This is a genomic window from Bacillus sp. BS3(2021) (assembly GCF_021043345.1).
Classification (GTDB): domain Bacteria; phylum Bacillota; class Bacilli; order Bacillales; family Bacillaceae; genus Bacillus; species Bacillus paralicheniformis.
The window spans coordinates 342,500-386,887 of sequence record NZ_JAJNDM010000005.1; the positions used below are offsets into that span (position 1 = coordinate 342,500).

44 protein-coding genes, 17 tRNA genes, 1 pseudogene and 2 riboswitches (1 of these 64 running past the window's edge) are annotated in these 44,388 nt (G+C 46.1%); of the genes and pseudogenes, 7 read left to right on the plus strand and 55 right to left on the minus strand.

Annotated features, from left to right (window positions below):
* Positions 1-1,071: the 3' portion of a S9 family peptidase gene (locus LQ247_RS13745; RefSeq protein ID WP_106070799.1), read on the plus strand. Its footprint begins 726 nt before the window's first position; the window shows 1,071 of its 1,797 coding nt (coding positions 727-1,797); the start codon falls outside the window, past its left edge; the stop codon is at positions 1,069-1,071.
* Between the two features lie 47 nt (positions 1,072-1,118).
* Positions 1,119-1,460, plus strand: coding sequence for a hypothetical protein (locus LQ247_RS13750; RefSeq protein ID WP_020450688.1), 342 nt, complete (start codon positions 1,119-1,121; stop codon positions 1,458-1,460).
* Between the two features lie 45 nt (positions 1,461-1,505).
* Here the strand turns inward: LQ247_RS13750 and LQ247_RS13755 are convergent, their stop codons facing one another.
* The 4 genes from LQ247_RS13755 to LQ247_RS13770 form a co-directional block, all read right to left on the minus strand.
* Positions 1,506-2,891 carry an L-cystine transporter gene (locus tag LQ247_RS13755; protein ID WP_020450687.1) on the minus strand — a complete coding sequence of 462 codons (1,386 nt, stop codon included), beginning with the start codon at positions 2,889-2,891 and terminating at the stop codon, positions 1,506-1,508.
* A 126-nt stretch (positions 2,892-3,017) separates the two neighbouring features.
* On the minus strand, positions 3,018-3,836 hold the full coding sequence (locus tag LQ247_RS13760; protein WP_041817169.1) for a MetQ/NlpA family ABC transporter substrate-binding protein: 819 nt from the start codon (positions 3,834-3,836) through the stop codon (positions 3,018-3,020).
* 21 nt (positions 3,837-3,857) lie between these two features.
* On the minus strand, positions 3,858-4,508 hold the full coding sequence (locus tag LQ247_RS13765) for a methionine ABC transporter permease (RefSeq protein ID WP_020450685.1): 651 nt from the start codon (positions 4,506-4,508) through the stop codon (positions 3,858-3,860).
* 2 nt (positions 4,509-4,510) lie between these two features.
* Positions 4,511-5,512 carry a methionine ABC transporter ATP-binding protein gene (locus LQ247_RS13770; RefSeq protein WP_023856483.1) on the minus strand — a complete coding sequence of 334 codons (1,002 nt, stop codon included), beginning with the start codon at positions 5,510-5,512 and terminating at the stop codon, positions 4,511-4,513.
* A 99-nt stretch (positions 5,513-5,611) separates the two neighbouring features.
* Positions 5,612-5,725, minus strand: a riboswitch (SAM riboswitch).
* Positions 5,726-6,028: 303 nt separating this feature from the next.
* Here LQ247_RS13770 and cspB point away from each other — a divergent pair.
* A complete protein-coding gene (gene cspB / locus LQ247_RS13775) occupies positions 6,029-6,229 on the plus strand; it encodes a cold shock-like protein CspB (RefSeq protein ID WP_003155376.1) in 201 nt (66 codons plus the stop codon).
* Between the two features lie 119 nt (positions 6,230-6,348).
* On the opposite strand, the gene LQ247_RS13780 is transcribed toward cspB, so the two are convergent.
* The 16 genes from LQ247_RS13780 to queG form a co-directional block, all read right to left on the minus strand.
* Positions 6,349-7,290 carry an ABC transporter permease gene (locus LQ247_RS13780; protein WP_020450683.1) on the minus strand — a complete coding sequence of 314 codons (942 nt, stop codon included), beginning with the start codon at positions 7,288-7,290 and terminating at the stop codon, positions 6,349-6,351.
* Positions 7,283-8,206: an ABC transporter ATP-binding protein gene (locus tag LQ247_RS13785; RefSeq protein ID WP_231006162.1), complete on the minus strand. Its 924-nt coding sequence runs from the start codon at positions 8,204-8,206 to the stop codon at positions 7,283-7,285. Before LQ247_RS13785 ends, LQ247_RS13780 begins: the two co-directional genes overlap by 8 nt.
* Positions 8,207-8,225: 19 nt before the next feature.
* Positions 8,226-8,768 carry an ATP-binding cassette domain-containing protein gene (locus tag LQ247_RS13790; protein WP_230459163.1) on the minus strand — a complete coding sequence of 181 codons (543 nt, stop codon included), beginning with the start codon at positions 8,766-8,768 and terminating at the stop codon, positions 8,226-8,228.
* Between the two features lie 441 nt (positions 8,769-9,209).
* Positions 9,210-9,539: a hypothetical protein gene (locus LQ247_RS13795; RefSeq protein ID WP_231006163.1), complete on the minus strand. Its 330-nt coding sequence runs from the start codon at positions 9,537-9,539 to the stop codon at positions 9,210-9,212.
* 13 nt (positions 9,540-9,552) lie between these two features.
* Positions 9,553-10,083 carry an NAD(P)H-dependent oxidoreductase gene (locus LQ247_RS13800; RefSeq protein ID WP_020450678.1) on the minus strand — a complete coding sequence of 177 codons (531 nt, stop codon included), beginning with the start codon at positions 10,081-10,083 and terminating at the stop codon, positions 9,553-9,555.
* A 17-nt stretch (positions 10,084-10,100) separates the two neighbouring features.
* Positions 10,101-11,666 carry a DHA2 family efflux MFS transporter permease subunit gene (locus tag LQ247_RS13805; RefSeq protein ID WP_217626294.1) on the minus strand — a complete coding sequence of 522 codons (1,566 nt, stop codon included), beginning with the start codon at positions 11,664-11,666 and terminating at the stop codon, positions 10,101-10,103.
* 63 nt (positions 11,667-11,729) lie between these two features.
* A complete protein-coding gene (locus LQ247_RS13810; protein ID WP_020450676.1) occupies positions 11,730-12,362 on the minus strand; it encodes an HlyD family secretion protein in 633 nt (210 codons plus the stop codon).
* Positions 12,363-12,669: 307 nt separating this feature from the next.
* Positions 12,670-13,836: a sporulation protein YhbH gene (gene yhbH / locus LQ247_RS13815; RefSeq protein ID WP_020450675.1), complete on the minus strand. Its 1,167-nt coding sequence runs from the start codon at positions 13,834-13,836 to the stop codon at positions 12,670-12,672.
* 166 nt (positions 13,837-14,002) lie between these two features.
* Positions 14,003-15,898 carry a PrkA family serine protein kinase gene (prkA, locus tag LQ247_RS13820; protein ID WP_231006164.1) on the minus strand — a complete coding sequence of 632 codons (1,896 nt, stop codon included), beginning with the start codon at positions 15,896-15,898 and terminating at the stop codon, positions 14,003-14,005.
* A 143-nt stretch (positions 15,899-16,041) separates the two neighbouring features.
* Complete coding sequence (locus LQ247_RS13825; protein ID WP_125897635.1) at positions 16,042-16,257, minus strand: hypothetical protein; 216 nt, start codon at positions 16,255-16,257, stop codon at positions 16,042-16,044.
* A 37-nt stretch (positions 16,258-16,294) separates the two neighbouring features.
* Positions 16,295-16,996: a hypothetical protein gene (locus LQ247_RS13830; RefSeq protein ID WP_020450673.1), complete on the minus strand. Its 702-nt coding sequence runs from the start codon at positions 16,994-16,996 to the stop codon at positions 16,295-16,297.
* A 14-nt stretch (positions 16,997-17,010) separates the two neighbouring features.
* Positions 17,011-17,721 carry a polymer-forming cytoskeletal protein gene (locus LQ247_RS13835; RefSeq protein WP_231006165.1) on the minus strand — a complete coding sequence of 237 codons (711 nt, stop codon included), beginning with the start codon at positions 17,719-17,721 and terminating at the stop codon, positions 17,011-17,013.
* Positions 17,722-17,736: 15 nt separating this feature from the next.
* The gene (locus LQ247_RS13840) at positions 17,737-18,351 is read right to left on the minus strand and encodes a YhbD family protein (RefSeq protein ID WP_025811862.1); all 615 of its coding nucleotides are present in this window, start codon (positions 18,349-18,351) and stop codon (positions 17,737-17,739) included.
* A 98-nt stretch (positions 18,352-18,449) separates the two neighbouring features.
* On the minus strand, positions 18,450-18,923 hold the full coding sequence (trmL, locus tag LQ247_RS13845) for a tRNA (uridine(34)/cytosine(34)/5-carboxymethylaminomethyluridine(34)-2'-O)-methyltransferase TrmL (protein ID WP_020450670.1): 474 nt from the start codon (positions 18,921-18,923) through the stop codon (positions 18,450-18,452).
* A 47-nt stretch (positions 18,924-18,970) separates the two neighbouring features.
* A complete protein-coding gene (locus LQ247_RS13850; protein ID WP_035339151.1) occupies positions 18,971-19,873 on the minus strand; it encodes an amidase domain-containing protein in 903 nt (300 codons plus the stop codon).
* 63 nt (positions 19,874-19,936) lie between these two features.
* Positions 19,937-21,085 (minus strand): tRNA epoxyqueuosine(34) reductase QueG, encoded by a 1,149-nt coding sequence (gene queG, locus LQ247_RS13855; protein WP_025811864.1) that lies wholly within the window; start codon positions 21,083-21,085, stop codon positions 19,937-19,939.
* A gap of 80 nt (positions 21,086-21,165) precedes the next feature.
* Here queG and LQ247_RS22340 point away from each other — a divergent pair, with 80 nt between their 5' ends.
* Positions 21,166-21,570, plus strand: a complete 405-nt coding sequence (locus LQ247_RS22340) for a hypothetical protein (protein ID WP_231006166.1) — start codon at positions 21,166-21,168, stop codon at positions 21,568-21,570.
* A 333-nt stretch (positions 21,571-21,903) separates the two neighbouring features.
* Here the strand turns inward: LQ247_RS22340 and LQ247_RS13865 are convergent.
* The 7 genes from LQ247_RS13865 to LQ247_RS13895 form a co-directional block, all read right to left on the minus strand.
* Positions 21,904-21,977, minus strand: a tRNA-Gly gene (locus LQ247_RS13865).
* Between the two features lie 143 nt (positions 21,978-22,120).
* Positions 22,121-22,390: a 30S ribosomal protein S14 gene (rpsN, locus tag LQ247_RS13870; protein WP_023856470.1), complete on the minus strand. Its 270-nt coding sequence runs from the start codon at positions 22,388-22,390 to the stop codon at positions 22,121-22,123.
* A gap of 106 nt (positions 22,391-22,496) precedes the next feature.
* Positions 22,497-22,781, minus strand: a complete 285-nt coding sequence (locus tag LQ247_RS13875; protein ID WP_011197680.1) for a hypothetical protein — start codon at positions 22,779-22,781, stop codon at positions 22,497-22,499.
* A complete protein-coding gene (locus LQ247_RS13880) occupies positions 22,778-23,686 on the minus strand; it encodes a PqqD family protein (RefSeq protein ID WP_020450665.1) in 909 nt (302 codons plus the stop codon). The genes LQ247_RS13875 and LQ247_RS13880 overlap by 4 nt, the downstream gene beginning before the upstream one ends.
* The gene (locus LQ247_RS13885) at positions 23,676-25,145 is read right to left on the minus strand and encodes a hypothetical protein (RefSeq protein ID WP_144498047.1); all 1,470 of its coding nucleotides are present in this window, start codon (positions 25,143-25,145) and stop codon (positions 23,676-23,678) included. The genes LQ247_RS13880 and LQ247_RS13885 overlap by 11 nt, the downstream gene beginning before the upstream one ends.
* A complete protein-coding gene (locus LQ247_RS13890) occupies positions 25,111-25,857 on the minus strand; it encodes an ABC transporter ATP-binding protein (RefSeq protein WP_020450663.1) in 747 nt (248 codons plus the stop codon). The genes LQ247_RS13885 and LQ247_RS13890 overlap by 35 nt, the downstream gene beginning before the upstream one ends.
* Positions 25,858-25,963: 106 nt before the next feature.
* Complete coding sequence (locus LQ247_RS13895; RefSeq protein WP_020450662.1) at positions 25,964-26,176, minus strand: hypothetical protein; 213 nt, start codon at positions 26,174-26,176, stop codon at positions 25,964-25,966.
* 549 nt (positions 26,177-26,725) lie between these two features.
* Between LQ247_RS13895 and LQ247_RS13900 the strand changes: the two genes are divergently transcribed.
* Both LQ247_RS13900 and LQ247_RS13905 read left to right on the plus strand, forming a co-directional pair.
* The gene (locus LQ247_RS13900) at positions 26,726-26,932 is read left to right on the plus strand and encodes a helix-turn-helix transcriptional regulator (RefSeq protein ID WP_020450660.1); all 207 of its coding nucleotides are present in this window, start codon (positions 26,726-26,728) and stop codon (positions 26,930-26,932) included.
* Positions 26,929-27,387, plus strand: coding sequence for a hypothetical protein (locus tag LQ247_RS13905; protein WP_020450659.1), 459 nt, complete (start codon positions 26,929-26,931; stop codon positions 27,385-27,387). The genes LQ247_RS13900 and LQ247_RS13905 overlap by 4 nt, the downstream gene beginning before the upstream one ends.
* 30 nt (positions 27,388-27,417) lie before the next feature.
* Here the strand turns inward: LQ247_RS13905 and ssuD are convergent, their stop codons facing one another.
* The 7 genes from ssuD to LQ247_RS13940 all read right to left on the minus strand — a co-directional run bounded on the left by ssuD (position 27,418) and on the right by LQ247_RS13940 (position 34,962).
* The gene (gene ssuD, locus LQ247_RS13910) at positions 27,418-28,548 is read right to left on the minus strand and encodes an FMNH2-dependent alkanesulfonate monooxygenase (protein WP_144498049.1); all 1,131 of its coding nucleotides are present in this window, start codon (positions 28,546-28,548) and stop codon (positions 27,418-27,420) included.
* A 13-nt stretch (positions 28,549-28,561) separates the two neighbouring features.
* Positions 28,562-29,398, minus strand: a complete 837-nt coding sequence (locus LQ247_RS13915) for an ABC transporter permease (RefSeq protein WP_020450657.1) — start codon at positions 29,396-29,398, stop codon at positions 28,562-28,564.
* Positions 29,395-30,363: an aliphatic sulfonate ABC transporter substrate-binding protein gene (locus LQ247_RS13920; protein ID WP_186439820.1), complete on the minus strand. Its 969-nt coding sequence runs from the start codon at positions 30,361-30,363 to the stop codon at positions 29,395-29,397. Before LQ247_RS13920 ends, LQ247_RS13915 begins: the two co-directional genes overlap by 4 nt.
* A gap of 41 nt (positions 30,364-30,404) precedes the next feature.
* On the minus strand, positions 30,405-31,172 hold the full coding sequence (locus tag LQ247_RS13925; RefSeq protein ID WP_025811874.1) for an ABC transporter ATP-binding protein: 768 nt from the start codon (positions 31,170-31,172) through the stop codon (positions 30,405-30,407).
* A gap of 201 nt (positions 31,173-31,373) precedes the next feature.
* Entirely contained in the window at positions 31,374-33,149 is a 1,776-nt protein-coding gene (gene thiC, locus LQ247_RS13930; RefSeq protein WP_231006168.1) for a phosphomethylpyrimidine synthase ThiC, read from the minus strand.
* Between the two features lie 148 nt (positions 33,150-33,297).
* Positions 33,298-33,406, minus strand: a riboswitch (TPP riboswitch).
* Between the two features lie 94 nt (positions 33,407-33,500).
* Positions 33,501-34,265, minus strand: a complete 765-nt coding sequence (gene aroD / locus LQ247_RS13935; RefSeq protein WP_025811878.1) for a type I 3-dehydroquinate dehydratase — start codon at positions 34,263-34,265, stop codon at positions 33,501-33,503.
* Between the two features lie 127 nt (positions 34,266-34,392).
* Complete coding sequence (locus LQ247_RS13940) at positions 34,393-34,962, minus strand: TetR/AcrR family transcriptional regulator (protein WP_101560622.1); 570 nt, start codon at positions 34,960-34,962, stop codon at positions 34,393-34,395.
* A 109-nt stretch (positions 34,963-35,071) separates the two neighbouring features.
* On the opposite strand from LQ247_RS13940, the gene LQ247_RS13945 reads away from it, so the two are divergent.
* Entirely contained in the window at positions 35,072-35,587 is a 516-nt protein-coding gene (locus LQ247_RS13945) for an HXXEE domain-containing protein (protein ID WP_105979144.1), read from the plus strand.
* A 224-nt stretch (positions 35,588-35,811) separates the two neighbouring features.
* On the opposite strand, the gene LQ247_RS13950 is transcribed toward LQ247_RS13945, so the two are convergent.
* The 21 genes and pseudogenes from LQ247_RS13950 to LQ247_RS14045 all read right to left on the minus strand — a co-directional run bounded on the left by LQ247_RS13950 (position 35,812) and on the right by LQ247_RS14045 (position 44,387).
* Complete coding sequence (locus tag LQ247_RS13950; protein WP_231006169.1) at positions 35,812-38,619, minus strand: M14 family metallopeptidase; 2,808 nt, start codon at positions 38,617-38,619, stop codon at positions 35,812-35,814.
* 221 nt (positions 38,620-38,840) lie between these two features.
* Positions 38,841-40,166 (minus strand): TGS domain-containing protein, encoded by a 1,326-nt coding sequence (locus tag LQ247_RS13955; protein ID WP_025811885.1) that lies wholly within the window; start codon positions 40,164-40,166, stop codon positions 38,841-38,843.
* 622 nt (positions 40,167-40,788) lie between these two features.
* Positions 40,789-40,926 (minus strand): hypothetical protein, encoded by a 138-nt coding sequence (locus tag LQ247_RS13960; protein WP_011201590.1) that lies wholly within the window; start codon positions 40,924-40,926, stop codon positions 40,789-40,791.
* Positions 40,927-42,021, minus strand: a complete 1,095-nt coding sequence (locus LQ247_RS13965; RefSeq protein ID WP_231006171.1) for a Rap family tetratricopeptide repeat protein — start codon at positions 42,019-42,021, stop codon at positions 40,927-40,929.
* Between the two features lie 300 nt (positions 42,022-42,321).
* A pseudogene (locus LQ247_RS22345) lies at positions 42,322-42,483 on the minus strand (tyrosine-type recombinase/integrase); the annotation flags it as partial.
* Positions 42,484-42,829: 346 nt separating this feature from the next.
* Positions 42,830-42,911, minus strand: a tRNA-Leu gene (locus LQ247_RS13970).
* Positions 42,912-42,925: 14 nt separating this feature from the next.
* Positions 42,926-43,014 (minus strand) — tRNA-Leu (locus tag LQ247_RS13975).
* A gap of 12 nt (positions 43,015-43,026) precedes the next feature.
* A tRNA-Cys gene (locus LQ247_RS13980) sits at positions 43,027-43,097 on the minus strand.
* Between the two features lie 14 nt (positions 43,098-43,111).
* Positions 43,112-43,186: transfer RNA gene (locus LQ247_RS13985), tRNA-Gly, on the minus strand.
* A gap of 53 nt (positions 43,187-43,239) precedes the next feature.
* A tRNA-Gln gene (locus LQ247_RS13990) sits at positions 43,240-43,311 on the minus strand.
* 8 nt (positions 43,312-43,319) lie between these two features.
* Positions 43,320-43,392: transfer RNA gene (locus LQ247_RS13995), tRNA-His, on the minus strand.
* A gap of 20 nt (positions 43,393-43,412) precedes the next feature.
* Positions 43,413-43,486 (minus strand) — tRNA-Trp (locus LQ247_RS14000).
* A gap of 7 nt (positions 43,487-43,493) precedes the next feature.
* Positions 43,494-43,578: transfer RNA gene (locus LQ247_RS14005), tRNA-Tyr, on the minus strand.
* Between the two features lie 8 nt (positions 43,579-43,586).
* Positions 43,587-43,659, minus strand: a tRNA-Thr gene (locus LQ247_RS14010).
* 3 nt (positions 43,660-43,662) lie between these two features.
* Positions 43,663-43,738: transfer RNA gene (locus LQ247_RS14015), tRNA-Phe, on the minus strand.
* A 9-nt stretch (positions 43,739-43,747) separates the two neighbouring features.
* A tRNA-Asp gene (locus tag LQ247_RS14020) sits at positions 43,748-43,824 on the minus strand.
* Positions 43,825-43,846: 22 nt separating this feature from the next.
* Positions 43,847-43,923, minus strand: a tRNA-Met gene (locus LQ247_RS14025).
* 21 nt (positions 43,924-43,944) lie between these two features.
* Positions 43,945-44,020 (minus strand) — tRNA-Val (locus LQ247_RS14030).
* Between the two features lie 105 nt (positions 44,021-44,125).
* Positions 44,126-44,200, minus strand: a tRNA-Glu gene (locus LQ247_RS14035).
* A gap of 14 nt (positions 44,201-44,214) precedes the next feature.
* Positions 44,215-44,306: transfer RNA gene (locus LQ247_RS14040), tRNA-Ser, on the minus strand.
* 6 nt (positions 44,307-44,312) lie between these two features.
* A tRNA-Asn gene (locus tag LQ247_RS14045) sits at positions 44,313-44,387 on the minus strand.
* Position 44,388 lies beyond the last annotated feature (1 nt).

Here is a 44,388-nt window from a genome sequence, read left to right on the forward strand (position 1 = left end):
GCCATCCACGCTGATCCGAGTGGAACTTTCCTTTATCTGATTGGAAAAAAAGGCGTCAAAGAGGTGATGTATGAGTACAACACAGCAACAGGAGGAAGCCGGCAGGTGGACTGCCCTTGCACATCCATTTCGAAAATACACTGCGCCTCTTCGGGCACGCTGTACATTCTCGGCTCAACGCCGACCAGGCCGGCTAATCTCTATGTATTAACGAAAGGACAGACGAAATGGCGGCAATTAACGAAACATTCGGTTCCGGGTTTCTCCGAACAGGAGCTGTCATATCCGGAGGTTGTGACATATCCTTCTTTTGACGGTCTCGCAATAGAAGGGCTGCTGTTTAAGCCGGTCCCGGAAGAAGCGAACGGCTGGACGATTATTTGGCCGCACGGCGGACCGCAAGATGCAGAAACCTTTATGTTCTATGATCTCTTTCAACTCGCTGCGAAAATGGGCTACCAGTTATTCGCCCCTAATTTCAGGGGATCAGCGAATTACGGCTATTCCTTCTTTAAAATGGTTGAACAAGATTGGGGAGACGGACCGCGCCTCGATATGACTGCAGGCATCGACTGGCTTATCGATCAAAAGCTTGCGGACCGCGAAAAACTTTTTTTAATGGGGGGCAGCTACGGAGGGTATATGTCGCTATTGCTTCACGGAAGGCATCCAGAGTATTTCCGCGCCGTCGTCGATATATGCGGAGTCAGCAATCTGTTTTCGTTTGTCGAATCCGTACCGGATTTCTGGCAGCCGATGATGGAAAAATGGGTCGGCAACCCTGAGCGGGATTATGAAAAACTGAAAGCCGATTCTCCTGTTACATACCTGGAGAATATGACTCAGCCGATGCTGATCATCCAAGGCGCAAACGATCCCCGCGTCGTAAAGGAAGAGTCCGATCAGGTCGTCGATCGGTTAAAAGCCATGGGGCGGAATATTGAGTATCTTGTTTTGGAAAATGAAGGGCACGGTTTTTCTAAAAGAGAAAATAAAATAAAAGCCTACCATAAAATTTTCGAATTTTTCGAAAGTAACCGCTTATATCTCGCGGCACAGCTTGAAGAATAAAACCGATCAGGACTGGGGATGGTATACGTAAAAAGGAGGTTGACCCTTTGTTTAGAAGAAGATCAGGCATCCATCCCGCTGTATTGGTTTTAGGATCAGCTGCATTGACCGCGGCTTTTTCTCCCGAAATCCGCAAAAGATTGACAGGCATGTTCGCGAAGGGCATGGGAGGTCGACAGCAAGGTAACGGCCGAAACCAGATGATGATGAATCCGGCTGACATGATCAAACAGGCTTTCAATTCCGGAGGACAGTCACAGGAACATCGCCAGTCAGGCCATACGGCAAACGACCAGCATCAATCAAGCCATATGACTGCCCCGGTTAATGTCATGAACGATCAGACTGCAAACCAGACGATGTTCGATAACGACCAAAACTATTCATAAAAAACGGCCCGCACGAGCAATCAAGCTGTGCGGGCCGTTCTTCTTTTACACTTCTGCTTCAATGATATTAGTACGGTCTTGGTACGTGTCTTTTTCAAGTTCATTTGTTGCTTTGCTTGTGACAAGTCCTGACGTCATGCTGCCGCTGACATTAAGAGCCGTACGCCCCATGTCGATGAGCGGCTCAACCGAAATCAGCAGTCCAGCAAGCGCTACGGGCATATTTAACGCCGAAAGGACGAGAAGCGCTGCAAATGTCGCACCTCCGCCGACGCCTGCCACTCCGAAAGAGCTGATCGCAACAACAGCGATAACCGTGAACAAAAATGACGGCTCAAGCGGATTTTGTCCGACCGTCGGCGCAATCATGATCGCGAGCATTGCAGGGTAAATTCCGGCACATCCGTTTTGTCCGATGGACAGTCCGAAGGAACCGGCAAAGTTTGCAATGCCTTCGGGAACACCGAGGCTGCGCTGCGTTTTAATGTTCAGCGGCAAAGCGCCTGCGCTTGATCTAGATGTAAACGCGAATACAAGGACCGGAAACGCCTTTTTCAAGTATGTGACAGGATTTAAACCGCTGAATGTAATGAGCAGCAGGTGAATGATGAACATGACGATCAGCGCCACATATGAAGCGATGACAAATTTGCCGAGCTTGGCAATGCTGTCGAGATCGCTCGTTGCAATCGTTTTTGTCATGATCGCCAATACACCGTAAGGCGTCAGCCTCAGAATCAACGTCACTACACGCATAATGATCGCATACACGGCATCAACCATCTTTTTGAAAAGCTCAGCTTGTTCAGGCTGTTTTCGATTGACCCCGAGATACGCGATTCCAAGGAAAGCCGCAAAAATAACAACGGCGATCGTTGATGTCGGTCTTGCTCCCGTAAAATCTAAAAACGGATTCCCCGGAAGAAGCTCGACAATTTGCTGTGGAAGTGTTTTGGCTTCCATGTCCTGCGATTTCTGTTCGAGTTCCGCCCCTCTCATTGACTCTGCCTGGCCTTGATCCACATGGACAGCCTGCAGGTCGAAAGCAAGTGCGGACGCGATTCCCACCGCAGCAGCGACAGCTGTCGTCGCGATCAAGAGGCCGATGATCAATCCGCTGATTTTTCCGATATTGTGCGTCAGTTTAAGCTTTGTAAAAGCACCCAAAATCGAGATGAATACAAGCGGCATAACGATCATCTGCAAAAGCTTCACATAGCCGCCGCCTGCAATATTAAACCAATCAGATGTCTGCGTAATCGTTTCTGAAGACGAACCATATATAAAATGCAAAGCGAATCCAAAAACAATGCCGATTCCCAGAGCGGTAAATACCCGCTTAGAAAAAGAAACATGTTTTTTTTGCATCATATAAAGGAGCGCCATCAGGCCGAGCATGACGATAATATTAATAACAACAAATAATGTCATGGTAACAAAAGCACCCCCAGAATTTTTTACATTTAAAAACTATAGTACAACAAACCTGATTGGTCAAGTAGGAATTATCGATGTATTTCAATATATGACCCGGGAATCAATTGCGCGACTGACATTTTATTCGCCGATGTCTTTCAGTGGAACAAAAGTCGGCAGCTGTGCACCGTCAAACTCTTTTTTGATCAATTCAGCGGTATCGTCTGATTGGTACAGCTCAACGATCTTTTTCAAATCTTCACGGTTCCGGTCTTCTGTTCTGGCCGCAATAATGTTGATGTACGGTGTCGCTGTTTCGTCTTCCAGTTTAATCGAATCTTTGACAGGATGGAAGCCGGCGTCAACCGCTATGCCGTTGTTGATAACAGATGCAGCGACGTCGGGAAGCACGCGCGGCGTTTGCTCTGCGGCCACCGTTGTGATTTTGAGTTTTTTAGGATTTTCTTTAATCGCATCAAGCGTTCCGTTTCCGTCAAATCCGTCCTTTAATTGAAGCAGGCCGGCGGACTCCAACAGGAGCAAGGCTCTGCCCATGTTCGTCGCTTCGCTCGGAACAGCGATTTCCGCGCCGTTTGGTATATCGTCAGGCGAATCATACTTCTCGGAATAAATGCCCATCGGAGCGATGATCGTTGTGCCGATCGGCGATAGTTCAAGATTGCGTTCCTTTTTGAATGCATTAAAGTAAGATATCGTCTGAAATGCATTGGCGTCAATGTCACCGCCCGCCAAAGCCTGGTTCGGCTGAACATAATCAGAATATTTGACGATTTCAAGCTTTAAGCCTTCTTTCTCGGCTTTTTTCTTCACAAAGTCCCAGATTCTTGTATCCGTTCCGCTGATGCCGATTTTAATGGTTTTCGCATCAGAGTCTGCCGCACACCCCGCGATCACTCCCGCAAGCAGCAGTAAAATGATAACAAATGTGAACTTTTTCATCATAGCTGTCTCCCTCTCTGTTTATCTTCTTCTCAATTTTTTGGACAGAACGTTTCCGGATGTCTGCAATCCCTGCACAACGATGACGAGAATTGCAACCGTGATGATCATCGTCAGCGTGTCAAACCTTTGGTAGCCGTATGTGATCGCCAAATCCCCAAGACCGCCGGCGCCTATCGCACCAGCCATCGCCGACGCTCCGACCAATCCGACCGTTGCCACCGTAAAACTCAGCACAAGCGAACCGAGCGCTTCCGGAATCAGAAACCGGAAGATGATCTGCCGCGGAGTCGCTCCCATTGCTTCAGCGGCTTCAATGACTCCCGGATCGACTTCAAGCAGAGAGTTCTCGACGAGCCTTGCGATGTAAGGCCCCGCATAAAAAGTCAGGGGAACAATCGCTGCCGATGTGCCGATGGACGTCCCCACAATCAGCCTTGTCACCGGAATTAAAGCAACCATCAAGATGATAAACGGAACGGAACGGAAAATGTTAATGATCATATTGACAACCGTAAAAACTGCCGGATTTTCAAGCAGATGCCCCTTCCTTGTGACAACCAGCAAAATGCCGAGCGGAATGCCGATCACGCTTGAAAATAAAAGCGAGAAAACCGTCATTTGAATCGTCTGAACCAGTGCGTCAATGATTTGGTCATATGTAACAAGCATGCTTATACCTCCCTGATGCGAATGTTTTCTCTGCGGATATATTCGAGCGCCCGCCCGATTTCACCGTCTTCCCCCTGCAGTTCAACCGTCATACTGCCAAACGGAATTCCCTGAAGCTCTGTAATCGTTCCGTGCAGAATGTTGACTTCTACGTCAAACCGCTTTGCCACTTGCGAAAGAAATGGCTTCCCGGAAGATTCGCCGACAAATTGAAGCTGGTAGAGATGCTTCACATTTAATTTTTGAATCGATTCAGGTATCTCGTGGTCGATGGCTGATTTGACAAAGCTTTTGGCCGTTTCGGTTTCCGGCGCGGAAAACACGTCAAACACGCTGCCTGATTCAATGATCCTTCCTTTTTCAATGACCGCGACTTTGTCGCAGATTTCTTTTGCCACATTCATTTCATGAGTGATCAACAAAATCGTGATGTTATATTGTTCGTTGACGCGCTTCAGCAGCTTCAAAATATCGCCGGTCGTCTGCGGGTCAAGCGCGGATGTCGCTTCATCACAGAGCAGAACCTCCGGATTTGTCGCCAGCGCCCGGGCAATGCCGACGCGCTGCTTTTGGCCGCCCGACAGCTGATCCGGATAATCGCGGGCTTTATCCTCAAGTCCGACAAAATGGAGCAGTTCCGTCACTTTTTGCTTGATTTCGGCTTTCGGTGTTTTGACAAGCGCGAGCGGCTCAGCGACATTAGCGAAAATCGTCTTTGAATTTAACAGGTTAAAATGCTGAAATACCATGCCGATCTTCCTTTTAACAGCTCGAATCTCAGCTTTCGACAGAGACATTAAGTCTCTTCCGCCGACGAATACCTTTCCGGCCGTCGGTTTTTCAAGGAAGTTCACACAGCGGATCAGCGTGCTTTTCCCTGCGCCGCTGAATCCGATGACGCCGTATATTTCCCCTTTATCTACATGAAGGTCGATTCCATTGAGCGCATGAACCTTCTGTCCGCCGCTTTCATAGACCTTTTCAACGCCTTCAAATGTAATCATGATGATCTTCCTCCTCTTTTTGGCTAACAAAAAAGGCTCCCTCTTAAAAAATAAGAAGAAGCCTTAGACGACACGAAGTAAATAGAGTGGTCCGCTCTCTTCTTATCTTCCAAGCCCGTACGGCTTGTTGGATGTGGCACAGTATTCTGCTGTATGCAGAACCCGCTGCCGAGGCTTCATAGGGCCAATTCCCTCCGCCTCTCTGAATAAGAAGTGTTGATGCATGAAGTTTTACCTAACTTTACAGCTTCTTTGAAATGTTGTCAATCAGATTTGTGAAAATTTCAAAAACATGCTTTTCAATGCTTTATTTTTCGCCCTGATTATTAAATTTCACTTTTTTTAAAAAAATTGTGTTTAGCAGTTGTAATTTCGCTTAAACACTGGTAAAGTAAAGGTAATTATTTTTGTTCGAACTATCTTTAAGAAGAAAGTTTTGTAAGAGTTTTCGTCTTGGAAGTTTGTTTTAGAGCAAGAATAGTGAATTTAAGCGTTATCGCTTTAGGAGGAAATTTCATGCTAGAAGGTAAAGTAAAATGGTTTAACTCTGAAAAAGGTTTCGGATTCATCGAAGTTGAAGGACAAGACGATGTATTCGTTCATTTCTCTGCTATTCAAGGCGAAGGCTTCAAAACTTTGGAAGAAGGCCAATCTGTATCTTTCGAAATCGTTGAAGGAAACCGCGGACCACAAGCTGCTAACGTAACAAAAGCGTAAGCTGTGAACCGCTGATCTTCATACAGGACTGCTGACCGAATGTCAGCAGTCTTTTTATATTTTATTTAAAAAAGCCTCACGCCCGGAAAACCGGGGTGAGGCTTTTTCGTGAATACCGCTTATGAAGCGATGTCTCTTTTTGTGAATGCCCCAAAGGCGAGCACATGAAAAACGATAAAATAGACAGCCAGCACGACAATCGAGAATCCCAGCGTCATATCTGAAACAAGCGGAGATCCATCAAAGTATTGAGTGAGATCAGTGTTGGCAAATAAGATGTATTTCACCCATTCAAATTTTGTCGCGAGCAGGTTTGTCACCGTTCCGCCCATTGCCAAAAGGAAAATTGAAATACCTACGGCAAGCGAGCTGTTTCTGAAAACAGCTGAAATCATAAAGGCCATTGTCGCCATCATCAAAAGCGAGATTGAATTCAGCAAATAGCTGCCGGCCAAGTGCAGCAGCAGGCTTTTTTCTTCAACTGTTCCATCGGCGTACGCCAAGTGAACCTGGCTGCCGTCGCCTGCCCCGAATAAAGCAAGGCCTGTGATACCCGCGCTTGCGAACAGAATGAAAAGCAAAGCCAATGCAAAAAGCAGAACTGTAAAATATTTTGCCAGCAAAATTTTAAAGCGGCTGATCGGCCTGATCACAAGCAGCTTCACCGTCCCCCAGCTGAATTCATTCGCAACGATTCCCGCAGCCACCGTGATCACAAACAGACCGAGGAGGGGAATGATGCTGCTCGCGTCGCTGATGAACGACAGGGCCGAATAGTCCCCGTCTTCCGGCAAATCGTGCTTGATTCGATACTCATTAATGGCGGTCGACCGTTCATAGCTTTTTTCAAGTGCCGGATTATTGACCCCTTTAAGTTGTTCTTTCATATCTTTATTTTCCTGCATTAATTCTTTTTTCCAGTCCGGGTTGTGGTCTGTCTCTCCGATCGTCTTTGTGAGAACGCCCAGCCCGATGGCAGATAACAGCAAAATCGCGATCATGACGTATGTGCCTTTTCGATTAAAAATTTTGATCCATTCATTTACGATGAGATTAAACATGCTGAGCTTCCTCCTTATCTGCGGTGATTTCCAGGAACCGGTCTTCCAGCGACTTGTTCACAGCCTTCACTTCATATAGGCGGACACCGCTGTCTGTTAAGTGTTTGATCAAATCAGGCACTTCATCCTTTTGAAGGCTGAGCTCTATCCCGCCTTCCGCTTCGTCAACCTTCATCTTTCTGAAAGCAGCCGCTTCCCGCATCAGAGCCTGATTGTCATCCGCTTGAAGATAATAGCGCTTCTTTTCATCCCGAGCGGGTCCGTGCACATGCTGAATATCCCGGAGCTTTCCGTTCTGGATAATGGCGATCCTGTCGCACATCAGCTCCATTTCTGAAAGCAGGTGGCTTGAAACGATGACCGCCATACCTCTTTCTCTCGTCAGCTTTCTTAAATGATCGCGGATTTCCCGGATACCGGCCGGATCAAGCCCGTTCGTCGGCTCATCGAGAATCAAGAGCTTCGGATCGTGCAAAAGGCTTTGGGCCAGGCCAAGCCTTTGTCTCATTCCTAAAGAATACGTTTTGACCTTATCGTTGATCCTGTTTTTCAATCCGACAAGCTCGACGATTTCGTCAATTTTCTGTTTCGTTACGCCTTTCGTCATGCGCGCGTATTGCTGAAGGTTTTGGTAGCCCGTTAAAAATTTATACAGTTCCGGATTTTCAACGATCGCTCCGATATGCCGTGCAGCCTTTTCAAAATTTTCTTTTACGCTGACACCGCACACGGCGATTTCACCGGCGGTGATGTTCATATGCCCGACAATCATCCGGATCGTCGTCGTTTTTCCGGCGCCGTTCGGACCCAAGAAGCCGAAAATCTCGCCTGCCTGCACGTCAAAGCTCAAGCCGTCGATGATCTTTTTCCCCCTGATCGTTTTTGATACATTTTTTAATTCTAAAAGTGTTTCCACTGTTTCTCCTCCCGCCTTTTCAATCTTTTTCTTCGATAAACCGTTTCAGCCATTCCAAAAGCGACATTCCGGATTCCTCGCGCAGCTGTTCGACATCCTTTTTTTCTTCAATTCGGCCATTTAAGACGACGACGACCTCATCCAAAATTTGTTCAATTTCATGAATCTCATGGGTGGCGATGACGATCGTCTGCTTATCAAGCTCCAAATATGTAAGAAGGCTTTTGACGATCGACTCTCTCACCATCGGGTCAAGACCGGAAAATGGCTCATCAAGCAGTACGACCGCTGCATCGCGCGCCAATGTGAGCGCGAGCTTCAGCCTGCCCCGGTTGCCTTTGGAAAGCTTGCCGATTTTTTTATCCCTGTCGATTTTCATGTCCTTTAACAGGTCCCACGCTTTATTTATACGGAAATCGGAAAACTGGGTTTCATAAAAGTGAATCATATCCTTGACGCGAAATGGATCGTAGAACATATCAAGCTCTGTTAAATAGGCAATGTTCTTCATCTCCTTTCTGGCTGAATCAGCTTTTAAAGAAATGCTCCAGAATCTCTGCACTTGATGAACAGCGCCTCGAATAATCCATAAGCATTGTAGATCAACAAGGAAATGTCCCGGATGAATTTTTGATAGCCGAATATTTTCTGAGCGCTTCATCTATCGTTCGAAAGAACATCACCTCATGTGGAAAAAACACGGAGCCTAAAAAGACAGCGATATTGACAAGAAGCAAATGACGCGGAAAACAGGCTGTTGCTGCTTGAGAGCAGAACGCTTCTGACAATCAGCCCGAAAATGAATAAACTAGCGCGGGAAATCAATTGGTATACAACAGCAATAACGCACTGTTGTTCGGATTATATAACCAAAGCTGCGTCTTTCCTTCCAGACCGAGCTGTATCAGAGTACTGCATCAGTAGTACGAGGGAAATCACAAGTAATATTGCAAAAAAGCGCAAATAAAAAAAGCAAACCCGCTGGTTCCCAGCGAATTTGCCTTTAATCCTGTTCCCGTTTTTTCATGGATTTTAATGCTTTTCGGTAATCCATATCGTCCATTTCCGACTTCTCGGGTTGTTTTTTTTCCTCTTTTGGGTGTTGAAGTTTTTGCAGGATCGCCCGATAGGTTTGATCATTCATTTCGAACGGATCTTGCTGAGCGGCTTCAACTTGCTGAGGCGCTTCTTCTTGAACATGAGGAATGTCAGCTTCAGCTGCCGCGTTATCCTCATGTTCGGGTTTATCCTGTGAAGACGCCGACCGCACATTAAAAACCACCAGACCGATAATGACGAGGACAGCAGCGATGATGGTCAAGATAATGGTCATGTCAAATCGCTCCTCACTGTCCTGCTGTAAAGCGGTCTGTCACTTGGGCGACGCGTCTGCCTAAAGCCCGGCCCAGCTCCAGGCCTTCTTCGCCGATCAGTTCGTCACTGTCGACAGGACACGTGATGCCTGCACCGTAATAAGACCCGTATAAAGCATTTTCAGGTACATTTCCAGGCAAGCCGACGACCATCATGCCTTGATGAAGCATCGGTGTTATTAAGTTGAGCATTGTCGCCTCAAGACCGCCGTGAGTTGTCGCTGTTGTGCAGAAGACTGCGCCGATCTTATTGATCAGCTTCCCTTCCGCCCAAAGGTAGCCCAGCCTGTCGATCCAAGTTTTTAATCCGGAGCTGATTGTACCGAAATGACCTGGGCAGCCCCAGATGATAGCATCCATTTCTTCGAGCTTTCTAATATCCGCCTGGCTGACATGATCGATCAGCACGTCTGCAGCCTCATGTTCCCCTGCACCTTCCGCAATGGCTTCAGCCAGCTTTTTCGTATGCTCGCCTTCACTGTCGTAAACAACATAAATTTTCATGTCAGAACCTCCTCATTTTAAGATTCTTTCGCTTCTTTAGGAGCCGGAAGCAATGTCAGCTCCTCCGCCTTGTTCTTCCTGCGCAGCTTGTCTTTTCTGACATCCCTCAAAAACAGGCTGAGAACGAGGCCGATGACACAGAACCCGGCCGCCCACATAAATGCGTCATTGATGCCCATGACATTCGAGTTGAGCTGAGCCTGTCCGGTCAAATATTTCACGACATATTGTTGTGCTTGTTCAAGAGATATATGCATCGATTGCGCTGTTGACTGAATGGTTGACTGCAATGTGCTCATAAATGACGGATCAGCCGTATTTGTCTGATCGGCCATTGATGCATAGTGGAATGTCGTGCGATTTGTATAAATCGTCGTGATCAAGCTCGTTCCGATCGAACCGCTGATTTGGCGAAGCGTATTCGACATCGCCGTTCCGTGGCTGTTTAAATGCTGCGGAAGCTGGTTCATGCCGGCAGTCATGATCGGCATCATCAACATGGACATCCCAAACGCCCGAATCGCATAGATCAACACGATGTGCATATACGGTGTATCGATCGTAAGCGTCGTAAATTCGTAGGTCGTCACAACAGTGATCAATAATCCGACAATCGCTAGCGGCCTTGGGCCGACTTTATCAAATAAAATTCCTGAGATCGGCGACATCACAAGCATGACGAGTGCGCCCGGCAGCATCAGAAGCCCCGATTGAAGCGCTGTAAAGCCGACCAGGTTTTGCAAATAAATCGGAATCAGGAACATTCCTGCATACAAAGCAACTGTAATGATGGCGTTGATCACGCTTGACAGTGAAAACATATCGTATTTGAACACTCTGAAGTCAAGCATCGGCTCTTTCGATTTCAACTGCTGGATGATAAAAGCGGCAATGCCGATCACACCGATCACAACTGTGGAAAGTACGAGCGGATCATCCCAGCCGTCTGAGCCGGCTTCGCTCACACCATACAGCAACGCCGCAAATCCGACAATTGAAAGAATCGCGCCTGCTGTGTCCAATTTGATTTTTTTAGGTTCCGTCATATTTTTAAATAGGAAAAAACCGAAAATGATGACGATCAAACCAACCGGCACAAGGCCGTAAAACATGATCCGCCAGCTGTAGTTTTCAATGACCCAGCCGGATAGCGTCGGACCGACAGCAGGAGCAAACATCATCGCAAGCCCGAAGATTCCCATTCCTTTCCCGCGGCTTTCCGGAGGAAAGATAAAGAGAATCGTGGTCATGACCAAAGGCTGAAGTATGCCTCCGCCGACTGCCTGAATGAGGCGTCCGGTTAACATCGTCGAGAAGTTAGGCGCAATTCCGCATATCAGCGTTCCGACCGTAAACAGCAGCATCGCCGTTAAAAACAAGCTCCGTCCGCCGAACCGCATAATCAGGAAGGCTGATAAAGGAATCAAAACGCCGTTGACAAGCATATATCCGGTTGTCAGCCATTGAATCGTTGTGGCGCTCACATTGAACTCTGTCATGAGATGAGGCATCGCCACATTCAGTAGCGTTTGGTTTAAAATGGCCAGAAACAAGCCGCCCATTAAAATGATGAGCAGTGACATATTTCCTTTTTTCTGAGAAGCCACTTATGACATCCTCCTTTCGCTCGTTTTTATTTCCCCCGGTTATTTTGAAATTTTCACGGATGCGTTCATTCCCGGCAGCACTTTGTCAGACGGGTTTTTAATTGAAATTTTCACAGGTACTTTCTGCGTCACTTTCGTGTAGTTTCCGCTTGAATTGCTTTGAGAAAGCAAGTCAAATGTTGAGTTTGTCGCATAGCCGATTTCTTCGACATTTCCTTCAAATGTAGTGCCTGAATCACCGTCAACGACGATATCGACTTTGTCCCCTTTTTCGATGTCTTTCAGGTCGTTTTCTTCAATGTTAGCTGTAATGTACAGATGATCCATGTCGATGGTTTTCGCAAGCGTTTGACCGGCTTGTACGATCTGGCCTTCTTTCGCTTCGTTTTTGACAATCGTTCCGTCCATGATCGACTTCACGTCAACCGTTTGTTCCCCTTTGATTTTCGCTGCTTTTTCGTCTTTTGAAACTTTTGATCCTTCTTTCAAATCCCAATCTGAGAGCTTCCCTGATGCAGGCGCCGTAATGTCGGCCATCTCGCCTGTCACGTGTGCTTCGTCGGTTTTCACATAGCTGATGCTGTCATAATAGAAATACGCACCTCCTGCTAAGATGGCAAGCACGATGATGAGTCCGATAATGTTCGTCGCAATTAAACGTCCTTTGCTCATGTTTATTTCTCCTTTCATATCCTTATATTTTGGATGAAGCCGGTTTGATCGGCTTCCGCGGTTTTGCGTTTTCCTATTTCCTGCCCAGCAACTTGCGGGACGTGTACTGAAAAAGTTGTTCAAAACTGAGCAAGAAAGATCGGAAGCGGTAAATTTGTTTTTACCTCTGCACAACAAAATAAATAGTTAACAAGATTAAATATTAGTTAAAGTAATAAAGAATGTCAATAACCTTGCACTTAAAATTTTGATTTAAATATTTTCCAAACAAAAAACCTCCGCTGCCGGAGGTTTCAATCGCGTTTTTTCATGTATATTGATGCCGTTCTTCATTGCTGAAGAAGCTCTTCAGAGCCTGAAAAACATCGGCTTTCTGTTTCAGCACATAATACTTGAATTTTTCGTTTTTAATATTTTTGTAGGCTGACATTAACGTTGAATGTCTGTTGTACTGGTTGACTTCGCCATAGCAAAAGATATTCGCTTTCTCCATAATCTCTCCGACAAGCTTAACGCAACGCGCATTGTCGGATGTCAAATTATCGCCGTCCGAAAAATGAAACGGATAAATGTTATAGCGTGTCGGATGGTATTTGTCTTCAATCAGTTCGAGGGATTTGCGGTATACAGATGAGCAAATCGTGCCCCCGCTTTCCCCTTTCGAAAAGAAATCTTCTTCTGATACCACTTTGGCTTCAGTGTGATGGGCGATAAACTCAATATCGACCGTTTCATACTTTGTCCGTAAAAAACGTGTCATCCAAAAGAAAAAGCTTCGCGCCATATATTTTTCCCAAACGCCCATCGATCCGCTCGTATCCATCATTGCGAGCACAACGGCTTTTGATTCCGGCTTTACGGAGTCATTCCACGTTTTAAATTTTAAGTCTTCGGGGTAGATCGGATAAAATGAAGGTTTTCCCGTCATTGCATTTCGCTTAAAAGCGCTGAGCATCGTTCTTTTCTTATCGATATTACCGGTCAAACCCGTTTTGCGGATATCGTTGAACTCAATATCTTCGACAACGATATCATCCCGTTCTTTTTGTTCCAAATTCGGCAGTTCCATTTCGCTGAAGAGCGCCTCTTCCAAATCGATTAACGAAACTTCCGCTTCATAATAATCTTCACCGGCCTGATCGCCCGCTCCCTGGCCTTTGCCGGCGCCCCGTTTATCCGAACCGTCCCTTGCGACGATATCTCCTACCTCGCTGTCGCCGTCTCCTTGGCCGGCATGTTTATTTTTATCATAGTTATAGCGGATTTTATACTCATCTAACGATCGAATCGGAATTTTGACAACATCTTTGCCGTTGGACATAATAATGCTTTCTTCCGTAATCAGGTCAGGCAGATTGTTTTTGATCGCGTCCTGCACCTTTTTCTGGTGACGCTGTTGGTCATCATACCCTTTTCGGTGGAGGGACCAGTCTTCCTGAGAAATAATAAAATGGCCATTGTCTTTATGGGACATGAATTCCCCTCCTTATTGATAATCCCCTTAAATGGCTTCGGTTTATAGCCCTGCGGATGCAAGTCTAAAATGTTTATTGTTATCTTATGCAGGTGCAAATAACTTTTGACAAACAATTTTGAAAATGGGACAAAAGGACCCGCCCTTCTCCGGACGGGTCTTCAAGTTACCGGTTTAATAAGCTTCCTACATATTTTAAGAGTTCGTTTGCGCTAGTCGAGTTGTAGCCGTGCTCATCAATGAGACGGGCGACGACCTCGTTGATTTTCTTGAGCTGCTGTTCGTCCGGCGTTTTTGTCGATGTCGTGATTTTGACGACATCTTTCAAGTCTGCGAACAGCTTTTTCTGAATGGCTTCTCTGAGCCGCTCATGCGAATTATAGTCAAACCGTTTCCCTTTTCTTGCATAGGCAGAAATGCGAATGAGAATTTCTTCGCGGAATGCCTTTTTCGCATTTTCGGAAATGCCGATTTGTTCTTCTATTGACCTCATTAGCTTTTCATCCGGATTCATTTCTTCTCCCGTCAGCGGATCGCGAAGCTTAATTTTATTGCAGTACGCTTCCACATTATCAAGATAATTGTCCATCAGCGTTTTCGCAGATTCCTCATAAGAGTACACAAACGCTTTTTGGACTTCTTTCTTCGCCATTTCGTCGTATTCTTTTCTGGCGGCGGAAATAAAGTTCAAATAACGCTCGCGGTCTTCTGCCGGAATCGATGGATGCTGGCTAAGCCCTTCTTTTAAAGAACGGAGGACATCAAGCGCATTGATCGATTCCATGTTTTTGCGGATGATCGTCGACGAGATCCGGTTGATGACATAGCGCGGATCGATTCCGCTCATTCCTTCGTCAGTGTATTCTTTTTTCAAATCCTCGACATCGACAGAATTGTAGCCTTCAACACTCTCTCCGTCATACAGCCTCATTTTTTTGACAAGATCAATGTCTGACCGCTTCGGCTCTTTCAGCCTCGTCAAAATCGAAAACATCGCAGCCACTTTTAGCGTGTGCGGCGCAATATGAACATCAGACACATCGCTTTCAGCGATCATTTTTTCATAAATTCTTTCTTCTTCTGATACTTTTAAATTATATGGAATCGGCATGACGATAATCCGCGAATGGAGCGCTTCGTTTTTCTTATTGGATATAAATGAACGGTATTCGGTTTCATTCGTGTGGGCTACGATCAATTCATCCGCTGAGATGAGCGCGAACCGGCCCGCCTTGAAATTCCCTTCCTGTGTAAGCGATAAAAGATGCCAGAGGAATTTTTCATCGCATTTCAGCATCTCCTGAAATTCCATCATTCCTCTGTTCGCTTTGTTTAATTCTCCGTCGAACCGGTATGCGCGCGGATCGGATTCCGATCCGTATTCGGCAATCGTCGAAAAATCAATGCTTCCCGTCAGATCAGCGATATCCTGCGATTTAGGGTCCGACGGACTGAACGTGCCGATCCCCGTCCGTTTATCCTCTGAAAAAAAGATTCTTTCAACCTTCACGTCTTCTATTCTTCCGCCGTATTCCTGTTCCAGCCTCATCATGTTCAAAGGGGACAGGTTGCCTTGAATACGAATGCCGTATTCATTGTAAAAATCGTCCCGCAGATGCTGAGGAATTAGATGAAGCGGATCTTCGTGCATTGGACAGCCCTGAATGGCGTAGACAGCCCCTTCATCTGTAAGAGAGTATGCTTCAAGCCCCCTTTTCAGCATGGTGACCAAAGTCGACTTTCCCCCGCTGACAGGCCCCATCAAAAGCAGGATTCTTTTTCTGACATCAAGGCGCTTCGCGGCCGGATGAAAGTATTCTTCAACTAGGCGTTCCAAAGGCTCTTCAAGACCAAACAGCTCTTTGTCAAAGAAGCTGTATACTTTTTTCCCGTCTTTCTCTTCAATGCCGCTGTCTTTAATCATATTGTAAACGCGGGAATGAGCAGATTGCGCGACAGTCGGATTTTCCTTTACGATTTCTAAATATTCAGCGAAGGTTCCTTCCCATTTCAGACGCTGCTCTTCCTCTCTATACTGTTCAATCTTTTTTAATATATCCATAAGAACCTCCTATATGATGATAAATGCAAGGTGCCAAGTGAATCACTGTTACATTCAATCTATGCGGAGATGTCCCTTTAGATGCTTTTCATATAAAAAATGAAATGTACTTTCCTCGAATTGACAAGGATGGAGCAAACCATTCATAATAAGAGCAGAAAAGTTCCGTCCGCAAGTGCTCCTGCGGTACGGCTGATGGCATCGGTGCAGATGACAACAAGGGAATAAGGATGAGGAGGGATTTTAATGAGAACGTTGATCATGATGGGGGTCATCCTCGCGTTCCTCGTATCCATTTTTACTGCCGGATACGAAAGCAAACCCGGCAAATAAAATTCAAAGGAAAAAGGATGGCTCACTTTTGAAGCCATCCTTTTTTCGTAACATAACACTGTTTTATTCCTGTTGATCTTCATTTACTTCAGACTTAGGAGATACCCGGCAGCTGCTTTTGTATTCAACTTTCTCAATCTTGCATCCGGGCCCTATATGCACGCGGTTTCCCCTGACCATGCGGGCCTCCGTGTTTTCCAGGTAAATATCATCTCCTTCGATTGTCCCTGCTGAGAGAAAACCTCCGTTTCTATTAAACAAGAGCCCGCGTTTTTTGACAATCTTAATATGCGTGCCGCCGATATCGCCAATCGAACTGTTTCCGAACTTTAAGCCGATGTCAATCGCGCCGGCGTTCAGCAGACCCTTTACGTCCAAGCTGCCCGTCAGTGTAAAATCCTCTGCCTCACAATCGCCTCTTACGTTCAGTGCGCCTTTGACATCGCACGTTTCAGCCGCCATATTACCCCCGATATTGATAATGCCTTTTACGGCTGCATCGCTGATGTCGGCATCCTCAGAAACATCCGCCGTCCCGTACACTCTGGCTTTGTCAGCTTTCAGCCTCCCCCGGATCTCTGTTTCCCCGTGTACACTAAAGCTTTTGATTGTCGCATCGCCTGACAATTCGCTTGTGCCGTGTGTACTGAATTTTTCACATTCAATGTTTCCTGTGATCGTTCCTTCACCTCTGATGAGAACATGATGGAATGATCCGCCTCCGGCATTTCCGGAGCCGTGTATTTTCAAGTCGTGTTTCTTCATGTCCTATCCCTCCGCTATATTTTCCTCTTCTCTCCGACTTTTGCCGTTTCCGCCACCCGGATATCTTCCTTATACTCAATCAGGCCGATATCGCAATTTTCGCCGATGATAACCGAATTGCCCCGGACAACTTTCGCGGCCGTATTGGCGAGTTCAATTTGATCCCCTTCAATCAGCTCGGCAGACAGTCTCGGAGGAGAAATAAGCGGCGTTAAAAACGAGAACAGCTTCGATTGATGTGCAGTGCAGACGATCCGCCGGCACCCGATTTCTTTCACTTTACTTTCACCGCCGTGAACCTTAATCTCAATTTGTTCCGCGTTTAAAAGCCCGTCGATTGTAAAATAGCCTTCCGCAGTAAAATGTTCCACTTCGCAGTCTTTGCCGATTGACGTTTTTCCGCGAACGATTGCTTCGTCGCCTTTCACATGTCCGCTAATGCCGGCATAGCCTAAGACTTTAAGCTGTACTGCTTCAACATCGCCATCCACCTTTGCAGAACCGTCGATTCTGACCTTGGAAGCTGCGATTGCGCCGTTTAGTTTGGCGTGGCCGCTGATTCTCAGCTCACCCGCTTTCACGTCTCCGTTTACAGTCCCGGTGCCGCTGCAGCTGAACCTTTCGCAGTCAATATCGCCGTTAATCGTTCCTTTGCCGTTTAATTCAACCGTTTGATACGTGCCTCCGCCTGAACTGCCAAATCCGTTTATCAATAAATTCTCCATCTTTTGATCCTCCATTTACATGAATTTTGTTTTCAATTCTTCGCTGCTCGCTGCCAGATTGATGTCAGCGGCGACCTTGACTCCTTTTTCCAACACGATGCTGCCCTCGGTGATCAGACATGTTGCAATGCCGAGCTTCCGAAGCACAATCAGCCTCCCTTTGTTCTCCGCCTCGTGCGACATGATGACATCCAGCACCATTTTTCCTTCATCCAGGCTGATGTCGCCGGATTGGAGCAGGCCTTCCAGCACATAAGCCGCAAGCGCTTCTGTCAGATGAAATGGATCATCGCGCTTTCCGGTGCATTCTTCAAAAAACGTCATGACCGCTTGTGAAACGATGCCTTTTTCAAGCAGTTCCCCGCGGCTCGCGTTTAGTTCGGTCAGACCGGGCGAGAACATTTCCGCCATTTCATCAAGGGAAAGATTTTCTTTCATGCTTTGAATGGTTTCGATTCTTTTTAAAATGTCTTCCTTCGGAAAAAACGTTTCTTGTCCGGTGAACGTCGATTTCCGGATAAACCACTCTTCCGGTATTAAATTTTTCCGTTTCCATCTATAGAGCTGCCCGTATGAGATCGAAGTCAAATCCAGCAGCTCTTTTTTTGAAATTAAATCATCCTGAACCATCTGTTTCAGCTCCTTTACACACATTGTAACATAACACTGTTACATTAGAAAGTAAAAAAAGAACCCTCTGTTAAAAAGGGCTCTTTTCCTGATAAAGCTTAAGTCAAATCTCTGTAATTCTGCTGGCGAAGCGCCTCGTACACGAGGATTGCTGCAGTATTTGATAAGTTCAGTGATCTGACATGCTCTGTCATCGGCAGGCGCAGACAGCGATCCATGTTTTGTTCGATCAGCTCTTTCGGCAAGCCGTTCGTCTCTCTTCCGAAGACAAAGAAGTGATCTTCGTTTTGATCTGAATAATCAAATGAAGTGTGCGGTTTTTGACCGAATTTTGTAATGAAGAAAAAACGGCCGTCAGGATGGGCATTAAACAATTCGTCCAATGAGTCGTGGTAGACGACATTGACGAATTCCCAATAATCAAGACCTGCCCGCTTGAGCATTTTATCGTCGGTTGAAAAGCCGAGCGGTCTGATTAAATGAAGCGTTGTATCTGTTGCTGCACAAGTCCGTGCGATATTTCCTGTGTTTGCAGGAATTTCTGGTTGATATAGTACGACATGCAATGCCAAAAGTATTCACCTCTGTTTTTCTGATCCGCTGTTTATTATACCACTCATTACGATTTTGTCGTATCATCTGATATATGAAAAAACGCATATCGAATCGATGAAGTATAAGCAGGCGAATCCTCGTAAGACCAGTACCTCATCCGGCAGTCGTGCGTTTGCGCGTTCACCAGCGGCATATTGCTTTTATCCTTTGCCGTCACAAGAGCCACGTGGTCAAATCTTCCGTCTCCGTTAAAATCATAGCAAATGACATCGCCTTCGATCAGCTCTTTCGCGGCCCGCTTTTGAACCGCTCGGAGGCCGGCTTTTGACTGCTTCAAAAAGGTTCTGAGCGAATGAGCGACAGTCCAGCTGTAACTCCAGGAATGGTTTTGCATCCACCAGCCTTTGCCTCTGTTCGGATAGCCGCGCATCGGCGCATCTCCGGCCCTTATGCACTGGGAAATAAAGTTTGTGCAATTGTCTTCAAAGTTTTTGTAAGCGGGATTTCGTTTATTCCAATACGTTTCCGCATAGCGCACCGCGGCCAGCCGGTCATAGCGGAACGCCCTTCCCAGCAATTCGCGCATCTCATCATCGCCGCTTTCAGGCTCAGGATAAGACTGTGCGGCCGGACGCGGGGCCTTGGAGTCTTTGATGACCATCTGATCATACAAAATGGCGCTTCTGTCTTCAATATGTTCTTCCATATACATATCATCCCCGTCTTTGCACAAGTATGCGGTATGGGTTTGATAGTTCACATGCGACGCGCCGTCTTCATCAAGCCAGTGCTCTTTTACAGCTGCTTTTATATTGGCCTTCACGATCTGCACGCCGCGTTTTTGAAAAAGCCTCCGCTTCCGTTCAATGATTTCAAAACCCCCGGCATCCCGCCAGTTTGTTTCATCTTTTCCGTTGATTAAGTAATGAAGTCTGGCTTTCAGGAGCTGCTCGATGATCTGTTTCAAGGGCTACACCACCATATGTTTGTTAATTCATTTCTCATCATTAAACATATGTCAGGACAGCCCTTAATTAGTCGCACTCGTTTCTTTTAAAAGAGCGATGCCTTTTTGGATTTCAGCTTTTGCTTCTTCATCCTGCTCGTGCGCGAGCGCGCGCTCCAATTCACCCATCACATCTGCTCCGCCGATCTTTCCGACCGCCCATGCGGCGGTTCCCCTGATGACCGGTCGCGGATCTTTGTGCATCAGCTCAATCAGTTCAGGGAGAGCGTCCGTTTCTTTAAAATGGGCAAGTGCGATAATCGCATTTCTCTGAATCGGCTTTTTGCCTCTCCATGAGCCGGCCACGTGGCCGAACTTTTCTTTAAATTCGCGATTCGACATCGTCAGAAGCGGTTTTAAAAGCGGCTTGGCAATCTCAGGGTCCGGCTCCATTTCAGGATGCAGATGAAAATCGACCCCTTTATTTTTCGGGCATACCATCTGGCACGTATCACAGCCGTAGATCCTATTCCCGATTTTCGTACGGAACTCGTCGGGCAGAAAACCTTTTGTCTGCGTCTGAAAAGCGATGCAGCGCTGGGAGTTGAGCTGCCCGGGGTTGACGAGCGCACCGGTCGGGCATGCCTCGATACATTTGTTGCATGAGCCGCATTGATCTTCGATTCTCTCATCAGGCTCGAACGGAATATTCGTAATCATTTCCGCCAAGTAAACGTAAGACCCGAATTCAGGCGTAATGATCATGCAGTTCTTTCCGCTCCAGCCGATGCCCGCGCGCTCTGCGACAGCTCTGTCCGACAGTTCACCGGTGTCAACCATCGATTTCGTTCTGACATCGCTGCGCTGCGCTTTCAAAAATTCTTCCAACTGATCAAGCTTTTCCCGCAGAACATGATGATAATCCTTTCCCCAGGAAGCTCTGCAAAAGATGCCCCTCCGTTCGCCTTTCTTGCTTCTCGGCGCATCTTTCATTTTTGAAGGGTAAGCAAGGGCGATGGCGATGATCGATTTCGCCTTCGGCAAAAGCAGATCCGGGTTCGTCCGCTTTTCAAGATCGGGTTCTTCAAAGCCTGATTCATAGCCGAGGGTCCGGTTCTCAATCAATCGTTCTTTTAATGTTTCAAAAGTATCTGCACTGGCGAACCGGATTTTATCGATGCCGATTTCCTGTGCGAATTCGATGACATCCTGTTTCAGTTTTTTCACATCCATCGTGCAGAGCCTCCTTTCTTTGTTTTCGTTTTCGCTCTCTGTATAATAGAGTGTACCATGACACGGGAGATGAATTTAAATTGGAACTTCGTTTGCAAATCGCGCCTGCTATTTTAAACCGCATTCCTTCATTTAAGGTTGGCGCTGTGTTATATCAAGATATTGAGATCACCGGCTCCCCGCAAATGCTCAAAGGCCGGCTCCGCCTTTTTCAGGAATCGCTGTTTTTTGACTATGCCGATCGCAGTCCCGAAGATGAATCGGCCGTTAAAGAATGGCATGATGCCTTCCGTGAGCTGAACCCGTCTTATTCAGGACGGGAAAGCGGACTCGAACGGATGCTGAAAGATATCAAAGAACAACGCTTTGTTGAGCCGGAAAATTCAGCGATTGATCTGAGCCGTTTTTTCTCCCTCAAATATTTGATACCGGTTCATATATATGATGCCCGGAAATTAAACGGTCCGATCAAAATCGAACCCTGAAGTCCTGGCGAGATCATCACGTTCTCCGATGATGCTGGAGCATTCGGCACGATCACCGGAAACCTCAGCCTTCATCATGCAGGAACGGATACAAAAGATGCCTTGCAGCTCGTCTTTTTCAGGCCCTCATTATCTATAGAAGAATCCCGCCGCCTGCTCGAGTCTTTAACAAAAATGTTCGAACAAATTCACGGCGGCGAACATATCTCAACCGTCTTTCCTTAAAAACCTGTTCTTAAAGAGAGCAGGTTTTTTACGATGATTTCATACATGAAAAAACGCAATGCTTCGTTTAATCTGAGAAACGAAACACTGCGTTATAAACAGTATGTATGGAGCGGGTGATGGGAATCGAACCCACGACATCAGCTTGGAAGGCTGAGGTTTTACCACTAAACTACACCCGCATATGATCTCTAAAAACAACATCATCGTTTTGACTTTTATTATGTTACACGTTTATTAAAATTTCGTCAAGGGTATATTAAAAATTTGTCGAAAAAAAGCCGCCGATATGAACATCGGCAGCTTTTTTCCGGACATTGACAGATTACCAGCTGGATTTCTTCACACCTGGTACCTGGCCTTTATATGCTAACTCTCTGAACGCGATCCGCGACATTTTAAACTTTCTCATATATCCTCTCGGCCTTCCGGTCACTTCGCAGCGGTTATGCAGCCTTGATGGCGCCGAGTCGCGCGGAAGCTTGCTCAAAGCTCTGTAATCGCCTTTTTCTTTTAGTTCTTTTCTGAGTTCCGCATATTGTTCAACAAGCTTTTGGCGCTTTTTTTCTTTAGCAATTTTTGATTTCTTGGCCACTCTGAGTATCCTCCTTCTCAATAAAGCGTAATGATTACGATTTAAATTTATCACAACCCGTCTTCCGATGCAAATAAAAAAAGCCTGCCTCAAGTAGCAAGCTCTTTTAAGATTCACCCTTTTTTTTCTGATAAATTGATGAAATCGCGGCCGTTATAATAAAAATGCCGATAAACAGCCCGATCATAATGAAGAAAAAGTTGGGCTTCACCTGGAATGAAAAAGCCGATTCGCTCTCCATGACAAACGACAAACTGTTAAACAGGATATCGTTGCTCGTTTGATTTGAAAAAAGATGATAAAACAAAAGCGCAGCCGCAAGCATCGGAAATGCGAGAAAGCTTGAGAAACTGGCAAAGATTAGTCCCTGCTTTAAAGAGTTTGTATTCATGATGATTTACCTCCAATTCCTCTGATCATCAGCTGTTTCATAATCGACTTTCCGTCACCCATAAACGGAAGCAGATACATCATATGCAGAGCATAAGTGGAAAAGAACAGAAGCATGCCGACCGAGACCGCGTTTTCCTGAAGAAAAAAGATCGTAAACAGCACGCCGGCTATTCCGAGCGCCCCTGGTATAAGCGGCCCCAACGCCGTAATCCAAATCGACTTTTTATCATACGGCGATATGACAGGCCTGATAAATTTGACGGACATCATATCAGCCGCTAAAAACCCTTGAGGCCCGTTTTTTCCGACAAATTTCCGGTGCGCGATGCCGTGCACCACTTCATGAAGCGCTGTGCCGGTGATCAACCCGAAATAGATGACGGAAAAATAAGCGGCAATGCTGATGATTGAACCGTCCGGAACGAAAATGTAAGCCGAAAGCGACAGCATCAAAAAGACGAGCCAGAAAACAATAATTTTCTTAGAAATCACATGAAGAAATTTCATGTACAAAAACAGAAATGAATCAGAATCGCTTGAAAACCTTTCCTTGTAGCGAATATGGTACTGGCCGAAAAACTGATAGAGAAAACCGAGGAAAGACGGGCGTTCACCGTACTTCCAATTGATTAAATAGTTGCGGTTGAGCCCTGTCAGCAATTGGTGCAAATCCTTTAGCAACACCTCTTCACTGACGCGAAAGACGCCGGCCAGATCCCCGGCTATCTCCAGTTCGTCTTTTTTTCCGTCGACTTCTTTCAGCATTTGATAGGCTGTCGGGTTGATGGGAAAATCCGCATCGAGATCACGATCTGAAATATGCTTCCGATCCAGCTTCACATGCTCTGGAAAATAGGGAATTTTTTTGATTCCGACCAATGCTTTCAACATCCTAATGATCATAATGGTACCTCCATTTAAACCCTCCGTATAACAGCAGGATCAGCAGTAATTCGAGACACGGTATGAGAAACAGCAGCGCTTCGCCCGTGACTTTATCGACCGCATAATTCACGATGAAAAACAGCGGAATCATAAAGATGAGGAGCATTCCGAAAGAGAAGATCCCCATATAAGGGTTGTTGCGGTCAAGCGGAAAAATAATGCCCGCTAAATAGAACATCGCAATTGCGTTTAATAGCACGGCAATCGTCTTTACAAAGACCGCAAAGCTCTCAGGAAAAGTCCACGTCAACACGGAAAACAAGCAGAGTTGAATGAGGCCAAGCACACACAGCCCGAGATACTTTGACCACAAAACCGTTGTTATTTTCAAGTGCATCGCCTTGTACACCTGCATCATCCGCAGATCATTCCCATATGAATTGAAGGCGATGATGCCCGTCACGCCTCCAAGCACCAAATAGCTCTCCCCGGTAAATCCGAACTGAAATTTGTATTTTAAAAAGCATAGAGCCAAAAGTAAAAAAATGAAGTTTAAAATATTTTCTTCATTTCTGGCCTGTGATTTTATTTCTTTCACCGCCAAAGACAGCGGTTTTGACGACGGGATTTTAATAAATGAAAACAGTTTGGATGATTTTTTTTCAGTGAGGATCGGCACAACATTCAGCGACATAAACGAAGCAGTTACTGCGGCTGCCAAGATCAGCACCACCAGTATGATTCCGGCGCCTGCCGGCTGACCGTTCAGCACGAGAAACAGCGGCGCTGCAAAATACGTCAGATTATAATCAAAGGTTGAATAAGCGTTCTGAATCTTCCCCAGATCAAAAGAGGTGAATCCGTAAATAACAGCTAATACGACAAGAACAAACATTGAAAAAAATTTTTGCAGCGGAAAACCGAATTTCAAGATCACCATATACACCAGGTTATAAACAAGGTTGAGAAGCGAAAAGAAAAAAATGATCTGCACAAAAAGCAGGGCAAAAAACGTAAAAGCAAACCAAAAGCCTACACCGCTGGCGACAAAATTCGGAATCAGCAGAATAGACATGATAAACAGGACAAGGAATGAAACCGCGCCGGCAAACGGAATAAAATATCCGAGACTCCTCTCGAAAGCCGTCAGCGGGAACCAGCTCAGCTGCATGGAGAAGCTGTTCTGTTCAGGCGTCCTTACTTTAAATAAAATGAAGAAAACAAACGTAAAAATCGAGACGTTCATGAACATTGAAATCACGAACAACCCGAGTGAGCGAATTTCTCCATTCAGAAAAGCGCTTAAAAACATCCCCGTAAAGCTGTAGCCAATGATGCTCCCCATCGCAACCGCCAAAATTAAAAAAAGGGCGGCGATCATTTTTTTGGTGCCGGTATTTAAGAGCTTGCCCATTTCCTTCTGCCACATTTTCAGCATCATTTTAGAAATTTCGAATGATTTGATCAAAATGCGCACCCCTATCACTCAGCATCGAAGCTTTCAAGAACACTTCTTCAAGCGAATTACAGCTGTATTTAACCTTTAATTCTTTGACTTTTCCTTCATCCATCTTGACGCCTTTGGAAATAATCGCAATCTTATCGCACAATTCTTCCGCAGAAAGCATGTCATGAGTCGCAAGCAGTATCGATCCTTGTGTGGCCGCATAGCGCTTCATCAGCTTTTTCGTATTGATGACCGCTTCAATATCAAGCCCGCGAAACGGCTCATCCATGATGACAAATTCGCTCTCCAGCATAAAAGCAGCGATCAGCTGCGTCTTTTTTTTCATTCCGTGTGAGTACGTTTCAATCGGCTCCTGCAAAGCCTCTTTCATATCGAAAAGCTCAATTAATTGTCTCCGCTTTTCATTTGATGTACAATTATACATAGAAGAAACAAAATCCAAATATTCGGCAGCTGAAAGGGCATCCGGCAAAAGCAGTTCATCGGGAACATACGCCAGCTTTTGCTTGAATTCCGCCGTCGTGTTCTGCAGGTCATCCAAAAGAATGGTTCCTTCACTAGGCGTAATGATTCCTAAAATGGAATTAATAATCGACGTCTTTCCTGAACCGTTCGGACCCGCTATCGCGACAATCTGGTTTTTTTCAATCTTTATATGAAACCCGCTAACGGCAGTCACATTGTTTTTATATGTTTTAGATAGGTTATCTATAATAAACATAATGCCTCCAGGGTATGATTAATGTCAGGAAGACTTAACCGCCCCCCACAGACGGTTAAGCCTCATCAAATATGTCTCTTGTTGTGAACAGATACTTTAAGTATGGCTATTTCCTACATTCAATGTTGACTTTCAAACCGCTGACCCATTGGACGGATCCTGTGAAGCTGCCGTTTCCGTTAACTACACACCATACAGCGGCGCCAAGAACAACAGTTGCGCCAAGTGCCAAAAGCACTGCAACAAACACCAAGAACCAAGCCTGATCTTCGATCGACGGATTGACAGAATAGTCAACCTGAGGTGCTGCGTATGTCATTTTTCCCCCTCCTTTCTATCAAGTAACCAAAGAGTAACATATCCAAAATCATACTGAAATCTATGAAATTTCCTATTTCATAAACACTACGTTCCAACTATTTATTTAAGGATCTCGCGGTTTTTCAATCTAATGGCCCACGCTTTTCGGCTTGGAAGAGAAGATGAAAGCCCCGTTTCCACTTTATGATGTCTTTATAATCTTTTTGTCTTATTTCTCCTCCTTCTTTCTCTCTCATTTTTTCTTTTTATAAATCTCGTGTCTTTCAAGGATGTTAAGGAAAAAGAACCAGCTAATAAGCCCCTCCTTCTCCTGAAATCCGAACCCCAAAATACCCTCAAAGTCCCTTTTTTAAAAAAGTGAGATAATTCTATTTTCTCTATTCCATTTCTGTTAATTTTATGTATAAATTTAAATGTTACAGTTAATAACCTGCCGATCCTAGATCAAAAGATATTGATTACATTGTAAAATCAAGTTAACATTATGTCAAACCCATTTAACAATATGTCAAATATACTATATAAACGAAGAATTGCAGGTGGTAGGATGAACAACAGGGTTAGAGAATTGAGAGCAAGGTACGGGTATTCACAGGAAGCCCTTGCAAACGCGATCGGAGTTACAAGGCAGACAGTTGCGGCCATTGAAAAAGGCAATTACATCCCGTCGCTTCTTTTGGCTTTGAAAATTTGCGAGGAATTTCAATTAAAAATGGAAGACGTATTTTGGTTAGAGGGAGGCAAACACGAATGAATATGATCACACGGACTTTCTTTCACATCCTTCTGTTCGGACTCGCATGCTGGACGTTTATAACCTTTTTTCACACATCGGAACAAATCGCCAAAAGCTTGAAAACAAACGCTTCAGAGCTCCATTTTGTTTTTAACCTGATTCCCATCCTTCTCTTTGGGCTCGTGCTTTCGATTTACACATACTTGGAGAAAAAAAGCGGTTCACGCAAGCAGCGCTTTATGCTCGTCCCTGACGAATTTAAAGAACAGGATGAAAGAGAACAGATGATTACCGCAAAAGCATGCAGAACATCTTATATCGTGCTGTATGTGGCGATGCCAGTCGCAGCGCTTCTATTGATCTTTTACCCGTTTTTCCAAGCCAGGATCCCGTATTTCCCGATCATCGTCATCTTTGTGCTGATCATTATTCAGCATCTTTCGTATATGTTTTCATTTTATAAAAACAGATAAAAAACTCCAGAATGTCTGGAGTTTTTTTATTTAAATCGTTTTTTCCTTTTGCCTCGTCGGAAAATGGTCATTTCCGATGACTTCGCCAGACGCTTTTCTTTGAAGTTTCGGGCGAAACGGAAGGAGAGGAAAGACCTTTTCGGCAAAATGGTACGCTTCTTCAAGATGAGGATAACCTGAGAAGATAAAGGATTCGATGCCGAGATCAGCATATTCTTTTATCCGGCAGGCCACCGTTTCCGGATCACCGACGAGCGCTGTCCCCGCTCCGCCTCTGACCAGTCCGATGCCCGCCCAAAGATTCGGGCTGATCTCAAGATTGGTTCTGTTTCCCTGATGAAGCTGAACCATCCTCTTTTGCCCTGATGAATCCGTCCGTTTCATCGCGTTTTGGGCTGTGGCAATCGTTTCATCATCCAAGTGGCTGATCAGTCTATTTGCCGCCTGCCACGCCTCTTGTTCCGTTTCTCTGACGATTACGTGCAGTCTAATTCCAAAACGGACGTTCCTCCCTTCTTTTTCAGCCTGTCTTTTGACAGATTGGATTTTTTCTTTAACGAGATGGGGCGGCTCTCCCCATGTTAAATAGACATCCGCGTGTTTGGCGGCAGTCTCCTGCCCGGCCTTTGACGAGCCCCCAAAATAGATCGGCGGATGAGGGTGTTGGGCGGGTGGAAAGAGTAAGCGGCCGTTTTCGGTCTTCAAGTGTTTCCCCGAATAGCTGACAGTCTCGCCTTTTAAAAGCGACCGCCATATGTCGAGAAACTCATTTGTCGCTTCATACCGTTCATCATGGCTGATAAACAGGCCGTCGCCGGCTAATTCATACGGATCACCGCCGGCGACCACATTGATGAGGAGTCTGCCCTCTGCAAGCCGGTCGAATGTGGAAGCCATCCGCGCCGCAACCGACGGCTGCATCAAACCGGGTCTTACAGCGACTAAAAACTTCAGATTTTTCGTGACTGACGCCAGAGCGGCGGCGGTAATCCACGGATCTTCGCACGATCTTCCCGTCGGCAAAAGAACCCCTGTATACCCAAGCCGGTCAGCCGCTTGCGCTACCTGCTGAAAATAGGTGTGATCTGCCGCTCTGCCTCCCGTGTCTGTGCCGAGATAACGTCCGTCCCCATGAGTAGGAATAAACCATAAAATGTCCAAAAAGATCTCCCCTTTACTTTTGATTACCTTGATAGCTGTTTCTCCAGCCAAGGCACTTTTTCTCCAGAATTCTGACGAATGAATCCGTCAGCTTGCCGACGGCAGCGAAAATCAAAATTCCGACAAACACCTTATCGGTTTGTGAAAACTGTCTGGCATCCATAATCATATAGCCGACTCCCGCGCTTGATCCCATCAGTTCGGCAACAACAAGGCCCAGCCACGAAACACCGAGCGACAGGCGGATGCCTAAGAGGATGTTCGGAAGCGACGCGGGAAGAATCAGCTTAGTCACCTGCTTCAGCCAATGGAACTCCAATACTCTCGCCACATCGAACAGTTTCGAATCGACGCCCCTAATTCCTGAAAATGTGTTGATATATACCGGGAAGAAGGCGCCGAGCGCGATCAAGAGCACCTTTGACAGTTCGTCGAAACCGAACCATAAGATAAACAGCGGCGTGACGGCGAGATGCGGAACGGTTCTCAGCATTTGCAGAGAGGGATCGAGATAATCCTCGGCGATTTTTGAAAAGCCGATTACAAGCCCCAGCAGGAGCCCGAGTCCGGCTCCCAGGAAAAAGCCGAGCGCGGCGCGCTGAATGCTGATGCCTAAATGAGTGAAAAGCTCTCCTGATACGATGAGATCCCGAAATGTAAGCAATATATCTAAAGGAGCCGGAAGCACGGTTTTTGATATGAGCTCAAATGACCCGACAAGCTGCCATAATAAAATCAATATCACAGGTAATACAATTCCCTTCCCCCATGCCAGCCGAAAAGCGGCCGGTCTCAGTTTTGCGCCTGCTTTCGGCTGGATCGAGGGGGTGCTTGATGAAACAGCCCTCATTTGTCATCTCCTCCTTTCAGCGCTTTTTTAATAAATGAATTGTCAACCACTTCTTTTACATCAATCTCTTTGTTAATCGCTTTTAATTCGAATTGAAAATCGGCAGTCTCCTGCTGCGTTTCAATAATGCGGTCTGTGATCGGCTCATTTAACGGTTCGGTGTTATTCAGCACGTTTTCAACGACCTTTTTGTCGAGATTTTTAATTTTCGCATACGCTTCAACCGCTTCTTTCTTATGGTTTTTATGCCATTTCACGGCCTTGTCATACACCTTCAGAAAACGGATCACCTCATCAGGATACTTCTCGGCAAATTCGCTTCGTACAAGCGTAAAACCCGGGGAATACTTGTCGATTTGTTCCCCGTCAACCAATATTGCCGCATCACTTTTGATCGTTTTAAGGGACAAAAACGGCTCCCAAATCGACCATGCATCAATCGCGCCGCTGTCAAATGCCGGCATGGCTTCGTCAGGCTGAAGCTGAATGATGTTGACGTCTGTTGGCTCCAGACCTGCTTTATCGATCACTTTATACAGAAAATCGAACCCGCTGCTGCCTTTTGCCACCGCCACCTTCTTTCCTTTCAAATCTTTTATGTCATCGATGCCGCTCCCTTTTTTCACAAGAATGCCGTTCGCCTTTAAACCGTCTTGCGAAAGACCGATTTCTTTAAAATCAATGCCAGCCGCCTGCCCTGCGATCACCGGTGAATTTCCAACCTGGGAAAAATCAAGTTTACCTGCGGCAAGACCTTCAAACTGCGGCGGACCGCTTTGAAACTCTGTCCATTTCACTTTAATCCCTTCTTTTGCGAACTCTTTTTCAAACCAGCCTTTTTCTTTCGCAAGGAGCAACGGGCTTAAGCTTTGCTGCACTCCGATGTTGATCTCTTTTAAATCTCCGCCCCCTCCGCTTGATTGGGCTGCTGAACAGCCCGCAAGAAGCATCAGGCAGCCCAGCATATACAACGGCCATTTTTTCACGTTTTTCCGCTCCTTTCTGCTCAAATCCCTGAACCTTCCTGAAAGCTGAATGTTTCCGTTGTCTCGAATTCTTTCAGCACTTTTTGTCTGATTGATTGAAAAACGGGCGATGTTCTGCTGCGCGGAAATGGCAGATCGACCGGAATCAGCTTGTGGATTCTCCCCGGCTTTGCGGTAAGAATCGCGACCCGGTTGGCTAAATAAACCGATTCGTCAATATCGTGCGTCACGAGGATCATCGTCATCTTCTTTTCTCGCCAAATGTCTGTCAGAACATCCTGGAGATGCTTTCTCGTAAAGGCGTCCAAGGCGCCGAAGGGTTCATCAAGCAGCAAAATCTCAGGCTCCCTGAGCAAAGCCCTGGCAATCGCGACCCGCTGCGACATACCTCCGGACAGCTCGCGTGGATACTGTTTCTCCGCGCCTTTCAGCCGCACCGTTTCAATCAATTCATCGACTTTTTTTCGCACCGCCGGTTCTTTCAGGCTTAAATCTGCGGCGATATTTTGCTCGACCGTCAGCCATGGAAAAAGCCGATGCTCCTGAAAGATAAAACCTTGCTGAATCCCCGGGCCCTTGATTTCTCTTCCGTTCATGCTGATTCGCCCTTCATAATTCCCGTCAAGACCGGCAGCGATTTTTAAGAGCGTGCTTTTCCCGCATCCGCTTGGACCGATGACAGTCAGAAATTCGCCGTTTTCGACCGTCAGTTTCACGTCTTGAAGCACGCTTGTTTTAAGGCTGCCGTTTCCAAATGCTTTTTCTTTTACACGAATTGATAAAGACATCTTGTTCCCCTTTCTTTTCTAAACTGAAAATAAAAAACTCTTATCCCAATTGAGATAAGAGCCTTCGGTTGACCGATCAGCGCTGATGAAATTTTCCGAAATATTAAACAACATACTAATTCATATTATTCCGACCTGTCAACCCCATATTATAAAAAAACAGATGAAAGGTTCCCCTTTCATCTGCAGTATTGCCCGTTTTTACCTGTAAATGCTGCCGCCTGCTTTTTTAAATTCCTTCGCCTTCTCTTCCAATCCTTTTTGAATAGCCTTTTGTTCATCAAGGTCGTTTTCCTTGGCATAGTCGCGAATATCCTGGGAAATTCTCATACTGCAAAATTTAGGCCCGCACATTGAACAAAAGTGTGCCGTTTTGGCGCCTTCCGCCGGAAGGGTTTCATCATGGTATTCAAGCGCTCTTTCCGGATCGAGCGACAAATTGAACTGGTCCCGCCAGCGGAATTCAAAGCGCGCCTTGGAAAGCGCGTCATCGCGGATTTGCGCGCCGGGGTGCCCTTTGGCAAGGTCAGCCGCATGGGCCGCGATTTTGTATGTTATGACGCCTTCGCGGACATCGTCTTTGTTCGGCAGTCCCAAATGCTCCTTCGGCGTCACATAGCAAAGCATGGCCGTGCCGTACCAGCCGATCATCGCCGCTCCGATTGCCGATGTAATATGATCGTAGCCCGGTGCAATATCGGTCGTCAGCGGGCCGAGCGTGTAAAACGGCGCCTCTTTGCAAATTTCCATCTGCTTGTCGACATTCTCTTTAATTTTATGCATCGGCACGTGTCCCGGTCCTTCGATCATCACTTGAACATCATGCTTCCAGGCGATTTCCGTCAGCTCGCCGAGCGTCTCCAATTCGGCAAATTGGGCCTCATCATTCGCATCCGCAATCGAGCCGGGCCGAAGGCCGTCCCCGAGCGAAAATGCGATATCGTATGTTTTCATAATCTCGCAAATCTCTTCAAAATGAGTGTACAGAAAGCTTTCCTCATGATGAGCCAAACACCATTGCGCCATAATTGCCCCGCCGCGGGATACGATTCCAGTGACGCGCTTTGCCGTCAGCGGCACATACCGAAGAAGGACGCCGGCATGAATCGTAAAATAATCAACGCCTTGCTCAGCCTGCTCGATTAATGTATCGCGGTAAATCTCCCAAGTGAGATCTTCCGCGACGCCGTTTACTTTTTCAAGCGCCTGATAAATTGGCACAGTCCCTACAGGAACTGGACAATTGCGGATGATCCACTCCCTCGTTGTATGAATATCTTTACCTGTGGACAAGTCCATCATCGTATCGGCGCCCCAGCGGATGGCCCATGTCATTTTTTCTACTTCTTCTTCAATCGAAGAGGTGACAGCGGAATTGCCGATGTTGGCATTGATTTTCACGTGGAAGTTGCGGCCGATAATCATCGGTTCGCTTTCCGGATGGTTGATATTTGACGGAATAATCGCCCGTCCGCTTGCCACTTCATCACGAACAAATTCGGGAGATACATGCTCTCGGATCGCGATAAATTCCATCTCGGGCGTAATGATCCCCTTTCTTGCGTAATGCAGCTGGGTGACATTTTGACTTTTTTTCGCGCGCAGCGGTTTTCGTTTCAACCCTGGATAGCTGTTGCTCGCTTTCTCTTTGCTTTTATAGCCGTTATCCTCCGGTCTGATTTCTCTGCCTTCATATTCTTCGGTATCGCCGCGCTCCCTGATCCAGGTCGCCCGCAAAGGTTTCAGCCCCTTAAGAATATCAACCTCTGCATTCGCGTCCGTATAGGGACCGCTCGTGTCGTAGACGCGGACAGGCTGATTTTCTTCGGCGCCAAATGAACCCGTCGTCGGACTTAGCGAAATTTCTCTCATCGGCACTTGAATGTCAGGTCGCGCCCCTTCGACATACACTTTGCGGCTCCCTGAAAAACTTGACATAATCGAGATGTTTTTTTGCTGTACTGACTCCTGTTTCATGTAAAAATCCTTCCCCTCTAAAAAATTGATCAGGACGAAACTCCGGAACAGCACCAGCACAAAAAAACCAGGCTCATATGATGAACCTGGTTTTACAGTCAGTAAAATCACTGGAAGACAGACGGACCATACCCATTCCCCATCTTCTCCCGAATCCTTTTTACTTCCCCACGCTGGTACGAACCAGATCAGGTCCAAAGGGTTAAGAAACACATGTTTCTCTCTCAGCCCGCAGTCGGGCACCCCTAGTAAAGCTATTCAATTCATTTTTTATCGTAACACACCGATTTGGCAAGTGAAAAGGATGGAAAAATATATGAATCTTTTTCACTATAGCGGCACACCCAATTATTATAAATTGCGATGAAGCACATCAAGTATATGTTTCAAATCCGTCGCCTCAATTTGGCCAGGTGCGGATGCTTTTTTCGCTGCGCCGAACGTCACGGCCGAGCCAAATACCTCTCCGGCGAGCCGGCTGATCAAGCCTTTTCCGGCCATCGACATCGTGATAATCGGCCGCTTCGCATACCGCTCATGCATCATATGAGTCGCCTCAAGCAACACCAGCACATCTGCCGGTGTTTCAGGCATCACCGCGATCTTAGGGAAATCGGCGCCAAGATCCTGGGCTTTTCGGAGACGGGAAACGATCTCTTCCGCTCTCGGCGTCTTCCCGAAATCGTGGTTGGATATAATGACAAAGACATGCTGCATATGAGCCGATTGAACCAGTTTTTCCACATGATGCTCTTCATTGAACAGCTCGACATCAATCACATCTGCCAGCCCTGTTTTTACTACGGCATGATTCAAGGAAAAGTAAAATTCCTTACTGACTTCTTTTTCGCCGCCTTCCTCCGCGCTGCGAAATGTAAATATCAACGGGATATCCTTTAAGATCTCCCGGATGTCAGCCAATACCTTTTTCACTTTGTCAACGTCTTCGACATCCTCAAAAAAATCCGCCCGCCATTCGGCAAGATCCGGATTAATCGATAGAAGAAAAGCAGCTTCTTCTTTCAATTGTTCATGCGTTTTTCCGATGAGCGGCACGCAAATTTTCGGGGCTCCTTCTCCGATGGCCACCCCTCTGATCTTCACCGTATTCAACAACGGCCTCACTCCTGTTCTCTATATTACAAGGGTCTTTGCATTAACGGTACCGAAGATTGGCCGTAAGCACAAGCAGAAATTAAGAAAGAAGGCTAAACGCTTAAAGCACTCATATACCAACATGAGATCACCTTTCGATAGCTTGCTTGTTTAAAAATGAATCTACTATTCCTTGCAGAATATGACTCATTTCTTCAGGAGTTTCCTTCCGGCCTCTCTCAAACCATTTTGAAAGGATGTTCCAAAAGCCCCCTGCGCTGAATGAAAGCCCGTACTCCAAGTCGATTTTGCTTTTAAAATGAAAGGTTTCTTCTTTAAATTTTTTATGAAGATCCGGTAGAAGTTCATTATATTTCTCAACAATCAAATAAAACAAATGGTTCTGATGAAGGGCTTGTAAAAAATCGGCATGTCGGCTCCAAAAGTTGAAGTATGCATGTCCAAGACTGGATATGTCAATATGTTTTTCCTGAACAATGTAATTGGAATACTCACTGCAAAGCTGCTCAAAATAGCGGTCTAATATATCTTTTTTTGAATGGAAATGCCGATAAAATGTTCTTCTGTCAAGCTGCGCTTTTTCCGCTATCTCTGTAATGGTGATGTCTGAAAAGCTTTTTTCCTTCATAAGCTCCAACAATGATAGCGTCAGCCAGCTTTTAGATTGCTGAGCTGTTTTTGAGGGCATTTGCTTCATATTCTCTCTCCTGTCGCACTTTTTATGGCAATGTAGCACTTTTCGTTGGCTCATTGACTTTGTTCTCTATGAAATGTCACAATTGTGGCACATAAGAGGGGGAATGTAAATGGAAAACATGCAATTTATGGCTTGGATGCTGCCGATATTATTTATACTGCATGATTTTGAAGAGATGGTGATGGTCGAGGCATGGGGCAAAAGATATCGAAGCAAACTGAAACAACTGAAAAAAGCTCCATTTGGACATGCCAAAACCGCTTCTTTTGTTTGCGCTGTGCTCGAAGAATTTATACTAGCTGTTGGTGTAACTGTTCTCAGTATTTATTTTAATCAATATATTATCTGGTTTGGTTTCTTTTTTGCTTTTACTGTTCATTTCCTTGTTCATATCGTCCTATGGTTCACATTTAAACATTATGTACCCGGCATATTAACGTCGATCTTTATGCTGCCATTTTGTTGCTATCTGCTGACCGCTGCCGCAGAGATAGAAAAATTCAGTTTTCCTGCAATGATCTTATCAGCCCTATCCGGAACACTTATCGTCTTTTTTAACCTTAAGTTTCTGCATAAAAAAATGGGGAGGATTCAAGAAAGGCTGGAAGCATATGGCCGCATATGAAAAGCAGGCACTTACGGAAGCTTCCGGCCCTTTGACTAGAAGCAAAGCAAACGATGAAGACCCGTCAGACACGAAAAAACTGCCCTTCAAAAGAAAGGCAGCATGATCTAAAATCATGGCACTGCTAACGATGGTTCAATGTTCGTTCCAAAGCTTGTCTATCCAGCTGTTTAGACGAGACACCTCCACTGCGGGAGCCGCTTGCACTTCAGCTGTCCAGCCTCTCATCGTTTTGATGATGGAGCATTTTCGGTTTTTCCGGGACCGGCATTGAAAATCGAATTCGCCAGCAACCGATATTGATGCTGCGGATGATCGTCATTGGTTAGATCGTTAGCGAAAACAGTTAAGTTCTTGTTGTTATCTTTATACGTGAAAGCCATAATCTTTCCTTTGGCAGCATCATGTCCAGGCCACCAGCCTGCCTTGAAGAAGTGATCTTCATCAGCAATCACCGCAAGCACTTTTGCCGTTTTAGGAACAGCGGTAATATAAGAACCAGTGACTGTGTAGAAATATTCCTGTTTATTGTAAGGAGCTGTAATAGCATGATCTTGCATGACATTTGCCAAGAAGACGCCTTCGTATCTCTCCCATTCAGGTCCTTTAAAAGAAAATCCGGGGATCCACTTCTGAACATTCGTCATCCCCATGTTTCCAAATGCAATGTAAGGCTTTCCTTTATTAACATATTTAGAAGAGTCGAACGTATTGACAAGCACATCTGCGCCCGCCTGTTCTGGGGTGACGTTAAAGCCCAGATTTTTCAGTACATATGCCGCTTCACCCAGTGCTCCTACAGTAGAAGCCTTGAGGACTTTGCCGCTTGGTTTCTTATGGCCGGATGCGCTCACGTCAAGATAGTACTTGGAAGCCAATGGGGCCAGGTCCTTGTAGGCAACCGCGAAGTCGCCCGCTTGATAGCCTGATCCGCTCTTGGTGAGCATTGTAACGGTCTTGCCGGCTGCCAGTAACTCGTTGACTGCCTTTATCGCATCATTGCTTGTGTTCTGGATCAGCACATAAGCTGAGCGTTTTGGCATTTTAGTCCCCGGAAACGACACGGAGGTGATGGCAGAAGTCTTGCCTTTGAACACCCCGGCATCTCGAATTACATAACGGTCAAAACCTCGCATATCATGGAAATTTTGAATCATCTCACCGGCTATCATTTCATAATCAGATACATCTATTCCATCATACAAGACCAAGTTCGCGAGGCCGCGGTTTGCCTGGTGCATGTTTACAATAAATGATCCTGCCGGATATGTTTTTCCGTCAACGGTTACCGCTTTTGTTGATCGTTCAATCTTTACGCCGTTGCGAAGGAAGTACTCAACCATCTTATAGGTTTCCAACACATTCTTTTGAATATTTTTATCGACCGGCAGTACGTAATATTCCGGGAAGAAGTTTTGATTGCCCTGCCGCGGACGGCCGATCTCTTCGTTTTTGGCGTTGACCAAGTAATGATCGACAGCGCGATCATCGATATTGTCCACGCCGCGCTCGAATATTTTTAATTGGTTCAGAAACAGTTCTTCTTTTTTTTCCGCTACATATTTTGTGGCTGCCGCAGAACTGTAATACAGAGCTTTGGTAGACTCTTCATTCGACTCGGGCGTTTCCAGCGTGTGACCCATCGCACCGTGATACATGGCGAATGCAGCGGTATATGCTGCAGATGCATCATCCCATCCCGAAGCCGTGCCTTTTGACACATAATTTGGATCTTTCGCAGTTTTCCGATGTTCTTCATAAGGGATGTGATAGTAGTCATACTTCGTATTAGCAATCCCGGCCTCACCCATAGCCTTTGCCTGTTCCACCATGTGGTCAATCAAAAGGTCATACTCAACATTCGGGTTATGAGGCGGAGTAGAAGGCTCAATCAGGAAATTGGCATCGAACCCGTGCATATCCAGAAAAGACAGCGGCGACCACTTCGCGATTTGTTCCGTTACGCTGCGCGTTTCAGGCTGGGTTTGATAAGAATTATCCCGGTTCAAATCGAAATCCTCAGCATTGGAACGTGTTGTATGAACCCGGCCATCCGGGTTGTCCGTATAAACGAACAGGAAAAAAACATGTTCCAATGCATCGTCTATATTCAACGTTGTCTTGCTTTTCTTGCCATTCGGCAGGACTGTATCGTACGTCATGCTCTTATCCAATGCCATTGACTTAAAGTAATTCATGATCGCATCGACGCCAGGCGCTTCATTCGGATGAATATTGTTCAACCAGATCGGCACCTGATAGTCGCCAAATGCGCCGGATTTAATGTCGGCCTGCAATTTCTTCGGGTCATTGAGCATGGCAGGGTGAGTCACCTTCTGATACTTATCGACAGCGGCTTTATCTTTGGCAAGCACTGTCAAATAGATATCACGGCCTTCGACCGATTTTCCAATAGAAGTCGTTTTGATATATCTGTTGTTTTTTTGCGCAGCTTTTGCTGTAACGGCATCGATCTCCGGTTTCAGCTCATCGTAAGTGCGGAAGCTGTCATATGGCGTCAATTTTACGGGAGCATGGGCAACCACTCGTCCGTTCACTGTTGCCGCCAAATCATATGTGCCCATCAGCGATGCGTATAGCGGACGTTGCAATCGCGGCTCTGACAGGTTGTCTGTATCGTATGGAAGATCGAAATTGATGTTAGCATGAACCTTGCCGTTGGTCACTTTTACATGGCTAACAGTAATGAAAGGTGCACCGCTGTAATCCCGGACCTTATATTTTTTCCATTGAGACAGCGGTTTGCCGTCATACGTCCAGCTTAAGCTCTTCACATCAACACCTTGCGGAAGCTTAAACGCAGCATGAAGCGATCGTTTCTCTGTCATCGAAGCAACATTGTTGTCCAGTTTTAGCTTCTGAGATTTTTTAGTCTTTACTTTTGTCTGCTGACCGGACGCCGTCCCCTTGCCAGTCTGCGCCATAGCAACACCGGGGGTTATCGCTCCAAGCAGCATCATAAGCGACAAAACCAAGATCAGATAACACTTTGTGAACGATTTCTTAAACATAGAAAAATGCCATCCCCATTTCGTGATATTTTCAAATTGCAAACTTGATAAGAGAAAACCATTACAAGAGTGAGGAGTTCTGGCTGCATTTCATTTGCCTGCCTCACACTCTGATTCAGCATGCCCTCCTCCTCCAATATCTTCCGGAGCTCCCGACAGGCTAACAGCCTGAAGGAACTGCCTCCTTAGACGGTTTCTTCTGGTAAAATGTTAAAGACCGCCTACCTGGATGTCGTCGTTCCCGTGACGGGTCCCAAGGTGCTGAAGGCCCGGTCAAAGCGGCGCATCGCTGTCTCAAGCGGACCGGCAGGAAGCCGTGCAATCAGCCACCCTGTCACCGTCACCATGGCCGCGACGAACAGATCACTGAATGGAATGGCCCCGATATCATACTTGGCCCCCGAGATTTCAAGAGTCCATATAACAACAAACTGAGCTGCATACATCGTCAACGCCACACGTCCGACTCCCGCGAACGGCTTTAACACGGCAGAGTTTTTCTGCGGCACAAGACATACCAATCCAAGCACCAGAAAGGCAACCCCAAGCCCCAGCATCGTCTGGAAAGTTGACGCACTGTGCGGAGCGATCGAAAGAAGATTGTGCCACAACGGCGGTGCCACGTTGTGCGGCCAGATTGCATACTGATCCGGCTCAGCGCCGGCGGTGCCTTGAACACTTACGAGCCACTCTTCGAATGAACGGCTCAGCCCCGGAAGAACGAAAGTGCCCAAAACTTTAGAGACGATAACCATGATTGTGCCGCTGCCCACTAGCGAGAGTGCGGTCCGCATCCTGGTCAAATCGAAGCGCCCGATTGCCATACCGGCGACAAAAGCGGGTGCAAGTGCGAGCGCCGACATCGGGCCGCCTGCCATATCACCAAGTAAGTATGCTTTCGACAGGACGCTGCCTCCGAGAATCATCAGCGGCGGGCTCACTGCAAGCAAAACAGCTGCTGTTGTAACTAACACACGTGTCGAACGACGAATCAGCACCAACGCCAGCACAAACAGTGCCGCATAAGCTGGCAAAATCACCCCGAACGGAGTATTCAGCATGATGAGAAGGTATCCTATAATATCGATAAATACCGCGCGGGCAAGCATCCGCGTCCGAAATGCGGCCGGCTCCATTCCTCGATCCAACATGCGCCCGGCCATGATCGAATAGGAGATGCCGCCGCAAAGCACAAATAGAAGCGTCGTATTCCCGGAAACGATTGAACCGTTCGTTTCGTTCAAGGCGAAGTGCTGCAAATACATCCCGATGACCGCCAGCCCCCGAGCTGCATCAAGTGCCACAATACGCCCTGTCCCCCGCGCTTTTTCACGCTTGAACTTCTGACCTTCAGCCGAGTCCCGGGTGACAATTTCAACGAGCGCACCGTCCTGAAGCGGAGTTGATAAATCTACAAGCTTTCCGTTTAATTTACCTGCAACCGCATTTTCCAGGCCACAGCTAATAGAAGCAGCGACATCTTCAATGCTTGCTTCCTCCTCAAATTCTCTGACGGACCCGTCAGGCAATTTAATGCGAATTGACAACTGTATTCCTCCTCAAAAAATTAATCCTTTACGTGTTTCTTTGTCTATATCTGGATGAGATCTGGCTGTATTCAATATAGCGGGCAGATGTCGCTAAAGTTTGATCAACTTGTAAACAAAACGTAAAAAGGTGGATCGGAGGATCGGGACATATCATTGCATAGAGAAAAGCACCTTGCCGATGACAAGGTGCCTTATTCTCACTAAAATGTGATGATTTGATTGGATGAATTTCAATGGTGCTGAATGAAGAATGAGAGTGCGGACAACAACAATTGATCATTGTGTTTATTTTGGCGGTTTTCCGCTTTGTTGAGGAATAAACAAAAAGAGCGTTTCTTTTGTAAGGAACGCTCTTTCATCGTTTGGCAATACAATGTTTAGTGAAACCGGTGGTCGGGGTCGAACCGACACTCCCGAAGGAACACGATTTTGAGTGGTGCCGATTCTATTAGAAAGCCTTAGTCCACAGTATATTCGATATAATAAGCCATTACGGTCTATCATGGCGTAAGATTCGTATTTTAGACATAACTATAGTATACAAATTCAAACTGCGAAAGGTAACCGAAAGCAAAAAAAGACGGCTGTAGTAGCCGCCTTCTTATTGTCGTATTTTGTTTTATGAGCCCGCTCCTCTTGAGGCAAGTAATGTTACTGAGTCTGCTGTTTGGATACTTTCTGCGAGGAAGTCTGCTGCGCTGGTTAAAACGAGTCCAAGCGATGCAGTAAGGAAAGCAGTTACAATAAGTTTTTTCATTTAAAGAACCTCCTTTCCTGTTAGTTTACTTGATTTTATTGCTTTTTCCAAGAAGTATGTGGAATATTTGTAATTATTTAATGAGCTGTAGACGTTGGCCACATCCTCAGCAAGCGCCTCAATGTCTACGTAAGCCTCTCTCTCCTCGAGCATTTCGATAAACTCTTTGACTTGCGGTACACCCTCGAGGGGAGCGCTATAGCATATATTTAGAATCGAGAATTTGAGCGAAAAGTTGATATTATTCGTTTTCTGAGCAAACTCAAAACCAAGATGAACCCACTTAAGCGCCTTATCAACCTCACCTATCTTATAAGTTGACCTAGCTGACTCGTATATGCACTGCATGTACATAATAGGCGCATTTTTTTCGATATCATCCGTTTTAAATGAGAGGTCGAAATACTCGAGTGCTTCTTCATGTTTATCCTCTTGAATTTTTAAAAAGCCGAGATCATAGTAGACAGCCGCCAGCAGATGATTATCGCCCATCTTGATCAGTCTTTCTGCGCAACTCTTAAGCATATTTTCAGCTCTTGTTAAACGTCCGTCGTCTATATAATTGAGTGCGAGTAGCACCGTACAGTTTATCGACTGTGTCTTATATTCTTCATAAGCCCTATAAATGCTCTTCGCGATTGAAAGATGATGAAAAGAAAGTAGAGTTGTTTTCGTAAAATAATAGAGATTTCCAAGCTTATAATGAAACTCGGCCTTTTCGATTTCATCTTCGACATTATCGAGCTGCCGCTCGGCAACTCTAAAACAATTAAGCGCTTTAGAGTAGTTGCTCCTCGCACTTTCATACATTCCTTTAAAGAGAAAGTAATAGTATCGTAACAAACCGTCTGTCTTCGCCTTATCTTCAGCAATAGGCGGAAGCTGCGGCTCCCCCGCGACGTCTTCCATTAATACTCTGAACCTGTAATCAAGTAGATTAAAGTAAAGCAAAACATCCTGATCTTCTTCCATTACGTTTAAAAGGCCTTTTATTCTGTCCCTAAGTTCTACGGCATTTGAAACATCTCTCTTTTTTATGTGAACATACCACTGATTGATGAGATTGGCTACGTTCACAGAGGCTACTGTTTTCATTGTCAAACCTCCCACACTTTACTGCCTCTATCGCTATGAGAACATTTTACAGAAAGTTACCAATCTTTGCAAAGGAATTTGTATAATTTACTTTTTACCCTATAAATGGATAGTAAAAAGTGAGGGCTTGCCTATATAATTTACTGTGCGATTGCCACCCTAGGAAGTTACGGCAAACTTATTTGTCCTTTTCTCAAATGTTTCTTATTTCAATGACAGACTCTCTATCGAGAGTAATAAACATTGCGTCTGCCTCGACATACCCTCGGATAGAAATATACTTTTTAAGCTGCTTCTTCATTATGGCGTAATCGATACACTTCTTTCTTGATTCCCTTTTGCATTTCTTACGTGTATGACTGATTCTTCTCTTCGATTTTTACAACTGTTAAATTTTAGGCTTGCGAACTCATTCTCCCGAATACCTGTCTTCAATAAGAGCAGCATCATTGAATAGTCTCGGTTACCTGTGAATGTTCTAAGATTCGGCTGGCTTAAAAGTTGCTTCTCTTATTGTCGACTGAATTAGTGATCCGGTCTTTAAGGAATTTTAGTCCTCCTCTGCGTATATATCCAGTGATATACCACTGCTCCTGACGAGGGATCGCCAGATATATTTTGCTCATGTAAGCTGCACCTTATTAAGCTCATTTCGATAATATCTCACGGTATGTTCTCGCAGTTTCCGGAGCTCGCAGTCCTTAAGAAAAAATTCTTGCGGACTTGTTCCAAGATAAAGAATAAATAAAAAAAGCGTTCCCTTTGTAAGGAACGCTCTTTCATCGTTTGGCAATACGATGATTAGTGATACCGGTGGTCGGGGTCGAACCGACACTCCCGAAGGAACACGATTTTGAGTCGTGCGCGTCTGCCAATTCCGCCACACCGGCATGTGTGTGATCAATGGTGCCGAGGGCCGGACTTGAACCGGCACGGTAGTCACCTACCGCAGGATTTTAAGTCCTGTGTGTCTGCCAATTCCACCACCCCGGCACGAGGCAAATAAGGCGACACCCGGATTCGAACCGGGGATAAAGGTTTTGCAGACCTCTGCCTTACCACTTGGCTATGCCGCCATCATTTTAAGAATTGGAGCGGAAGACGGGATTCGAACCCGCGACCCCCACCTTGGCAAGGTGGTGTTCTACCACTGAACTACTTCCGCATTTTAACTAATATTCATCTTATCATATGCAGGATGATAAAGAAAGATGAAAACTGGGCTAGCTGGATTCGAACCAGCGCATGACGGAGTCAAAGTCCGTTGCCTTACCGCTTGGCTATAGCCCAATATGAAGGGCGATTGATGGGAATCGAACCCACGAGTGCCAGAGCCACAATCTGGTGCGTTAACCACTTCGCCACAACCGCCATAAATTGTGAATTAAAATTGGCAGGGGCAGTAGGAATCGAACCCACACCGGAGGTTTTGGAGACCTCTGTTCTACCGTTAAACTATGCCCCTAAAAACATGGTGGAGGGGGACGGATTCGAACCGCCGAACCCTGAGGGAGCGGATTTACAGTCCGCCGCGTTTAGCCACTTCGCTACCCCTCCAAAAACAGTGCCGGCCAGAGGACTTGAACCCCCAACCTACTGATTACAAGTCAGTTGCTCTACCAATTGAGCTAGACCGGCAAATGGTGGCTCGGGACGGAATCGAACCGCCGACACACGGATTTTCAGTCCGTTGCTCTACCAACTGAGCTACCGAGCCTTTATTAAATGGCGGTCCGGACGGGACTCGAACCCGCGACCTCCTGCGTGACAGGCAGGCATTCTAACCAACTGAACTACCGGACCATTTTGGCAATGAATTTAAATTTGGTTGCGGGGGCAGGATTTGAACCTGCGACCTTCGGGTTATGAGCCCGACGAGCTACCGAACTGCTCCACCCCGCGATAATATGATTTTCATAGAAATGGTGGAGGATGACGGGATCGAACCGCCGACCCTCTGCTTGTAAGGCAGATGCTCTCCCAGCTGAGCTAATCCTCCGCAGTACAGGACGTACAAGTGCATGCGTTGCAACAGGACGTTGCGACCTTAGCATGCCTTCCTTTTAAAAATTCCGGCATTCGCAGCGTGCTGTCCAAAAAAGAATGGTGACCCGTACGGGATTCGAACCCGTGTTACCGCCGTGAAAGGGCGGTGTCTTAACCACTTGACCAACGGGCCAGATGTATTTAAAGTGGCGGAGAGCAAGGGATTCGAACCCTTGAGACGGCGTTGGCCGCCTACACGATTTCCAATCGTGCTCCTTCGACCACTCGGACAGCTCTCCAATAAATGGCTCCGCAGGCAGGATTCGAACCTGCGACCGATCGGTTAACAGCCGATAGCTCTACCACTGAGCTACTGCGGAA

Bases quoted from the DNA above. Each gene is read 5' to 3' on its own strand.
- LQ247_RS13835 (WP_231006165.1), bottom strand. From the start codon at position 17,721: ATGGAGAATTTATTGATAAACGGATTTGGCAGTTCAGGCGGAGGCACG.
- LQ247_RS13890 (WP_020450663.1), bottom strand. From the start codon at position 25,857: ATGTTTATTATAGATAACCTATCTAAAACATATAAAAACAATGTGACT.
- LQ247_RS13755 (WP_020450687.1), bottom strand. From the start codon at position 2,891: ATGACATTATTTGTTGTTATTAATATTATCGTCATGCTCGGCCTGATG.
- LQ247_RS13960 (WP_011201590.1), bottom strand. From the start codon at position 40,926: ATGAAAAAACTTATTGTAACTGCTTTCCTTACTGCATCGCTTGGACTC.
- LQ247_RS13780 (WP_020450683.1), bottom strand. From the start codon at position 7,290: ATGTTTAATCTCATCGTAAATGAATGGATCAAAATTTTTAATCGAAAA.
- cspB (WP_003155376.1), top strand. From the start codon at position 6,029: ATGCTAGAAGGTAAAGTAAAATGGTTTAACTCTGAAAAAGGTTTCGGA.
- LQ247_RS13770 (WP_023856483.1), bottom strand. From the start codon at position 5,512: ATGATTACATTTGAAGGCGTTGAAAAGGTCTATGAAAGCGGCGGACAG.
- LQ247_RS13900 (WP_020450660.1), top strand. From the start codon at position 26,726: ATGAACAACAGGGTTAGAGAATTGAGAGCAAGGTACGGGTATTCACAG.
- LQ247_RS13905 (WP_020450659.1), top strand. From the start codon at position 26,929: ATGAATATGATCACACGGACTTTCTTTCACATCCTTCTGTTCGGACTC.
- LQ247_RS13895 (WP_020450662.1), bottom strand. From the start codon at position 26,176: ATGACATACGCAGCACCTCAGGTTGACTATTCTGTCAATCCGTCGATC.
- LQ247_RS13840 (WP_025811862.1), bottom strand. From the start codon at position 18,351: ATGGTTCAGGATGATTTAATTTCAAAAAAAGAGCTGCTGGATTTGACT.
- LQ247_RS13950 (WP_231006169.1), bottom strand. From the start codon at position 38,619: ATGTTTAAGAAATCGTTCACAAAGTGTTATCTGATCTTGGTTTTGTCG.
- LQ247_RS13830 (WP_020450673.1), bottom strand. From the start codon at position 16,996: ATGAAGAAACACGACTTGAAAATACACGGCTCCGGAAATGCCGGAGGC.
- LQ247_RS13800 (WP_020450678.1), bottom strand. From the start codon at position 10,083: ATGAAAATTTATGTTGTTTACGACAGTGAAGGCGAGCATACGAAAAAG.
- LQ247_RS13760 (WP_041817169.1), bottom strand. From the start codon at position 3,836: ATGAAAAAGTTCACATTTGTTATCATTTTACTGCTGCTTGCGGGAGTG.
- LQ247_RS13765 (WP_020450685.1), bottom strand. From the start codon at position 4,508: ATGCTTGTTACATATGACCAAATCATTGACGCACTGGTTCAGACGATT.
- LQ247_RS13940 (WP_101560622.1), bottom strand. From the start codon at position 34,962: ATGAAGCAAATGCCCTCAAAAACAGCTCAGCAATCTAAAAGCTGGCTG.
- LQ247_RS13810 (WP_020450676.1), bottom strand. From the start codon at position 12,362: ATGAGCAAAGGACGTTTAATTGCGACGAACATTATCGGACTCATCATC.
- LQ247_RS13915 (WP_020450657.1), bottom strand. From the start codon at position 29,398: ATGAGGGCTGTTTCATCAAGCACCCCCTCGATCCAGCCGAAAGCAGGC.
- LQ247_RS13925 (WP_025811874.1), bottom strand. From the start codon at position 31,172: ATGTCTTTATCAATTCGTGTAAAAGAAAAAGCATTTGGAAACGGCAGC.
- LQ247_RS13945 (WP_105979144.1), top strand. From the start codon at position 35,072: ATGGAAAACATGCAATTTATGGCTTGGATGCTGCCGATATTATTTATA.
- LQ247_RS13875 (WP_011197680.1), bottom strand. From the start codon at position 22,781: ATGAATACAAACTCTTTAAAGCAGGGACTAATCTTTGCCAGTTTCTCA.
- LQ247_RS13880 (WP_020450665.1), bottom strand. From the start codon at position 23,686: ATGATCATTAGGATGTTGAAAGCATTGGTCGGAATCAAAAAAATTCCC.
- LQ247_RS13795 (WP_231006163.1), bottom strand. From the start codon at position 9,539: ATGACCATTATCTTGACCATCATCGCTGCTGTCCTCGTCATTATCGGT.
- LQ247_RS13805 (WP_217626294.1), bottom strand. From the start codon at position 11,666: ATGTCACTGCTCATCATTTTAATGGGCGGCTTGTTTCTGGCCATTTTA.
- LQ247_RS13920 (WP_186439820.1), bottom strand. From the start codon at position 30,363: ATGCTGGGCTGCCTGATGCTTCTTGCGGGCTGTTCAGCAGCCCAATCA.
- prkA (WP_231006164.1), bottom strand. From the start codon at position 15,898: ATGGATATATTAAAAAAGATTGAACAGTATAGAGAGGAAGAGCAGCGT.
- thiC (WP_231006168.1), bottom strand. From the start codon at position 33,149: ATGAAACAGGAGTCAGTACAGCAAAAAAACATCTCGATTATGTCAAGT.
- yhbH (WP_020450675.1), bottom strand. From the start codon at position 13,836: ATGTCCCATAAAGACAATGGCCATTTTATTATTTCTCAGGAAGACTGG.
- LQ247_RS13965 (WP_231006171.1), bottom strand. From the start codon at position 42,021: ATGAAAACAGTAGCCTCTGTGAACGTAGCCAATCTCATCAATCAGTGG.
- queG (WP_025811864.1), bottom strand. From the start codon at position 21,085: ATGGATGTGAAAAAACTGAAACAGGATGTCATCGAATTCGCACAGGAA.